The sequence below is a fragment of the Streptomyces sp. NPDC058335 genome (genome assembly GCF_042723915.1).
In the GTDB taxonomy this organism is placed as follows: domain Bacteria; phylum Actinomycetota; class Actinomycetes; order Streptomycetales; family Streptomycetaceae; genus Streptomyces.
This window is the reverse complement of record NZ_JBHXHX010000013.1, coordinates 57672-103745: the sequence shown is the minus strand read 5'-3', so window position 1 is coordinate 103745 and position 46074 is coordinate 57672. Positions and strand designations below refer to the sequence as shown.

Below are 46074 nucleotides of genomic sequence, written 5' to 3'. Positions count from 1 at the left end.
AACTTAACATCCGCGCTCACTTTCGGCTTAAAACGCCGCCCCCCCCCGGCCCCGGGGTGGTGGGGGGCGCCCCCCCGGGCGCCCGGGGGGCGCCCGCCCGCACTCGTTCGAAAACCGGCTCAGCCGCCGCGTGACGCCCGTGCGCCGCCCGGCAGCGCGGCCTCCCAGCGCAGCGTTCTGACGATGTCGGACACCCGCGTGTAGACGCCGGGGCTGCCTGCCCGCCCGCACCCGTCCCCCCAGGACACAAGGCCGATCAGTCGGCCCTGGGCGACCAGCGGCCCACCACTGTCCCCCTGACAGGAGTCGCGGCCCCCCTGGGTCTCCCCAGCGCACACCATCGTCTTCGCCCGGTACGAACCGTCGGCCGGCCCTGGGTACGCGTTCTCACAGACGCTGTCCCGCAGTACATGCACACGGGCGGCCCGCAGCCCATGGGCGTAGGCGCCGCCCCCCGTCGTGTCTCCCCAGCCGTAGACCATGGCCTCGGTGCCCGGGGCATACGCCGGATCACCGGCGCCGGTCATGGTGATGACCGACGCCTGTGGGAGTGACTCGGCCAGCTTGAGTACGGCGAAGTCGCCCGAGTTGCTGTAACTGTCGTAGGCCGGGTTCACCCAGATCTCCCTCACGGCGATCTCCTGACCCGCGTCCGAGGAGAGGTCCGTACGACCCGCGACGACCGTCAGATCGTGCGCCCGGTCCGGAGAGACCCCCAGGACTTCCTCGCCCATGCAGTGGGCCGCGGTGAGCACCGTGGTCGGGCCGACGGCCACTCCCCCGCAGAACTGTCCCGACCGCATACCTCCGAACCGGTCACGGCTCGACAGGGCGACGGTCCAAGGGCTGTCCGACACATCGACCGGGAAGCCACCCACCACGACACCGTCGGAAGCCGCCGGAGCGGCGGACACCAGCGGTATGGCCATGGCCGCGGTCAGCAGGACCAACGGACTAGTCAGCACCCGGACAAAGCGACGACGCATGCACGCTCCTCACTCAGGAGTGATCGTTGGACACCCAGAGTGATCCAGCCCACGGCGCCGCGCACCCGCGGGCCAAGCCGAAGGCCCGGCCCCCGAGGGGGGCCGGGCCTTTCGCTGTCGTACGGAGTCGACTCAGTCGAGGTAGTCGCGCAGCACCTGCGAACGCGACGGGTGACGCAGCTTCGACATCGTCTTGGACTCGATCTGGCGGATGCGCTCGCGCGTGACGCCGTACACCTTGCCGATCTCGTCGAGGGTCTTCGGCTGACCGTCGGTGAGACCGAAGCGCATGGAGACCACGCCGGCCTCGCGCTCGGACAGGGTGTCGAGGACGGAGTGCAGCTGCTCCTGGAGGAGCGTGAAGCTGACCGCGTCGGCCGGGACGACGGCCTCGGAGTCCTCGATGAGGTCACCGAACTCGCTGTCGCCGTCCTCGCCCAGCGGGGTGTGCAGCGAGATGGGCTCGCGGCCGTACTTCTGGACCTCGATGACCTTCTCCGGGGTCATGTCGAGTTCCTTGGCCAGCTCCTCCGGGGTGGGCTCGCGGCCCAGGTCCTGGAGCATCTGGCGCTGCACGCGCGCGAGCTTGTTGATGACCTCGACCATGTGCACCGGGATGCGGATGGTGCGGGCCTGGTCGGCCATGGCGCGGGTGATCGCCTGACGGATCCACCAGGTGGCGTACGTGGAGAACTTGTAGCCCTTGGTGTAGTCGAACTTCTCGACCGCGCGGATCAGACCGAGGTTGCCCTCCTGGATGAGGTCCAGGAAGAGCATGCCGCGGCCGGTGTAACGCTTGGCCAGAGAGACCACCAGACGGAGGTTGGCCTCCAGGAGGTGGTTCTTGGCCCGGCGGCCGTCCTCGGCGATGATCTCCAGCTCGCGCTTGAGCTTGGGTGCGAGCTTGTCGGCGTTGGCCAGCTTGTCCTCGGCGAACAGGCCGGCCTCGATGCGCTTGGCGAGCTCAACCTCCTGCTCGGCGTTGAGCAGAGGGACCTTGCCGATCTGCTTGAGGTAGTCCTTGACCGGGTCGGCGGTGGCACCGGCGGCGGCGACCTGCTGGGCGGGCGCGTCGTCCTCATCCTCGTCGGAGAGGACGAATCCGGCGTTCTCCGTGCCCTCGGGCTCGTCGCCCGTCTTGGGGGTCGTCTCCTCGGCGGCCTCGTCCTCGACCAGCTCGGCGTCGTCCTTCTTGCCGGCGGTCTTCTTCGCTGCCGTCTTCTTGGCGGGGGCGGCCTTCTTCGCGGTCGCCTTCTTGGCGGCCGTCTTCTTGGCTGCCGCCTTCTTCTCGGTGGCGGCTTCGTCTGTGGGGTCGTCCACAGCGGGGGCGGCCGGAGCGGCAGGGGAAGTGGCGGTGGCCTTCCTGGTGGTCACCGTCTTCGCCGCGACCGTCTTGGTGGCGGTGCGCTTGGCCGGACTCTTCGCTGCGACGCTCTTTCGGGTGCGCTTGGGCTCTGCGGCACTGACCATCAGCGTCACACCCTCTTCCTCGAGGATCTGGTTGAGGCTGCGCAGTACGTTCTTCCACTGAGTGGCCGGAATCTGGTCAGCTTCGAAGGCCCGACGCACATCGTCGCCGGCGATCTGCCCCTCAGCCTTTCCCCGCTCAATGAGCGCCATGACAGAGACGGACTCGGCGATCTCAGGCGGGAGCGTACGGGATGTGCTGGCCGACACGAACAACCTCTCGGAACGTTGGAAAACGGCTTCCGGCCCCGTCCACTACGGACAGGAGCCGACCACCGGCCTTGGGGATGGGCCGACGGTGCGGGCGGGGGCCGGGGAAGTTGCACAGCGCCTTGAACGGCGTCCGTATTCCCTCCGCGGCTGTCACCTCTTAGGTCATCGCGTTGCTTCCATGAGCGTTACGCCCAATCTTCGTGGCCCGAGTCACACCGCGTAAGCGCTCAAAAACGATCAGACAAGGGCAGATAGGGTCACCCGCAGTGTCTACCCACACCGTTGCGGTCCAATCGGCCTGGACGCGCGGTCGGACCCCGCAGGCCCGTGGCGGGTCCTGCGGGGTCCGACGGGGGGCGGGGATGGCGGGGGACGACGCGGGAGGGGAAGGCATCCCCGGCGGCCCCGCCCGTGATCTGAGGTCAGTGCTCGCGGGGCGCCGGGACGACCCGCTCCACCTCGGGGTGGACGGTGAGCAGCTGGCGCATGGCCGCTTCGGCACCGGCGCCGTCGCCCGCCGCGAGGGCGTCGGCGATCCTGCCGTGGTGGCCCAGGGACGCCTCGGTCGGCCGGTCACAGCCCGTGACCGGACCGCCGGAGACCTGAAGGGCGGAGGACACGATGCCGGAGAGGTGCTCCAGCATGCGGTTGCCCGCGATCTGGATGAGCAGCGAGTGGAACTCGGCGTCGGCCCGGGAGTAGGTGAGTGCGTCGCCCTGACCCATGGCGTGTCCCATGATCTCGACCATGTCCGACAGGCGTTGCTGGACGTCCTCGCGCCCGTGCCCGGCAGCGAGACGGGCGGCGAGCGGCTCGATGGTCCAGCGCAGCTCGCTCAGCTCGCGCCGCTGGCTGTCGCGCTGCGGGCCGAAGGCACGCCACTCGATGATGTCCGGGTCGAGGAGGTTCCAGTCACTCACGGGACGCACGCGCGTGCCGACGTTCGGCCGGGCGCTGACGAGTCCCTTGGCCTCCAGGACCCGGAGCGACTCACGGACGACGGTGCGGGAGACCTCGAAGCGCTGGCCGATCTCCTCGGGCACGAGCGGGCGGTCGGCACCCAGATCGCCGGAAACGATCATCTGGCCGAGCTGCTGGACGAGTTGGCCGTGCAGCCCGCGTCCGCGGCTGCCCGCGCCACGCCGGCCGACACGGCCCAGCTCGGGTTCCGCACCCTCCCAGACAGAGGTGCCGACGCGGTCGGCGGCGGGGCCCTCCGCGAAGGGGTAGCGGTCGAGTTCGCCCGGGCCGGCCAGACCGGAGTCGGTGGAGCGGGCGGCGGTCATCATGGTGTGCGCAAGGGTACTCACGGATCTTTTGTCGGCGCCCCTTCCAACTCCCTTGAGGTCTTTGGTGAAAAGCACACGAAAGGGTGATCGCTCACCCCGTCGCAATTGACGCCTTATCGGAAAGAAATGGACTTTACTCGGGGAGTTGCACACAAGCCGGTCCCAGATGGGCATGGACGGTCGTCACCGGACCCGGCTGCGCAGGGTTGTGAGCAAATACGCGCACAGCAAGCCGCTCAGCGACAACGCCAGGGCCCCGCCCACAGGTTGAGTGACCAGCCGCAATGCGGCTGCGACATAGCGGTCGCCCCCGAAGGGCCACTGCGAGAGCAGCACTTCCCGCAGCCGCACCGACATCCCGGCGGCGGCCCGCACGGACGCGCTCTCCACGGCCTTCTGTACGAGCGGTACGACGGCCACCGGTACGGCGACGACCGCCGCGAGCCCGGCCGTGGTGGACCGGAAGACACCCGCGGCAAGGACACCGGCCCAGGCGCAGCCGACCGTGAGTGCGAGCCAACTCCCACTCAGTTGCAGCCAGTCGGCGGGAACCTGCGCGAGCTCCCGTCCGTGGACGAGATAGAGCACTTCGGCATTGCAGCCCACCGTGAGGAAGGCCAGCGTCAGCGCGGTGAGGGCGGAGACGATGAGCTTGGCGGTGAGCAGACCCAGTCTGCGGGGCACGCTCCCGCGATCGGCCGCCAGGGCGGGGTGGCGGAACTCGTCCCCGAAGGCGAGCGCGCCGAGCAGGCCCGCGCCGAGCGCGGCCGGGGGCAGCGGCAGTTGCACGGGCCAGGCGGCCAGCAGTCGCGCTTGCGAGGTGTGCCCGATACGGGCCAGGAGGAGGGTGGTGAGGGCCGAGACGAGAAGGACGGCGGCGCCGGTGAGGAAGCCGGTGCTGACGCCGCAGGCGCGGCGCAGTTCGTAGCGGAGAGGGCGGAGCGGGCTGGGGGCGGAACGGACTGCGATGGGCGGTGGCAGGGCCGGCAGGGCGCCTTCAAGGACGCGGGAAGGGCCCTTGGCCGAGGTGCGGGTGGGTTGAGCGGTGCCGGCCGCGGAGTCGTCGGTGGCAACTCCGGGCGGGGCCGACTGACCGACGGGCTGCGTCGCGTCGGCAGCGGTGGGTCCTGCCCCGACGGCTGCGGGCGCGGTCGGCTCCCCGACGGAAGCTGTCGTCTCGGCGGCGGTGCGTTCTGGATCGGCGGAGGGCGACGGGGGGCGGGTTCCGGTGGGAGGGGAGGCTGCGTTCAGGTCATCCGGGGAGGTGCCGTCGGCTGCTGCGGCGGGAAACTCGGCGCCGGAGACGTCGTCGGACGCCGGGAGGTCCCGGAAGTCACCGGCACCACGCCGGTCACGCCAGTCACTGGGATCAGCTGAATCGCGGGGGCCACGGGCGTCGGCGCGGTCTGGCTCGCCGCCCAAGTCGCCGGTTTCCTGCCCGGCGGGCTCCCCGTCCGTGGGCCGGTCGTCGGCTCCGGGCCCCATGTCGCCGACCTCGTCGGCGAGTTGGTGGACGAGGATGCGGTGCCGGAACGCGGCTTCTCCGATGTCGGCACAGCTACTGCCGTACACGGAGAGGCGGTTGCCGCCCTCCTGCACGACCTCGACGGAGCGCCGAGCGGTACGGGCCTCCTTGGTGAGCAGGGCAGCCAGGCGCACGGCATGCGGGCTGCGGACGGCGACCCGGGGGCGCAGCCGGGTGCGGGCGAAGTCGGCGGCCTCCTGGTCGGCGACGAGCCTGCCCTGGTCCAGGGTGACGACCCGGTCCGCGGTGCGGGCGGCCTCCTTGGGGTCGGCGGTGGTCGAGAGGACGGTCCCGCCCTGGGCCGCGTGCGCGCGCAGCAGGCCGTGCAGCCACCGGCTTTCGCGCTCGGAGAGCCCGTCGGCCGGATTGTCGAGCACCAGGGTGTGCGGGTCCGCGAGGAGGGCGCAGGCGAGGCCGAGTCGACGGTCCATGCCGCGGGAGAGCGTGCCGATGCGTTCGTCGCGCAGGCTGACCAAGCCTACCGCTTCGAGGACTTCGTCGGCTCGTCGGCCCGGAACACCGGCGGCCGCGCACAGCATGCGCAGATGACCTCGGACGGAGCGGACGGGATGTCCCGGCACGTCGCCCAGGAGGACACCGACCTCGCGTGACGGGTGGGCGATGCGGTGCAGGGGGCGGCCTCTGAAGTAGGTGAGGCCTCGGCCCTGTTGAAGTTCGAGCATGAGCCGCAACGCCGTGGTCTTACCCGCGCCGGCTGCTCCGAGCAGCACGGTCACGTGTCCCGCGCGCGCCTCGAAGGAAACGTCGTCGAGCGCGAGCGGGAGGCCCTTGCGGGGATTGCTGGTCAGTCCGAAGGCCTGGATCACCCGTAGCAAGATAGCGCGCTATGTCCCGTTTTGAGGTATAGCGCGGCTGGCGGCAGGGCGGTGATCGGCTCAAGGGGGCAACCGCCCTGACCGGCAAGGCGATCGACACGGACACGTGGGCCTCGCGCGGCGACAGCGACAGCGACAGCGATGGCATGGTCGGCGGCCCGAGGCGGTCGAGGCCGCGTCACTCACTTCTTGGTGTGTGCGCCGGGATCAGACCTCGGGCCGCAGCATCGGGGGGTTGAGCAGGGTCGCGCCGCCGGCGTGGAAGAGCTGTGCGGGACGGCCGCCCTGACGGGTGGTGGTGCCGCCCGTGGGGACCAGGAACCCTGGGGTGCCCGTCACCTTGCGATGGAAGTTGCGCGGGTCCAGCGCCACGCCCCACACCGCTTCGTAGACGCGGCGCAGCTCGCCGACGGTGAACTCGGTGGGGCAGAACGCGGTCGCCAGCGACGAGTACTCGATCTTGGAACGGGCCCGCTCCACCCCGTCCGCGAGGATCTGCGCGTGATCGAAGGCGAGGGGCGCCACCGGTTCGCCGTCACGGCCGTGACCACCCTGTTGCAGCAGCTCCTCGACCGACGCCCAGCGCGCGTTGCTGGCGTCGCCGCCCGCGCGTGGCGCGGGCAGGTCGGGGGCGAGGGCGAGGTGGGCGACGCTGACCACCCGCATCCTGGGGTCCCGCTTGGGATCACCGTAGGTGGCGAGCTGTTCCAGGTGAGCGCCGTTGTCCTGGTCCGGGGCGGCTGGGCCGTGGGCGCGCAGTCCGGTCTCCTCGGCCAGTTCGCGGGCCGCGGCCTGGGAGAGGTCCTCGTCGTCCCGCACGAAGCCGCCCGGGAGCGCCCACCGCCCCTGGAACGGCGGCTCGCCCCTGCGCACTGCCAACGCACACAGGGCATGGCGACGCACGGTCAGCACGACCAGGTCCACGGTGACGGCGAAGGGCGGAAATGCTGACGGGTCGTAGGGCATGCGGCGATCATAGTCGTCTTCCTGACGATAAACACTCCCTCCGTCGGCCGCTTCGTCGGCTGATCCACCGCGGTCCGGGCGTTCGTCAGGACTCGTTCAGGCTGTCGGCCAGTCCTCTGTCGTGCCAGGTCAGGTGCCCAATTGCAGTCCTTCGGCCGCTTCCTCGACCAGGGCCAGACCGAGTCGGCTGACCCGTACGGAGAAGGCGGCACCGGAGATCCGCAGTCCCGTCATTCCGAGTTCGCCGAGGGGTGCGCTGCGCAGGGGGCGCAGGGTCACGGTCCCGGCAGGAGCATCGGGCCGGATGCCTGCCGGAGTGGTCAGGAGCAGGACCCCGGCGGCGGCCGCGGTGGCGGCGGGGCGGCAGGCGGCGGGGTGCGGCAGCGGAGCACTCCCCTCGGTCCGCTGCTCCCCGCCGTACATCTCGGGGAGCCTGTGGCCGAAGGTCTCGGCCGCGGCCAGAACGCCTCGCAGCAGGGACCCCGCCTCCTTCTCGTACCCCGCCGCCGCCAGCCCCGAGACGCCGATCGCCGTCTCGTGGACCCGTACGGCGCCGCCGCGGTGGCCGAAGGGGTTGTGACCCACCTCTTTCGCACCGAGTCCGCGCAGCCCCCAGCCCGAGTCCATGACCGGGCTGCCGAGGAGCCGGGCGAGCTGTTCGGTCTGCACCTTGTCGAGGAGGCCCGGGGCGTACGCTCCGCCGCCCAGCAGGCCCGTGTCCAGGAGGTGGACGGTGCTCGCTCCCAGGTGCGGCACCGGGCGACCGTCCGGGGTCCGGGCGGCGGCGGGCCGACCCCCGCCCGGATCGTCGATCCAGAAGTCCTTCCGGAACGCGGTGCGCAGCGCCCGCGCCCATTCCCGGAGCCCCTGCCCGCCCGGTCTGCCCAGGGCGTCGAGCAGGTCGGCGCCGAGCAGTGCCGCACGGTGCGCCTGGGCCTGCGTCTCGCACCGGACGGGCCCGCAGGGCTGGGGATCGCAGAGGTAATCGCCCTCCCCCACGGCGTCCCGTAACCAGGTCAGGCAACGCTCGGCCGTCGGCAGCAGTTCCTCCGTCTCCCGTTCGGGCAGTCCCCAGCGGCGGGCCTCCGCCAGGAGCACGGGGAAGAGCAGGGTCGCCTCCGTCCCCGTGCAGCCCGGAGGCAGGTGTGCACCCGCGTCACGCCGTGGGCCCGGGATCATGCCCGTCCGCGGCCCCTTGCCTCGGACTTGGGTGCGGGCGAGGGTGCGCAGTGTTCCGGCGGCGAGCCGCGTGCCGAGGGGCAGCGTCATGCGGGCCGCGGCCAGCGCCTCGGCGGGGGCCGGTCCGCAGCGCCAGGGGGCTCCTGCGGCGAGGTGGGTGTCCATGGGGTGCGCGGGGTCGTGTACGAGGAGGGCCTCCAGGTCCTCGATGCTGGTGCGCAGGAACTGACGGACCCGAGGGTCGTCGCCGGTCGCGTGGGCGGCGGCCAGGGGACTTGTCGCGGCACGTCCCAGCGTCCGCACCGGTCCCGCCCCCTCCAGGCGGACTCTCAGCTCCACGGTCACGCTGCTGCCCGGAGGCACGTCGAACTCCCAGCGCAGAAGTCCGGCGGAGGCGAGCGCGTCGGCGGGCGGCGGGTCGGCCGTGACGCAGGCGTTCCCTGCGGGGCTGGACCAGCGCAGGCCGGAATCGTGGACGCTGGCGGGCAGCTCGGGTCGGACGGTGCCGGCCGCGATGGCGCCCAGGTCCGCCAGGTCCGTGCCGAGGGCGACCTCCACCGGCAGGCGCAGCGGGCGCATGGCGGCGCTGTGCAGCGTGATGCGCTCGACGCCGTCCGCGGAACGGGTCCGCTCGACGAGGACGTCCGGGTCCGGTCCCCCATGCGGTGTGGCACGCAGGGTTCCGACGAAACGGGCCCGGTCGGCCGACTGCATCCGCGCCTGGACCACGAGCGGTTCGCGTCCGGCGATGCGCACCTGGCAGCGGGACAGGACGCGCCGGCCCGCCCGGTAGTACCCCTCCAGTCCACGCCCGGTGAGCTGCCCCTCTGCGGTGGAGACGGCGAGACCCGGCAGGGCGACGCAGATCAGCGCCGTGTGGACGGGGGGCAGTTCGGTGGGGCGACGCAGGATCGCCTCCTGGGCCGGTGGCACCGCGCCTCGCGGGGACTCCGGCGGGAACTGGGCTGCCGGGCCTCGCGGTGGGAGGCCTGGGCGTTCGTCGGTGGCTGAGGGCGGAGTCGGCTGATGCATGAGGTGACTTCTTCTGCTCTCTGAACGCCTCGGGCAGGGTCGACGGCGGGCTTCGGCAGGGCACGGCGGCACGGCCCGTGCGGGCTGTCCGCCACTCAGGTGAACGGAGCCGGGCTCCACCAGGTCACGCCCTTGGTCGCGGCGGCCCACCGGATGGCGGTGGGGCGATTGGTCGGGCGCACTCCTGGCGTGCCGGGTGCGGGCGGTCGCCCGGCCGGTCCAGCAGGACAACCGACCGAGCATCCCCCGCAGTGCTGCGCCGATCCGGTACCGGATCACTTCTGCCCGTTGATCTCGTGGTCGTCGGCACGGCGGCTCCGCCGCTGTGCCGAGGCCTTGTCGGAGGCGCGGGTGCGCGAGCGCGTCTCGCCCCACCCTGGCGCGGTGGGGCGCGTCGAGCCGGCGGAACGCGCACGGCGCCGCCGTCGGCCGACAGCCGGTGAAGAGGCCTGCGCCGATTCCGAAGCGCAACCGGTCGAACCGTCGGCATCAGATGCCGCAGCACGCTCGGCTTCGCCCCGACCGCTGGTTTCGTCGGCGCCGCTTTCGTGACTCTCGGCCCCGACTTGGGCCGCAGCTCCGGCTCCCGCTTCCGCTCCAGCTCCAGCTCCAGCTCCAGCTCCAGCTCCAGCTCCAGCTCCAGCTCCAGCTCCAGCTCCAGCTCCAGCCGGATGGTCGGCCCCTTCTCCCGTCTCCTCCTCCCCGCGGACCTCGCGTTCGGCGCGCAGGCAACGACGGACCGACTCCGGGTCGAGACCCTGGTTGCAGGCCTGGTGCAGGAGACGGGCGAAGAGGTAGCTCGGGTCCGCTCCCAGGGCCATGGCGAGGGCCTCGCGGGCCTCCAGTTCGTCACCGGTGGACCAGGCAACCCAGCCGGCGAGGGTGAGCGGGGCCGCCGCGTGCTCGCCGTAGGGGCCGACGCAGCGGCGGGCCAGCGCTCGCCAGAGGCGCAGGGCGGGTGCCGCCTCCTCGCCCTCCATCCACTCGGCCGCGCGATCGCGGGTCACACGGTCCTGGAGGCCGAGGATGAGGGCCGCGGCTTCTTCGGGGGCCAGAAGCTCGTCGTCCCCGCGGTCGCCGAGGAGGGCGCCGGTCACCGTGGGTGCTTCGGAGAACCGGCGGATGATGCGCGCGGCCAGTGCGATGGTCTCCTCCGCGACGGCCGCGCGGCTCACGTCGCGGAGCATCTTCGGAACAAGGGCCATGCCCGCGGTGTCGAGGGCCACTTCCTGTTCCACGGCGACGCCCGTTTCCAGCGGAAGCAGGCGGGCCCTCAGCTCCCGAAGCGTGCCGCGCACCTGGATCCCGGCATACGTGGCGGCCGCGGCCAGCACGGATGTGCCTGGCAGGCCCATCGGCGCTCCTTCGACCGGGCAGCAGTCCGCGCCCGAGCAGCAGTATGACCAGAAGCGGCCGTCCGAGATGCACAGCGCCTCGATCACCGGGATGTCGAGCCGGCCGCATTCGACACGGAGCCTGTGCGCGAGCGGCTGGAGGCGCTGCCTCACCTGACCGCCCGTCTCGCCCTTCGCCGGATCCTGGCAGAGGTACGCGACGATCTGTGCGGGGCGGTCTCCCCTGCGTTCGCTGCCGGTCACGAGGCCCTGTGCCAGCTGCCGGGCCACCGCGGGCCAGTCGTCCGGGTTGGCGGGGATACCGAGGCGGGCTCGGCCGCCGAACCTGCCCCTGCCGCCCCGGTCGTGGAGGGCGACGAGCACGATGCTGTCCTCGGGACGGTACCCGAGCAGGTAGGGCAGGGCGTCGGCCAGCTCGGCCGGGGTGCGCAGGGTGACCTGATGTGCGGGTCCTTCGTCGTAGCCGGGGTCTCCGTCGTACGCGGGGCGTCCGTCGTAAGGGATGTGGCCTTCGTACGCGGTCTCCCGGTCGTAGACGGCGGCGTGTTCGTACGCGGCCTCACCGCCGTACGCGGCCTGGCCGTCGCACGACCCGGGGCCGGTACGTCCCGCCCGTCCGGTGATGTCGCCGTTTTCGAAGGAACCAGTCGTTTCGCTGTGATTCGTCATGTGCAGACGATCTCGCGGACTGCGAGATTCCGGTTGAGCCTGTGGATAACTCCGATCAGGGACACGTCACCACCGGTCGGACTCGCCCCGGAATCGGGACCGTCAGGAAGCCCGACAAAGACGTCATTTACGCTTCTAAGCTCCTGAAAAGTCAACGGGCAGAGGTGATCTGATGCTCCATCAGGCTGTGCGGGTCGAGCAGGCCGCCCCGCAGAGGCCCTGACTTCCGCGTCCCCTCCGCCACCACCCGTAGGGGGGACCCCATGATCCAGAAGCGATCCGGCGGACGCCCTGGCCGACGCGGGGCTGCCGGACACCCTTGCGGCAGCCGGTGCCTCCACCGCGTACGACGAGGAGTTGCGTGCCTCGCACGCCGAGGCCGTCAGGCTGCTCGGTCCACGTACCGGCACCCCGGTGGTCGCCACCGGGGCCCCGACGGCTCCGGACCGCCCTCCGGTGGCCTTCTTGGACCGGTCGTCTCGCGGGTGCCGAGGGGCGAGGCGGCGGGACGGCTGTGGGATGCGACGCTGCTGGTGGCCGGCACCCTGGCTTCCACGAGCTGAAGGGACGCCCGCCGTCCCGGCCCCGGACGTCCGCGGCCGGGACGGCACGGCGTGATCGCACGCGGCCGGTGGCCGCCTGAATCCCCTTCAGCTCAGCAGTTGGCGAGAGCGCCGCAGACGTCGAGCACGGCGCCGGCGCTCAGACAGCCGCCCGCATCCTGCTCGGAGGTCGGGTACCGGGCGCGCGACATTCCACGTCCCCACGCGCGGCGTACCGCCGGGAGACGAAGATCTCCGCCGGGTCGAGGTGAATCCGTCTTGTCGAGGTGAATCCGTCTTGAGGACACACGTCCCGTATCTCCTGGCCGTGGCGAGCACGGTGGTCACACGCCGGGTCGACGAGCGGCTGTACGGCCACGACCTGACCGTGCGTCAGTACGGCCTCCTCGCGCAGCTCTCGGCCGAACCCGAGCTGGCCATGGCGGAGCTGGCCCGCCAGCTCGGCATCGCCCGTCAGCCGGTGCACCAGTTGGTCAACGAGCTGGTCGCGGGGGGGGGCATGTGCGCCGACGTTCAGGCGCCGACGACCGGTCACGCCGGCTGGAGATCACCGACCCCGCCCGCTATCTGCTGACCCGGATCGACGGGCCGTTGGAGCGGGTGGAGGCGGAGCTGCTCGGTGATCTCACCGCGGAGGAGGCCGAAGCGCTGCGCGGACTCCTCCAGCGCGTCGGGGCCCACGCCACCGACGACGAGGCGTGGCTGCCCGGCCGGGACGGTGAATCGGCAGCTCGACAGCTCGGCGTCGCCGCTCGAAGCAGCGTCCGCTTCAGCGGCATCGGGCGCGGGCCGGAACCCCCTGAGACCAGTACAAGCAACGAGTCGGTCGCCTCCCCGCACCTGCCGCCCCCCGAACGGAAAGCTCACCCCGCCCCGGCAAGGACGAGCGGAAGCACCCCCTCACTGCCTGCCCGGCGAAGGAGCCGGGCCGCGACCGCGAGCGTCCAGCCGGAGTCGGTGTAGTCGTCGACGAGCAGCACAGGACCCGGAGAGGCCGCCAGGGCGTCGGCCAGCTCCTCGGAGACGGTGAAGGCGGCCGAGAGCGCCCTGAGCCGCTGGGCGGAGTTGCTGCGGCGTACCGCGTGGGCGCCGCCCTGCCCGGTGTACGTCAGGGCGCCCAGGAAGGGGAGGCGGCCGATGGTCGCGACGCCCTGGGCGAGGGAGCCGACCAGCTGCGGGCGGGCCAGGGACGGGACGGCGACGACGCCCACGGGCCGGGGCGAGGCGTCCGGCACGTTCGGTGCCCAGCCGCCCGGGGAGCGCGCCCAGTCGGCGAGGACGGACACCGCGGCCTTCAGGACGTCGTCGGGGACGGGGCCGTCCGGCGCGTTCTCGGCCAGCAGGGGGCGCAGCCGGTTGCCCCAGCCGATGTCCGAGAGGCGGCCCAGGGCGCGGCCGGTGGAGCACTGCTCGCGGGCGGGGATACGTCCCTTGAGGTCGATGCCCAGGGCGGGCATGCCCGTCGGCCACATCCGGCGCGGCTCGACCTCCACCCCGGGACGGTCCAGCTCCTTCGTCGCCCCGGTGAGGGCCTCGGCCGAGACCGAGGAGTCGATCCAGGCGCCGGCGCAGTTGTCGCATCGGCCGCACCGGACCGCGCCCTCGTCGTCCAGCTGCCGGCGCAGGAACTCCATCCGGCACTCGGTCGTACTCACGTAGTCGCGCATGGCCTGCTGCTCGGTGGCCCGCTGCCGGGCCACCCAGGCGTACCGCTCGGTGTCGTACGTCCAGGGCCGCCCGGTGCTCTCCCAGCCACCCTTCACGCGCTTGACCGCCCCGTCCACGTCAAGGACCTTCAGCATCGTCTCCAGCCGGGTGCGACGAAGGTCCACCAGCGCCTCCAGGGCCGGCACGGACAGCGGCCGTCCCGCGTCGGCGAGAGCCGCGAGGGTCTGGCGGACCTGCGTCTCGGGCGGGAAGGCCGTATCGGCGAAGTAACGCCAGATGGCTTCGTCCTCCTTGCCGGGGAGCAACAGCACCTCGGCGTGCTCCACCCCTCGGCCCGCACGGCCCACCTGCTGGTAGTAGGCGATCGGCGACGACGGCGAGCCGAGGTGGACGACGAATCCCAGGTCCGGCTTGTCGAACCCCATGCCCAGCGCGGAGGTCGCCACGAGCGCCTTGACCCTGTTCTGCTGGAGATCGACCTCTGCCTGGAGCCGGTCGGCGTTCTCCGTGCGGCCCGTGTACGAGTCCACGGTGAAGCCGCGCTGCCGCAGGAAGGCGGTGGCCTCCTCGGCCGCGGCGACCGTCAGCGCGTAGATGATCCCCGAGCCCGGCAGCTCCTCCAGGTGCTCGGCGAGCCAGGCCAGGCGGTGGGCGGCGTCCGGCAGCCGGACGACGCCGAGCCGGAGGCTTTCCCTCTCCAGCGAGCCGCGCAGCACCAGGGCCTCGCCGGCGCCGGTGCCCAGTTGCTCGGCCACGTCCGCGGTGACGCGCGCGTTGGCCGTCGCGGTGGTGGCCAGGACCGGCACGCCGGGGGCCAGGTCGCCGAGCATGGCCCGCAGCCGGCGGTAGTCGGGGCGGAAGTCGTGGCCCCAGTCGGAGATGCAGTGCGCCTCGTCGACCACCAGCAGGCCGGTCGTGGCCGCCAGCTTGGGAAGCACCTGGTCACGGAAATCCACGGAGTTGAGGCGTTCCGGACTGACGAGGAGGACGTCGGTCTCGCCGCGCTCGACCTCCTTGTAGATCGTCTCCCACTCCTCCGGGTTGGCCGAGTTGATGGTGCGTGCCTGGATGCCGGCCCGCTCCGCCGCCTCGACCTGGTTGCGCATCAGGGCAAGGAGCGGCGAGACGATCACCGTCGGCCCGGAACCGCGCCGGCGCAACAGAGCTGTGGCGACGAAGTACACCGCCGACTTTCCCCAGCCGGTGCGCTGCACCACCAAGGCCCGTCGGCGCTCCTCGACCAGGGCCGCCACCGCCTGCCACTGGTCCTCCCGCAGCCGCGCCCCCGGCGCACCCACCAGTTCGGCGAGGATGGCGTCTGCTTCGGTGCGGAGCTCCAGGTTGTCCATGCCCCCATGCAACCCGATGGCACTGACAATCGGCCACCTCACCCTGAGTGAGCGAGCGCGGCCACGGGCGTACGGCCGGAACGAGAGGCGGTGCCACCTGCGCGCCGGTCGGGAAACGCCGCGTCTCCAGCAGGTGAACGTGGAGTGCAGGGCCGGCGCGCGCGTCACCCTGCGCTCATGGGGTAAGGATATAAGACACTCTCCGCCACATAAGGGTCGCCGGCCCCAATTGCTCGTTGCCGCATCCAAGTTCGACAGGAAGAATTGAGTTCCGCTCCCCGCACGGCTCGCCCGTGGTCCGGTAGGGCTCTGCTGCGGTGTGCCCGCCCCCGAATCCGACCGCCCGCAGGTGTGGGCCGTAGCCGAAGGGAGGCTCGTGACCCTCGGATTCGCTCCGTCCTCGGCATCGTTGTCGACGTCCGCCGCTTCCGCCAACCGCTTGCTCGAACCCGCGGAGTGGGCTTCGGCCGGCATTCCGCTGCTGCGCAGCCCGCGGGAGGTCGTCAGCGGCCTGCACGCACGTCATCGGCCGAAGCCCGCCACCGCGATCGTGGCCGTGCTCGACCCGGACGAACGGTTGCTGGCCAGCGCCTCGTTCACGCGACGCCAGGCACAGGCCGACGGCTGGATGTTCCGCAACGCGCTGCTCGCCCAGTTGCGCCGCGTCATCCCGCACGATCTGCGACGCCGTACCCCGGTGCGCACCGCCGTGCTGCTCTACTGCCGTGAGGGCGACGGGGGTTGGACGGAGGAGGACGGCGCCTGGATGTGGGGTCTGCGTGACGCCTGCACGCTGCACGGGCTGCGCTGCGGGGCGTACATCACACTGACCCGGGACGGCTGGCAGGTCCTCGGCGAGGGCCGCGGGGGCCGCCGTCCCCACGCCGATTCGGAGCCGGAGCCGTTCGCATTGTCCGAGGCGCCGCCGCCGCTGCCGCGGACCGGCGGCGCAGCCTCGGAGGTGCTGCGCCGCGCGGCCGCCCGCTGAGAGCGGCCGACTCCCCCGGCCGAGTCGGCAGGAACGATCCGCCTTCATCGGACAGGGGTCCCGGAGGACCGTGACCGTGCACACGGCGCCGCGTCGCGCCGCATGACGGTGGACACCGAGGACGGGATACCTGGCACCGCTCGTGACGGTGTCCGCGCGGCACGGCAGCGCACAGTCGCACGCCCGTTCCCCCCTGACGCCAGAGCCCGCCCGGACGCACGCCGAGGCGGCGCACCCGGAATTCCTCAGGTTCGCGCTTGCGACGACCCACTGCGGAAAGGCCGCGAGGGCGGCGCCTCCCGCATCTGCACTCTCTCCGGGACGACCGGAAGTCGGCTCAGGTGCCTGCGCCCAGCACCGAGTTGATCTCCTGCGGGTCACCGCAGACGATCAACAGGGCACCGGCCCGTGCGTGGGCCAAGGGCAGTGCGGTGGCGACAGCGCTACCGGGGCCGCCGTTGACCGCCACGACGACTACGGGACGCACCGCCGCCCGTTCCAGCGCGGCAGCGTCGGCGTAGAAGACGTCGTCCCCCGTGTCGTGCTGCGCCCAGTAGGACGCTTCACCGAAGGACAGTTCGTGGGCCGCCCACGGGTGCAGTTCGCCGGTGGTGAGCACCAGCACCTCACCCGGGGCGCGGCCCGACTCGAGAAGCAGGTCGACGGCCTCCTCGGCGGCGTCCAGCGCGCCCTCGGCCGAGGCCGGGATCAGCTGGATCTGGGGAGTCGCCGAAGCGGACACGGTAGCGGAAGCAGCAGAGGCGGCCGGGGCCGAAGGTCCAGGCGTGGCGGCCACATCGCGCGGCGTGCGCTGCACGGGCGGCGTGGGCCGGACAGGACCAGGCCGACCGGGACGCGACGGAGCCGCGGGACGGGGACCGGGTACGGGTCGAGGGGTCGGCGCTGTGCGGCCACTGGCCGGAGTGGCGCGGGGACCCTGGGCACTCTCGTGAATCTGAGGCTCCTCGGGAATGAGAGGCATGGGCTGATATCTATCAAACGTTGGTGCGACTCGCGCCAGCGGGTGGCACATCAGTGCGAACGGAACGGTCAGAAGTCGAAGCCGAGCTGGCCCTCGATCTCCGGAGCACGTCCGTTCGCCCAGCTGCGGGCCTTCTTGAGGTGCCGCCACTGGGGCAGCGCATCAAGATACGCCCATGACAACCGGTGGTACGGGGTGGGTCCCCGCTCCTCCAGTGCGGCCTTGTGCACGGGGGACGGATACCCGGCGTTGTCCGCAAAACCGAAGTCTGCATGGTCGGTACCCAGTTCGGCCATCATTTTGTCGCGCTGCACCTTGGCGAGCACCGAGGCCGCGGCGACCGCCACGCACGACTGATCGCCCTTGATCACCGTGCGGACCCTCCAGGGGTCGCCGAGGAAGTCGTGCTTCCCGTCGAGGATCACCGCCTCGGGACGCACCGGCAGGGCGTCCAGAGCACGCACGGCGGCGAGCCTCAGGGCGGCGGTCATCCCCATGTCGTCGATCTCCTCCGGGGAGGCGTGCCCCAGTGCGTACGAGGTCACCCACGTCTCCAGTTCCACGGCAAGCTGGTTGCGGCGCTTGACGGAGAGGAGCTTGGAGTCGGTGAGGCCCACGGGAGGCCGGCGCAGTCCGGTGATCGCCGCACAGACGGTGACGGGGCCGGCCCACGCACCACGGCCCACTTCGTCCACGCCCGCGATGACCTTGGCTCCGGTCGTGGCACGGAGGGAGCGCTCGACGGTGTGAGTGGGTGGTTCGTACGCCATGGCGGCCTTAGCCTACGCCGCCCGGATCCCGTCGCGACACCCCGGCCCCCGGCACCGCCCGCACGATCACCGGGGACGCGTCGGCACCCCGCTCAGTCCGCGACCGGACGCAGCAGCGGAAGCACGAGCTGGTCCATCAGCTCTTCGATCTCGCGATCACTCCATTCGCTGCCGCACATTTTGGAGCGGTACATCATCATGGCCGGGATCGCGTCCAGGACATAGCCGTTCATCGCGTCCGACCGCACCTCACCTCGTTCGATTCCCCGGCTGATGACCTCACGCAGAAGCTGAACGGTCGGCTCGACGACCCCCTCGACGATCAGGGTATGGAAACGCTCCGCCTGGTTCGGATCGCACTCGTGAATGATCGAACGCAGCGCGAAGCCGGGACGGGAGTACATGGCGTCACGCGCCTTGCGCGTGAGGACCATCAGGTCCTCACGCACGTTCCCGAGATCGGGCACCGTGTCCAGTCGTGGCAGTCCGGCGCGCAGGGCGTCGGCGACGAGGTCCTCCTTGGACGGCCAGCGACGATATACGGCCGCTTTGCCGGTCTGGGCTCCGGCCGCAACCCCTTCCATCGTGAGGCCGTTCCACCCCACCGTGCCCAGTTGATCCAGGGCGGCGTCGAGGATCGCGCGTTCGAGTACGACGCCGCGCCGACGGGAGGAGGCCGCCTGAGCGGGAGCGGCCGTCCAGCGCGAAGTAACCATCTGTATGTCTCCAGCGAGCAGGGTGAGCGGGGGGTCGGGCGCGGGGAGCGACGGGGCGCCGTGGGTCGCGGCGACGGACACATCGAGGCAAGGCGCCGTAGTGAACGCTTGCGTTCACTACGGAGGACTCACTACCGTTGACGCGGCAGTGAACGCCACCGTTCACTAAGGCACTTGTGGGGACCCATAGTGACGACCTCTCCGTTGATCCAGAACCAGAAACCGGGCGCGCCCCGCCGTGAAGGGCATCCCGGCATCGCGCTCACCGTCATCGCGGCGTGCCAACTCATGGTGGTACTCGACGCGACGATTGTGAACATCGCCCTCCCGCACATTCAAGACGCGCTCGCATTCAGCACCACGGACCTCACCTGGGTGGTCAGCGCCTACACCCTGACCTTCGGGGGTCTGCTCCTGCTCGGTGCCCGCGCCGGCGACATCCTCGGCCGGCGCCGGGTGTTCATGGCCGGCATCCTGCTGTTCACCTTCGCCTCGCTGCTGGGCGGGCTGGCCCAGGAACCCTGGCAGTTGCTGGCGGCACGCGCCCTCCAGGGCGTCGGAGGTGCCATCGCCTCGCCGACCTCGCTGGCGCTCATCACCACCACCTTCCCCGAGGGCCCGGAACGGAATCGGGCCTTCGGCGTCTTCGCCGCGGTCTCCGCGGGCGGCGGAGCCATCGGTCTGCTCGCGGGCGGCATGCTCACCGAGTGGCTCGACTGGCGCTGGGTGCTGTTCGTCAACGTGCCCATCGGCCTCGTCATCGCCGTCCTCGCCCCGCTGTACATCGGAGAGTCCGAACGACACCCCGGGCGCTTCGACATCGCGGGCGCCCTCACCTCCACGGTGGGAATGGCGTCCCTCGTCTACGGCTTCATCCGGGCCGCCGAGAAGGGCTGGCGGGACGAAGTGACCCTCGCCGCCTTCGGGATCGCACTGGTGCTGCTGATCGCCTTCGTGTTCACGGAGATGCGCGCCAAGGAGCCGATCACTCCGCTGAGGATGTTCGCCGACCGCAACCGCTCCGGCACTTACGTGATCATGCTGAGCCTCGCCGCAGCCATGTTCGGCATGTTCTTCTACATCGTGCTGTTCGTGCAGAACGTGCTCGGATACAGCCCGATCAAGGCGGGTCTCGCCTTCCTTCCCGTCACGGTCGCGATCGCCTTCGGCGCCGGTCTGTCGCAGCGGTTCCTGCCGGTTCTGGGCCCCAAGCCGTTCATGCTCGGCGGCTCCTCGCTCGTGGTGGTCGGGCTCGTCTGGCAGACCTTCATCACTCCGGACAGCTCCTACGTCGGCGGAGTGCTCGGACCGATGGTCGTGTTCGCCTTCGGGATGGGCCTGAACTTCGTGACGGCGACGGTCACAGCGGTGTCCGGCGTCAACCAGCACGAGGCGGGCGCCGCGTCGGGCCTGCTCAACGCCATGCAGCAGGTGGGCGGCTCGATCGGACTGGCCCTCCTGACCACCGTCTTCGGCTCGGCCAGCACCGCCGAGGCGGAGAAGCAGGTACCGAAGTTCCTCGCCGAGGGGTCGGCGGAACAGAAGGCCGACTTCGCGGCCACCCAGCAGTTGCCCGCCCCGTGGGGACACGAGGTCCTCGCCCATGGGATCTCGACGGCCTTCATCCCGGCCGCCGCGATGGCCCTGCTCGCCGTGGTGATCTCCGTGCTGGTCATCCGGGTCCGCAAGAGCGATCTGGAGGCCCTGTCGGGCACGGCGGGCCCCATGGTCGGCTGACGGAGAGCGATCACGGGCCCCCGGCCTCGGACTGTCGTCGACGAACCTCGTGGACGTACGTCCGCGGCCGTATGCCCGGCCACCCGCCCCACCCGAGCCGATGCGCACCCGCCCGCCGAGCAACCCGGCCGCGACCGAGGACACCAGCAGGACCATCCACACCACCGACCTCATGACCACCCCACACCCCCCACAGCCGCTCGTGCCCTCTCCGCCTCCGTGCTCATACATCGCACAGCGGATGCCCGAACAACGCGCGGCCGGTCACGCAGAGTTCCCGCCGAACACGGATTGTTCACATCGGGTGGGCAGGAAGGGCGGGCAGCGACCGCTCAGTGGGACGACCAGGCGGCGCCGCTCAAGCGGACGAGGGAACCCAGGCCGGAAATGCCTCCACCCGCTCCGTCCAGGCGGCGGGAGGCCTCCCGGCCTTCCCGGAGGCGATGACGCCGCCCACGATGGCGCAGGTCGTGTCCACGTCCCCACCGACCTGCGCGGTGGTCCAGAAGGCCTCCTCGTAGTCGCCGAGAGAGCGGGCCGCGGACCAGAGCGCGAACGGCACGGTGTCATGGGCCGTCGTACGCCGTCCGCAGCCCAGGACCGCCGCGACGGTGCCGGCATCGCCGTAGTCGAGCATGTCCCGGGCCCGCCGCAGCCCCGCGGTCACCGCGCTCTTGGGGATGAGGCCGATGACGCCTTCCAGGAGGGCGTCCGCGCTGGGCGGACCTCCCGGCGCACCGGCCAGCGCGGCTGCCGCGGCGACGGCCATGGCGCCGACCACGGCCTCCCGGTGCTGGTGCGTGGGGTAGGCGGAGATCTCCGCCTGATGGGTCGCCTGTTCTGGATCGTCGGCGTACCAGGCGCCCAGGGGGGCGATCCGCATGGCCGCACCGTTGCCCCAGGACCCCTGGCCGTTGAACAGGGCAGCGGCGAGTTCACGCCAGTCGCCGCCCTCCCGGACCAGTCTCAGCAGCCGGTTGACGGCGGGGCCGTAGCCGCGGTCGAAGTCGTGGTGCGCCGCGAAGGAGTGGGCCAGGGCGTCCTGGTCGATGCGGTGGTGGGTGGCCAGGACGGCGACGACGGAACAGGCCATTTCCGTGTCGTCCGTCCACTGCCAGAGGCCGGGCGGCAGTCCGCGGTGCTTCAGCAGCGGGTAGTGCGCCGGCACGAAGAACTGCGAGCCCAGCGCGTCCCCCACCGCGAGTCCGCGCAGGGCGCCCAGGGCGCGTCCCAGGCGCCCCTCGGAGGAGGAGTCAACGGTCATCGCTCTGCCACTCTCCAGTGATCCCGTACGGCTCCGGATGCCGCCAGCGGCCGAACGGCCGGTCGAGGGCGTACTTGCCGTCGTCCCCGAGAACGAGTATCCGCATCTCGGCGTTCCCCGGATTCGACAGGGACTCGAACTCGGCGACCGTCCAGTGGAACCAGCGCATGCAGAAGAGTCGCATGGCCAGACCGTGCGTCACGATCAGCACGTTCGGCGGGTGGTCGGGTGCCTCGAAACTGCGGAACAGGCTCTCCAGGAAGCCGCCGACCCGGTCGTACACGTCCGCCCCGCTCTCCCCCTGGGCGAAGCGGTAGAAGAAGTGCCCGTACGCGTCACGGTAGGCCTTCTGGAGGCGGACGTCGTCGCGGTCCTGCCAGTTCCCCCAGTCCTGCTCGCGCAGCCGGGGTTCCTCCCGTACGCGTATGAGGTCGGGGTCGAGATGGAACGCGCGGAGGGTCTCGTGCGTGCGCCGGTAGGGCGAGACGTACACGCTGACCCGCTCGTCGCCGAGCACCTCCCGCAACCGCTTGCCGGTCTCCTCCGCTTGTTGCCGGCCCCGCTCGGTCAGGGGCAGTGCGTGGTCGGGTTCACGCTCGTAGACGGTGTCATCAACATTGCCCGTTGACTCCCCGTGCCGGACAAGGACGATGCGCCGTGGTCTTGCCATGCGAAAACACTAGATCGGGTGGCGGCCGATCGAGCACTCGTACGGCCTCCATACGGCGTAGGTCACACGAAACCCGCACCCAGGAGGCGCTTCGGAGGGCACGATCAGAGGGTCCGGATCTCAAACCGTCCAGGTGGGTTCCAGTTCGACGATGTCGCCGGTGAGGGCGGAAACATCCGCTTCCGTCTGTGCGCGCAGCGCGAGCCGCTCTATCCGCTCGGCGCGGTACTTGCCGTGTTCGGCCTGAGAGCGCCACATCGACAGGACCAGGAACTCGTGTCCCGGCGCCTCGGCGAACATGCCCCGGATCATGCCGGGCGACCCGGCCATGGCCGGGTTCCACACCTTCTCCTGCATCAGGGTGAAGTGTTCGGCACGTTCCTCGTGGACCCGGCACAGCGCGACCCGAACCAGGTCGCAGTCGGTGAAGCGGGGTTCGAAGCCCGTCTTCACGTCGAAGCGGTAGTCGAACAACCGGGCCTGGGCCTCCTTGAAGGTGCCCGCCTGGGCGGTCGCGAGCCGGTCGTGGGAACGCGCCATGAAGGAGTCGTAGAAGGCGCGGCTCTCCCAGAACGCGAAGACATGCGCGACCGAGGGTCGTCCCCTGCTCCAGCCCCCGCCCTGTCCCCGGAATCCCGGCTCCCCCAGAAGCCCCGCCCACTTTCGCTGCCCCCGCTCGAAACCGCGGCGGTCCACCACGGTGCAGCGAATCCACTTGACCAGCACCGCGCCATGGTAAGGCCAGCAGGCGTGGCGTCGGTCACTCTTGGGGGCCCCGGCATCCGTGCGGGCCGCCACGCGAGCGTGGCAGGATGGACAACCGGCCCTGATGAGCGGCCAGTTCGGCGCGACAGCTGACGGGGACGGGGAGGGACAGACCGGTGAACGGCCTCAACAAGGGGATCCGCAAGGTCGAGATGGCTCTGAAGTGGGACCCGAGTCCGGCGGGTGAGCCGCCGACCGACCTGGACATAGTGGCCGGGACCTACCTGGCGGACGACCCGGGGGGCGAGCCCGCCTACGTGGTGCACTTCGACAGCCGCTCCCCCGACGGCACCATCACGCTCAACCGTGACAGCACGGACGGCAAGGGTTTCGGCTGGGACGAGGTCATGACGATCGAACTCGACCGGCTGGACGCCCGGTACGCGCGCGTGGTGGTCGGTGTCGTCATCCAGCAGCGTCCCGCGGAGCGGACCTTCGTCAGCGTGATCAATCCGGCCTTCCGGATCCGCGAGGGCTACACCGAACTGGCCGAGGACGACTTCGGCGGGGTGCTCGGCGCGACGGCGGCCACCGTCGCGGAGTTCGTGCGCGACCCGGTCGACGGCTGGTCGCTCCACGACGGCGTACAGGGCTACGAGGACGACCCGGCGACGTTCACCAGGATCATGGGCCGGCTGCGCCGGTCCTGAAGCGCCGGTGGGACTCGGACGGCACTGGTGGAGCCGGCCCTCGGCTCCACCAGGTCATCCAGGCTCGGCCGACGTCTCCGAAAAGGCCCGCAGCCGGAGATTCGGCGCTACGTCGGTCGCCAGCCACGTCAGCCGCTCGTCCCCGTGCGCGAGGCCGCTCCGGGCCACTTCGCACCACTCCCGACGGTCGATGAGCGCGAGATAGGACGCACGGGCCTCGTCCCAGCGCTCCTTGATTCCAGGGACCTCATGGGACTGGAGAGGGGTCTCCTGGGTGACGTAGTGGGCGACTGTCGCCACGGCGAAGTAGCGCTCCGCCGTCGGCCCCAGACGCCGTAGATGCCGGACATGCGCTTCCATCAGGGCGACCGCGTGCGGATAGCGGCGGAGTGGGGTTCCCATTCCCTCGCAATACGTCATCACGTGGAGGATCCGCCCGGTCTGGTCCACCACTTCGGCATCGGCCCCGGACTCCGCGACGGCCTCGTGCAGCGCCGTCGCTCTCGCGACGGTGTCGGCGAAGTAGCTGTTGAGGAAGTCGCCGTCGAGGGCTCGGCGCAGCAGCCAGGGCCGGACGGCCGGGTGCTCATCGACATGTCGGCACAGTGCGTCCACCGCATGGACCCGGCCCCAGGCCGTCACGCGGTCCGCGAGCCAGATCAACGCGTCGACTCCGCCCGGCAGACGGTCGAGGGCCCGGACCGCGAGAGGGCCGAAGCCGTTGGACAGCAGGCCGATGGTCTGGATCCTGGTGATGTCGTCCGACGTGGCGCACTCGGCGAGCACGGCCAGGCCGACGGCCACGGCAGCGGCATCGGTTCCGTGCCGGACCAGCCATCTGCCCGCCTCCCGAGCCCTTGGCCCCGGCGCTCGCCGGACCGCCTCGGCGACACGTTCGTCGTGACGGAACGGCACAGGAACGGACCTAAGGCGGCGGGCCAGTGCGAGCGGCGTCGGGCTCGGGTCCGCGAAGTACTCGTCGAGGACCCGAGCCGCTTCGATTCCGGCGAGCGTGTGGTCCGGCGGGTTTCTCTGCCGGCGCCGACGTCTCGCCGCCGCGTCCGGATACGGCTCACCGCTCCGCGGAAGGGGTTCGTGCGGTGTGAGTCGGTGCAGCCGCAGCGCGTGCTCGTACAGGGTGCTCGGATGCGCCGGCGGTGGGGTTTCTGGTGTCGTGCTCACCGGCGGGAGGACGACTCGATTCTGTTGATCATGCCCGGAAGCATGCCACCCGAACAAGCGCTCGAAAACCCCGCGAGGGGGTCACCTCGCGGAAGAACAGGGCGGTGGCGCCGGAAACCGGCTCCACCGCCCTCTGCCAGGTCATTCACCCCTGGCCGGTACTACCGGAGATCAGCTGCAACCGCTGGTCGAGCCGCAACCCTCGCAGATGTAGCAGGAACCGGCGCGCTGCATCTTCGTGCCGCAGGAGAAGCAGAGCGGGGCGTCGGCCTGGATGCCCAGCTGCATCTCCACCAGCTCGGCGCTGGTGTGGGCCTGCATCGGCGCGGGCTTGGCCGCCTCGACCTCGGCCTTCGGCGTGGCGACGGCCTTCAGGTCCGTCGGGCGGGGGGCCGACTGGGCCATGCCCTCCACGTCCACGTCCTCGTCGGACGGCTCGTACGAACCGGTCTCCAGGTGACGCTGACGCTCCTCGGCGGAGTGGATGCCGAGCGCGGAGCGCGTCTCGAAGGGCAGGAAGTCGAGCGCCAGGCGGCGGAAGATGTAGTCGACGATCGACTGCGCCATCCGCACGTCCGGGTCGTCCGTCATGCCGGCCGGCTCGAAGCGCATGTTGGTGAACTTCGAGACGTACGTCTCCAGCGGCACGCCGTACTGGAGGCCGACGGAGACCGCGATGGAGAAGGCGTCCATCATGCCCGCGAGCGTGGAGCCCTGCTTGGACATCTTCAGGAAGACCTCGCCGAGACCGTCGTCCGGGTAGGAGTTGGCGGTCATGTAGCCCTCGGCGCCACCGACGGTGAACGACGTCGTGATGCCGGGACGGCCCTTGGGGAGACGCTTGCGGACCGGGCGGTACTCGACCACCTTCTCGACCGCGGTGCGGATGGTCTCCTCGGCCTTCTCGGTGATCTCGGCCTTCTCCTTCTCCTTGGTCTTCGCGGAGAGGGGCTGGCCGACCTTGCAGTTGTCGCGGTAGATCGCGAGCGCCTTGACGCCGAGCTTCCAGGCCTCGAAGTAGATCTCCTCGACCTCCTCGACGGTCGCCGTCTCCGGCATGTTGACCGTCTTGGAGATGGCTCCGGAGATCCACGGCTGGATCGCGGCCATCATGCGGACGTGCCCCATCGGGGAGATGGCACGCTCACCCATGGCGCAGTCGAACACCTCGTAGTGCTCCTGCTTGAGACCGGGCGCGTCGATCACATTGCCGTTGTCGGCGATGTGGGCGACGATCGCCTCGATCTGCTCCTCCTGGTAGCCCATGCGGCGCAGGGCCTGCGGGACGGTGCCGTTGACGATCTGCATCGAACCGCCACCGACGAGCTTCTTGAACTTGACCAGGGCGAGGTCGGGCTCGACGCCGGTGGTGTCGCAGGACATCGCCAGACCGATGGTGCCGGTCGGGGCGAGCACGGACGCCTGGGAGTTACGGAAACCGTTCTTCGCGCCGAGGCGCAGCACGTCCTGCCAGGCCTCCGTGGCGGCGGCCCAGACGGGGCTGTCCAGGTCGTCGATGCCGACGGCCTTCTGGTTGGCGTCGGAGTGCTGCTTCATGACGCGGTTGTGGGCGTCGGCGTTGCGGGCGTAGCCGTCGTACGGACCGACGACCTCGGCCAGCTCGGAGGAGCGGCGGTAGGCCGTGCCCGTCATCAGGGAGGTGATGGCGCCGGCCAGCGAGCGGCCGCCGTCCGAGTCGTACGCGTGGCCGGTCGCCATCAGCAGGGCGCCGAGGTTGGCGTAGCCGATGCCGAGCTGGCGGAACGCGCGCGTGTTCTCGCCGATCTTCTGGGTCGGGAAGTCCGCGAAGCAGATGGAGATGTCCATCGCGGTGATGACCAGCTCGACGACCTTCTGGAAGCGGTCGGCCTCGAAGGACTGGTGGCCCTTGCCGTCGTCCTTCAGGAACTTCATCAGGTTCAGCGAGGCGAGGTTGCAGGACGTGTTGTCCAGGTGCATGTACTCGCTGCACGGGTTCGACGCGGTGATCCGGCCGGACTCGGGGCAGGTGTGCCAGGTGTTGATGGTGTCGTCGTACTGGATACCCGGGTCGGCGCAGGCCCAGGCGGCTTCGGCGATCTTGCGGAAGAGCGACTTGGCGTCGACCTCCTCGATCACGTCACCGGTCATCCGCGCACGCAGGCCGAACTTGCCGCCCTGCTCGACGGCCGTCATGAACTCGTCGTTCACGCGGACCGAGTTGTTGGCGTTCTGGTACTGGACGGACGTGATGTCGTCGCCGCCCAGGTCCATGTCGTAGCCCGCGTCGCGCAGGACGCGGATCTTCTCCTCCTCCTTGACCTTGGTCTCGATGAAGTCCTCGATGTCGGGGTGATCCACGTCGAGGACGACCATCTTGGCGGCGCGGCGGGTGGCACCACCGGACTTGATGGTGCCGGCGGAGGCGTCGGCGCCGCGCATGAAGGAGACCGGGCCGGAGGCGTTGCCGCCGGAGGAGAGCAGCTCCTTGGAGGAGCGGATGCGGGAGAGGTTCAGGCCGGCACCGGAGCCGCCCTTGAAGATCATGCCCTCTTCCTTGTACCAGTCGAGGATCGACTCCATGGAGTCGTCGACGGCAAGGATGAAGCAGGCGGAGACCTGCTGGGGCTGCGGAGTGCCCACGTTGAACCAGACGGGGCTGTTGAAGCTGAAGATCTGGTGCAGGAGGGCGTACGCCAGCTCGTGCTCGAAGATCTCGGCGTCGGCGGGCGACGGGAAGTACTTGTGGTCCTCGCCGGCCTTCCGGTACGTCTTCACGATGCGGTCGATCAGCTGCCTGAGGCTGACCTCGCGCTGCGGGGTGCCGACGGCGCCCCGGAAGTACTTGCTGGTGACGATGTTGACCGCGTTCACCGACCAGAAGTCGGGGAACTCGACGCCACGCTGCTCGAAGTTGACCGAGCCGTCGCGCCAGTTGGTCATGACGACGTCACGGCGCTCCCAGGCCACCTCGTCATACGGGTGCACGCCGGGGGTCGTGTGGATGCGCTCGATACGCAGGCCCTTGGTCGCCTTGGCGCCCTTGGCTCGGGAACCCCGTGCCGGACCGCTCGCCGTCTCTGTCATGCCGCCTCCCTGTACGGGCGAAAACGCCCTGAAATGCCACGTTGTTCCTGTGACACGGTGTTCTGTCTTGTGCTGCGGGCACCACGCGCTACGCCCGCAACAGGTCTTGGTCCGCCGCCGCCCGGCCGGACCCGGAGCTGCCGTTCCGGTTCCGGCCCGCCGGTCAGTCGGCGGAGTGGGCGGGCTCGGGAACCTGAACGGTTCCTCCGCGCCCGCCGTCGTCTTCCCGGCTCCCCGCGACAGCGGCTTCGGCGCCGTCAGTGCCGTCAGCGTTTTCGCGGTCTTCGTCGTCCGCGGCGGGGTGCCCCGTCTCCCTGAGTTCCGCGATGGCGGCCTCGAAGTCGTCGAGCGAGTCGAATGCCCGGTAGACGGAGGCGAATCGCAGATAGGCGACGAGGTCCAGTTCCTGCAACGGGCCGAGTATGGCCAGCCCCACGTCGTGGGTGGTCAGCTCGGCGCTCCCGGTGGCCCGCACCGCTTCCTCGACCCGCTGGCCGAGCTGTGCGAGTGCGTCCTCGGTGACAGGTCGTCCCTGGCATGCCTTGCGGACGCCATTGATGACCTTGGTGCGACTGAAGGGCTCGGTGACCCCGGACCGCTTGACCACCATGAGCGAGCACGTCTCCACGGTCGTGAAACGACGGGAGCAGTCAGGGCACTGGCGGCGCCTGCGGATCGACGTGCCGTCGTCGGTCGTACGACTGTCGACGACGCGGCTGTCGGGGTGCCTGCAGAAGGGGCAGTGCATGATCCATCCCTCCTCACAGCAGACTCAATGGCCTCGCCGGGCCTCACGGGCCCCTCGAAGCAGCCCTCAGCATAGGCGATCCCAGAGGGTGCGAAGTCCCGGGGGACCACAACTTGTGGGCTGCTGTTGATATCCAACCACTAGATGTGGTGCTTGGCTCATTCACCCAGGCTGTGTCGCGTGTCGCGTCGGCGGCCTTCACGCGCCGCGGCCCCGCGGTCACAGCGAGCACCCGAAACCCGCCGCGCGCGACCCGCCCCGCACGAAACGCCGCACGCGCGCGTACGGCCATATCGCCGGGCGGCGCACAGGGATACCGTGAGCGCCTGGAGGAGGAGAGGTGGGACTCTCGCGCAGAGTGGGGCCCGGTTCCCGGAGTACGGGAGGGCGGATGGCAGACTGGGGGTCACACCTCACCAGGCCATCGGCCCCGGCGGCGAAGGCTACAACAAGCAGCCCTTCCGCCCGGCGGGCAACGCGTCGGCCATACACCCAGACACATGATCAAGTCAGGCTATCTACGCTTTTTCACTCGAACGTGTGTTTGGCGCAACCTTTCGAAAGCAACTACCGTTGTCCAGCAGGGAGACAACCGAGAGGGGCCGACGTGACCACCACCGCAGACAGTGCCACCATCACTGCCCAGGACCGCTCCCAGGGCCGACTCGAGCCGGTGCATGCGATGAACGAAACCACGAACCCGGAGGGGCACAAGCGCTCCCTGCCGGGCCGACCTCCAGGCATCCGGGCGGACAGCTCGGGCCTCACCGACCGTCAGCGTCGGGTGATCGAGGTCATCCGGGACTCCGTGCAGAGGCGCGGATACCCGCCATCGATGCGCGAGATCGGCCAGGCCGTCGGCCTGTCCAGCACCTCATCGGTCGCACACCAGCTGATGGCACTGGAGCGCAAGGGCTTCCTCCGCCGCGACCCGCACCGCCCTCGTGCCTACGAGGTGCGCGGTTCCGACCAGTCCGCGGCGGTCCAGCCCACGGACACCGCCGGCAAGCCCGCCGCGTCGTACGTCCCCCTGGTCGGCCGCATCGCCGCCGGTGGCCCGATCCTCGCCGAGGAGTCGGTCGAGGACGTCTTCCCGCTCCCCCGGCAGCTCGTCGGCGACGGTGAGCTGTTCGTACTGAAGGTCGTCGGTGACTCGATGATCGAGGCCGCGATCTGCGACGGCGACTGGGTCACCGTCCGCCGGCAGCCCGTCGCGGAGAACGGCGACATCGTGGCCGCCATGCTGGAGGGCGAGGCCACCGTCAAGCGTTTCAAGCGCGAGGACGGCCATGTCTGGCTCCTCCCGCACAACGCCGCGTACGAGCCGATCCCCGGCGACGACGCGACCATCCTCGGCAAGGTGGTTGCCGTACTGCGCCGCGTCTGAGTGCGGCGGCGGACGGGCCTCCTCGACCGCCCCCTGACTGGGCCCCGGGATCCCTGCGCCGGTTCCGGGGCCCTGTGCTGTACCGGACCGGTCGCCGCAAGGTGTAGAGGGCGTGTCCCCGCGGGGGCACGCCCTCTTCGCTATTCCTCCGCCTGCTTCGCCGACGCGTCGATCGCCGCCAGCGACCTGCGGACCTGGTTCGGGTCCGTCGTGAACCAGAAGTCGGGCATCGACGCCTTCAGATAGCTGCCGTAGCGGGCCGTCGCCAGCCGCTGGTCCAGTACCGCGACGACACCACGGTCGCCCGACGCACGGACGAGCCGGCCCGCGCCCTGGGCCATCAGCAGGGCGGCATGGGTGGCGGCGACCGCCATGAACCCGTTGCCGCCGGCGTCCTCGACCGCCTTCTGGCGTGCGCTCATCAGCGGGTCGTCCGGCCGGGGGAACGGGATCTTGTCCATGACCACCAGCTGACAGCTCGGGCCGGGCACGTCGACGCCCTGCCAGAGCGACAGCGTGCCGAAGAGGCAGGTCTTCGGGTCCGCCGCGAAGTTCTTGATCAACTCGCCGAGCGTCTCCTCGCCCTGCAACAGGATCGGGAACTCGGGGATGCGGGTGCGCAGCTCCTCCGCGGCCAGCTGGGCGGCGCGCATGGAGGAGAAGAGACCGAGGGTCCGTCCCCCCGCCGCCTGGATCAGCTCGGTCAGCTCGTCCAGCATGTCCGCGCGGTCGCCGTCGCGTGCGGGGCGGGCCAGGTGTTTCGCGACGTACAGGATGCCCTGTTTGGGGTAGTCGAAGGGGGAGCCGACGTCGATGCCCCTCCACTGCGGGAGGTCCTCGCCCTGGGTGCCCTCCGGGGCGAGGCCCATGGAGGCACCGACGCCGTTGAAGTCCCCGCCCAGCTTCAGGGTCGCCGAGGCCAGAACCACGGAGCGGTCCGCGAAGAGCTTCTCCCGCAGCAGGCCCGAGACGGACATGGGGGCGACGCGCAGGGAGGCGCCGAAGCGGTCGTGCCGCTCGTACCAGACGACGTCGTACTCGGAGCCGTTCACCAGGCGCTCCGCCACGTCGTGCACGCTCTCCACCGAGGCCAGCGCCTGCTTGCGGACCGAGTCCTCGTCCTGGACGGACTTGTCGCGGGTCGCGCCGATCCCTGAGATGACCGTGCGGGCGGCGTCGCGCAGCGCCATGAGGGCGTAGCCGAGGTCCTCCGGGATCTCCTCCAGGCGACCCGGCAGGGCCAGCTCCATCAGCCGCTCGAAGCCCTCGGCGGCGGTCTGGAGCTGGTCGGCGGCCTTCTCGTTGACCAGCTTCGCCGCGCGGCGTACGGCCCTGTTGACCTGCCCCGCGGTCAGCTCGCCGGTGGCGACGCCGGTGACCCGCGAGACCAGCTCGTGGGCCTCGTCGACGATCAGCACCTCGTGCTGGGGAAGGACGGGAGCGCCCTCGATGGCGTCGATGGCGAGCAGGGCGTGGTTGGTGACGACGACCTCGGCCAGCTTGGCCCGCTCCCGGGCCATCTCCGCGAAGCACTCCGCGCCGTACGCGCATTTCGTGGCGCCGAGGCACTCGCGCGAGGAGACCGAGATCTGCCCCCAGGCGCGGTCGGAGACGCCGGGGGTCAGGTCGTCCCGGTCGCCGTTCTCCGTCTCGTCGGCCCAGTCACGCAGCCGCAGCAGGTCCTGGCCCAACTTGCTGGTCGGCGCGGCCGCCTCGAACTGGTCGAAGAGGCCCTCCTCCTCGTCCTGGGGCATGCCCTCGTGCAGCCGGTGCAGGCACAGATAGTTCGACCGGCCCTTGAGCATCGCGAATTCGGGGCGGCGGCGCAGGAGCGGATGCAGCGCGTCGACCGTGCGTGGCAGGTCGCGCTCCACGAGCTGGCGTTGCAGCGCGAGGGTGGCGGTCGCCACGACGACACGCTCACCGTGCGCGAGCGCGGGCACGAGGTACCCCAGCGACTTACCGGTGCCGGTGCCGGCCTGGACCAGCAGATGGGAGCCGTCGTCGATCGCCTCCGCGACGGCTTCGGCCATGGTCACCTGGCCGGGGCGCTCCGTGCCGCCGACGGCGGCGACGGCAGCATGCAGGAGTTCGGGGAGTGAGGGCTTCGTCATAGCGCGACCACCCTACGGGGCGCCACTGACAAACGTGTGGTCACGGGGGACGGGAGGGACGCGATCAAGACGGCAGGCATGTCGGTGAGTGAGGAGGTCCTGCTGGTATCGGTTCGGGAGTGACCGATCGGGACCGGATGCGACCGGCTGGTGGTCGGGAAGATCGGCAGGGCGGACAGGCGGTCACAACAGATCACGCAGGCCCCGGTCCCGGATCATGAGGGCGGCTCGCTTCCCGGGCAGGCCGATCTCCGCGGAGAACCGGAAGCCTGCGGTCAGGAAAGCCGCGAGGGACGGGGTGTTGCGCAGGTCGGGCTCGGCGACGACACGCGCGCAGGCGGGTCGTCTGTCGAGGACGAGATCGGCGACCGCCCTGACCAGCACGGCACCGAGCCCTCGGCCCCGGTCGGCGACAGCGCCGAGCAGCAGGTGGATACCGGTGTCGTGCGGCCGGGCCGGGTAGGAGCGGGCCAGTGGATCGAGGTCCGCCCGGTAGATCTCCCAGTAGCTCATCGGGGTTCCCTCCAGGACGCCGAGGCACGGGACGCTGCGGCCGTCGCCGGCGAGTTGGTGGCGCAGGTGCGCCGCGGTCACGGTCTCGGGACCGGCCAGTTCCCAGAAGGCCGCGACCGCGGGGTCGTTCATCCACCGGGCGATGCGAGGCAGGTCCCGCTCGATCCGGACGGGGAGGAGGTGGAAGGCACCGGCGGGGGTGGCTGCCCGCCCCCAGCCGCCGATGTCGTCGAGGAGGTCCCCGGGGAGGACGGAACCCCTCCTGCCCATCCCGGCCGTGGTCTCGGGCGCCGCTCCGCCGAGCGAGGCGAGGAAGCCGGCGGGCGGACGTAGTTCCAGCGTGTCCTCGGCGTCGGTGGACGGCACGGCTCTGCTCCTTCCCGGACGGGGCGGTTCAGCGGTGGAGGGGGTTGGCGATGGCGACGTAGACGGACTGGGTGTCGACCGGGCCGACGAGTTCGTCGAGGCCGTGGAGGCGGGTGAGCAGATTGGCCTTGCAGCGCAGGACGGGTGAGTCGAGCAGCCGGGCGGGCAGGGAACCACGGGTCCGGCCGGGGCCGGTGCGAGAGCCGGCGTCGGCGAGGAAGCGGCGGCAGGCGGCGAGAAGCACGCGCTCGTCGGCGAGGCGCTGGGAACCGAAGGCGCCGACGACTCCCAGCACGTTGTTGATGCCGAGGTAGTAGGCGAAGCGCTCGTCGGTGACGTCGTCCGGGACGAAGGTGTCGCTTGCCTCGCCGATGCCGGGCAGCCGGGCCTGCAGTTCCGCCCGGTGGGACTCGCGGAAGTAGTAGCCCTGGTTGTCCCGGTAGCGGCCGCCGCTGGGCCAGCCGTCGGTGTCCAGCAGGACCAGTGTGTTCTGCTGGTGCGCCTCCAGGGCGATGCCCGCCTCGCCGTCGAGCCACAGCACGGGGCGTACGACCTGCTCCAGGTAGCGCAGGAACCACTCGGCGGCCACGGCCTGGCGCGGTCGGCCCGTGACAGCGGCGAGGCGCGTGACGATCGCGGCGAGCCGGGAGGGCGCGGAGCCGCCGCCCTCCGCCCGGCGCGCGTCGGGGCGAGGCGCGACAAGGGCGGCGACGCAGGAGACGTCGTCGGCGGGAGCGAACGGGTTGTGCCGGACCATCACGTCCAGGCCGGGCACCGGACGCCCGTCCGGCCCGTCCACGGCGAGCCAGGCCGGGTCCCGGACGATGTCGAAGCCCGGGTGGGCCGTCCGCCACCGCTCACCGAGGCCGGTGCGGAGCAGGCGGTGGACCTCGACACCACGGTGCAGTTCCTTGCGGAGGTTCTCCCGGCGGGAGTTGGTGATGCGCAGTGCCAGCGAGAGCTTGAGCATCGCCGGTGCCCCCGACCGGTGAACGGTGCGCACGGACGAGGTGGGATGCCATGGGAGGCCGTGGGCGCCGAGGTCCCGGAGCAGGCCGGCGTCGAGCAGGGCCGCGACCTCGGGACGGTGACGGACCTCGCGCAGCTGCCAGGGGTGCACGGGCAGGGCCGCGTACCCGTCGGGCAGCGGCAGCCTGGTACCGGCGAGCCGGGCCGTCAGCGCCTCGGCGGGGACGGGACGGCCGCGTTCGGTCCAGGCGGAGTCGGCGGCGAGTACGCCGGGAGCGACGGCCAGCCAGTGGAGGGGGAAGGAGCCCTGCAACTCGGGTGAGTACACCTGGACTTCGGAGTCCGTGAGACCTTCGCGGCTCTTGGGGGTCGGATGCAGGGGATGCCCGAGCGTCAGAGCCTGCTCGGCGGAGCGGAAGAGGTCGGTCCGGTCTGTCGGGCGTTCCCGGTGCGCGCTGATGAAGGTGGCCGTGCGGCGGACGGAGTCGGCGACACGGGCGACCAGGTCGACGCCTTCCGCCGCACCGGCGAGGACCGCACTCTCGGCGCGGAGGGCGCCGACAGGCGGGGCCTCGGACGTCCCGCCGGGCACGGGCGTCTCGCGGCTCAGCAGGGTGGCGACCATGACGGCGTCCGCGGGCGCGCAGTGCTCGGGGGCGCCGGCCGGGCGAGGAGGGCCGAAGCGGTGCCATCCGGTGGGCGACCAGTAGCGGACGGGGGCGAGGAGCGCGGTGCCGCTGGCGGGCAGCGGGATCCGCAGGACGCCGTCGTCGGGGGCGGGCAGGCCGGTCTCGCGGACCCAGCAGCGCAGCAGGTTCTCCACGGCCGCCGCCTGGGCCGCCTGGTGCGGGTCGGGGTGGTGCAGAGGGTCGGCCGCGGCGCCCGTCCGTTGGCGCGGGACCGGGAGAACAGACGTGGCGGACGAGGAAAGAGCTGGGGTGTTCAAGGTCGTTCCTTTGCTCGCGCGCGGACCACGGCCTGCACCGCGTCCGACAGCCGGTCGAGTACGGCCGAGGTCTGTTCGTCGGTGATCGTGAGGGGCGGCAGCAGCCGTACGACGCTCGCTCGGCGCCCGCCGATGCCGACGATCAGGCCGCGGCTCAGGCACTCCCGCTGGACGGCGGCGGCCAGTTCGGGAGACGCGGGACGCGTCCCACCGCCACCATGTCCGGCCCACTTCTCCTCGGCCTCTCCCTCCGGGTCGACCATCTCCAGCCCGATCATCAGGCCACGCCCCCGCACATCCCCGACGCACGGGAACTCCTCGGCCAGGCTGCGGAGTTCGCGCAGGATACGGTCGCCGAGGGTGGCCGCGCGTCCTGCGAGGCCGTTGGCGCGGACGTGGGCGAGGGTGGCCGTACCGGCGGCCATGGCGAGTTGGTTGCCGCGGAACGTGCCCGCGTGGGGGCCCGGTTCCCGCACGTCGAGGTCGTCGCGGTAGACGATCACGGCGAGGGGCAGGCTGCCGCCGATGGCCTTGGAGAGGACCATCACGTCGGGGGTGATGCCGCTGTGCTCGACCGCCCAGAAGGCGCCGGTCCGCCCGACGCCCGTCTGGACCTCGTCGGCGATCAGGGGGATCGACCGGTCGGCGGTGATCCGGCGCATACGGCGCATCCAGGCATCCGGCGCGGGGATCACACCGCCCTCGCCCTGGACCGGTTCGACGATCATCCCGGCCGGGGGGCACACACCCGATCTGGGGTCGTCGAGGACCGACTCGGTCCAGCGGGCGGCAAGTTCGGCGCCGCCCTCGCCGCCGACGCCGAACGGACAGCGGAAGTCCTGCGGGTACGGCAGGCGGGTCACCAGTACGTCGGAGGCGCCTCCGACGGCTTCGACGGCACCCTCGGACATGCCATGGCACGCGCCGACGAAGGCCAGGACGCCGGGGCGGCCGGTGGCGGCCCGCACCAGGGTGAGCGCGGCCTCCACCGCGTCCGTGCCGGCGGGTCCGCAGAACTGCACGCGCGCGTGGTCGGCCAGCCCCGGCGGCAGGGTGCGGAACAGCTCGGTGACGAAGGCGTCCCTGACGGGCGTGGCCAGATCGAGGACCTGTAGCGGGGCGCCCGAGTCGAGGACCTTGCGGACGGCCTCCAGGACGACGGGGTGGTTGTGGCCGAGCGCGAGGGTCCCGGCGCCCGAGAAGCAGTCGAGGTAGCGGCGTCCGTCGGCACCCTCGATGGTCAGTCCCCGGGCCCGCACCGGCACGATCGGCAGGGCTCGGGCGTGCGTACGCGCCGCCGACTCTCGTGCCGACCGCCTGCGCAGGATGCTTTCGTGGGCGAGGCGCCCCGGAACGGGAGCCTGAAGGGTGGGCGCCGCCCCCTCATCCTCAGCCCCCACATCGGCAGCCCCCTCATCGGCAGCGCCCCCGTCGGCAACGCGCCCCGCGGACGTCTTCCCCCGCACTGGTTCCGTCACAGCCACGGTTCCTGTCCTCCCGCTGTCCAGAGGCGAGTCGGTTCGCCGCGGAACCCCCGCCGCCGGGTCCGGACCGGTGCGCCGGGCGGAGGGCGGCGGCTCCGCGCCCTCGGGGGATTCCGCCGGAAGGGCCGCGCACAGGCGGCCCGCCCCACGGCTACCAACCGCCGACGGTCCACCGGGTTACGGGTTGCCTCAAGATCCTTGCCGTGACGGAACCGTTGCTGTTCCGTCGGCAGTCCCCCACAGCGAACGCCTATCGTGTGATGCCGTCCCACCCGGCCGTGCGACCCCCGTGAACCAGGCATGAGAAGACGCCGAGTTCTCACGGAGGCGCGGCCACCGCTCCAAGTTCCTTGACACCACGGGGAGTCACACCATGCGATCCATACGGCCGTCGTTCTTCGCTCGACGGGGGAGGAACGCCTCACGCAGAATCTCCCCCGCGCTGGGTGCCGTCACCCTCGCCTCGGCGCTCGCGCTCACCGCGACCGCCTGCGACTCGGGCGGCGCCGACGCGGACAGCCAGGCCAGCGCCGCCGCCTCCGCCGCGGGCGACGGAAAGATCACGATCCCGGACGACATCAAGGACCGGCTCAAAGAGCACGGGATCGACCTGGACAAGTGGAAGAACGGCGCCTGGAAGAACTGGGACAAGGACGACTGGCTGCGCGAGGCGCAGGACTACGTCAACCCGATCATCGAAGGCCTGTGGGACCCGGACCGGATGCGCGACGCGGAGGACCCGGACCGCGGTGTCGAGGAGAACGACCTCGGCGACGACCAGGGCGTGACCGACCCTGAGCCGGCGGCGGTCGACGCGGCGGCCGTACCGAGCACCTACCACGCCAACGCTCCCGAGGCGGGCAAGGTGTTCTTCGACTCCCCCGAGGGCACGATGGTCTGCTCGGCGACGGTCGTGCAGGACCCGGCGAACCCCGGCAAGTCCAACATGGTGTGGACGGCGGGCCACTGCGTGCATGCCGGCAAGAAGGGTGGCTGGTACCGCAACATCGCCTTCGTGCCGTCGTACAACGACTCGGGCATGTCGGCCGCGAAGCTGGTGACGGCCACCAAGGAGGAGGTGGCGCCGTACGGGGTCTGGTGGGGCGACTGGGCGCAGACCTCCGACCAGTGGATCGAGCAGGGCGGGCAGACCGGCGGCGACGGTGCCTCGTACGACTTCGCCGTCATCCATGTGACTCCCGAGGAGGGTGCCGGCGGCAAGTCGCTGGAGGAGACGGTCGGTTCCGCACTGCCGGTGGACTTCGCGGCCCCGGCCGTGGCGAAGGTGAAGAGCATCACCGCGACCGGCTACCCGGCGGCGGCGCCGTACGACGGGCAGACGCTGTACCAGTGCCAGGACAAACCCGGGCGGCTGTCGCTCAACGGCACCGACCCGACGATGTACCGCATCGGCTGCACGATGACCGGCGGTTCGTCCGGCGGCGGCTGGGTGGCCGCGGGCTCGGACGGCAAGCCTGCACTGGTCTCCAACACCTCGATCGGCCCGGTGGACGCCGGCTGGCTCGCGGGACCGCGACTGGGTGAGGTGGCCAAGGGCGTGTACGACTCGGTGAGCGACAAGTTCGCCGGTCGGTAGACGCTGCTCACGCACGAAGGCCCGCCCTCCGCGACGAGCGGGGGGCGGGCCTTCGTGCGTGCGGGTGCGTCAGAGAAGCGGCGCGGGAACGTACGGCGCGAGATCCGCCGCCAGTTCCTCGTGCACCCGGGCCTTCAGCAGGGTGCCCTCCGCCGTGTGCTCCTCGGAGATCACCTCGCCGTCGGCATGGGCGCGCGCGACCAGCTGGCCGTGCGTGTAGGGCACGAGCACCTCGACCTCGACGGACGGCCGCGGCAGCTCCGCGTCGATGAGCGCCAGCAACTCGTCGATGCCCTGGCCGGTACGGGCCGAGACGGCGATGGAGTACTTCTCGTTCCGCATCAGCCGCTGGAGCGTCAGCGGGTCGGCCGCGTCAGCCTTGTTGATCACGACGATCTCGGGCACGCCGGTCGCGCCGACGTCCCTGATCACCTCGCGCACGGCGGCGAGCTGTTCCTCCGGGGCCGGGTGCGAGCCGTCCACCACGTGCAGGATCAGGTCGGACTCGCCGACCTCCTCCATGGTGGAGCGGAACGCCTCGACCAGGTGATGCGGCAGGTGCCGGACGAAGCCGACGGTGTCCGCCAGCGTGTACAGCCGGCCGCTCGGGGTCTCGGCCCGGCGCACGGTCGGGTCGAGGGTCGCGAACAGGGAGTTCTCGACCAGCACGCCCGCGCCCGTGAGGCGGTTGAGCAGCGAGGACTTTCCGGCGTTGGTGTAACCCGCGATGGCGACGGAGGGCACCTTGTGGCGCTTGCGCTCCTGGCGCTTGATCTCGCGGCCGGTCTTCATCTCCGCGATCTCCCGGCGCATCTTCGCCATCTTCTCGCGGATCCGGCGCCGGTCCGTCTCGATCTTGGTCTCACCGGGACCACGGGTGGCGAGGCCGCCGCCCTTGCCGCCGCCCATCTGACGGGACAGCGACTGACCCCAGCCTCGCAGCCTCGGCAGCATGTACTGCATCTGCGCGAGCGCGACCTGCGCCTTGCCCTCTCGGGACTTGGCGTGCTGGGCGAAGATGTCCAGGATCAGGGCGGTACGGTCGATGACCTTGACCTTGACGACGTCCTCGAGGTGGATCAGCTGGCCGGGGCTCAGTTCACCGTCGCAGATGACGGTGTCCGCCCCCGTCTCGAGGACGATGTCGCGCAGCTGGTCGGCCTTGCCGGATCCGATGTAGGTCGCCGCGTCGGGCTTGTCGCGGCGCTGGATCACGCCGTCGAGCACGAGGGCGCCGGCGGTCTCCGCGAGGGCGGCGAGCTCCGCGAGGGAGTTCTCCGAGTCCTGTGCGGTCCCCGAGGTCCAGACGCCGACGAGCACGACCCGCTCCAGGCGGAGCTGACGGTACTCGACCTCGGTGACGTCCTCGAGTTCGGTGGAGAGGCCCGCGACACGGCGCAGGGCCGCTCGCTCGGAACGGTCGAACTGGTCGCCGTCCCGGTCTCCGTCGGTGTCGAGGCTCCAGGCGACGTCCTCTTCCATCAGGGCATCGGCCCGAAGACCTTCGGGGTAGGCGTGCGCGAAGCGCTTGTTGTCCTGGGAAGCGGAAGAAGAGGAGGTCATTGGGTCCTTACGTCGTTGCGAATGCCGGTTCGGCGGTCATATTGCACAACGCACGAGCGCCCCGGGAGATTCCCGTGTCCCGTGCCCCGCCGACCCGACGATGGTCGCACGGTACGGCCCGTCTCGTCATCGCCTTATTCAGGGGCCTTGACGGCCGACGCGACCGGCTTCCACTCCGGGTGACCGGGCATCGGCGGGGTCTTCTCGTCGTACAGCCAGTGCTGGAAGAAGCTCCCGAGGTCACGGCCGGAGATCTCGCCGGCGAGGCGGACGAAGTCGGCCGTGCTCGCGACGGCGTCACGGTGGTCGGTCAGCCAGGTCCGCTCCAGCCGCTCGAAGGCCTCCTCGCCGATCTCCTCGCGCAGGGCGAAGAGCACGAGGGCCGCGCCGTCGTAGACGTTGGCGCGGAAGATGCCGATCTTCTGGCCGGGAGCGGGCGGCTTCGGGGCGCCGGGCGGGCCGCCGGCCGTGCGCCAGCGGTCGGAGGCGCCGTACGCCGCCTTCATGCGTGCCTCCAGGGTGCGGTCGGCCTTCCTCTCCTGCGCGTACAGGGCTTCGTACCAGGTGGCGTGTCCTTCGTTGAGCCACAGGTCGGACCAGGTGCGCGGGCTGACGCTGTTGCCGAACCACTGGTGGGCCAGCTCGTGCACCATGATCGACTCGACGTACCACTTGGGGTAGGCGGGCTCGGTGAACAGACTCTTCTCGAAGAGGGAGAGGGTCTGCGTCTCGAGTTCGAAGCCGGTGACGGTGTCGGCGACGAGCACCCCGTACGTCTCGAAGGGGTACGGGCCGACCTTGCTCTCCATCCAGGCGATCTGGTCAGGAGTCTTCTTCAGCCAGGGTTCGAGGACCTCGCGGTCCTTGGCGGGGACGACGTCCCGCACGGGCAGTGCGTGCGGTCCCTCGCGGTGCAGGACGGCGGACCGGCCGATGGAGACCTGGGTGAGTTCGGTGGCCATCGGGTGCAGGGTGCGGTACGTCCATGTCGTCGCGCGGCCCGCCCGGTCGACGTCGGTCGGCAGGCCGTTGGCGACGGCCGTGTAGCCGTTGGGCGCGGTGACCCGGACGGTGAACATGGCCTTGTCGGAGGGGTGGTCGTTGCACGGGAACACCAGGTGGGCGGCGTCGGCCTGGTTGGCCATGGCCAGGCCGTCCGCGGTCCGCACCCAGCCGCCGTCCCGTCCCTCGGCGCTCACCGGATCGCTGGTGTGACGCACGGTGACGCGCATCCAGTCGCCGCGGGGCAACGGGTCGGCCGGCGTGATCACCAAATCCTCGCCGGCGGTGGCGAAGTCGGCGGCCTCCCCGTCGACCTCGACCGACTGGACGTCGCCGTGGGCGAAGTCGAGGTTGATCCGGTCCAGGGTGTCGGTGGTCCAGCCGTCGATCGTGGTGACCGCCTGGAGCGGCTTGGTGTTGCTTCCGGAGTACGTGAGGGCGAGGTCGTACGACGCCACGTCGTACCCGGGGTTGCCCAGGTGCGGGAAGAGGCGGTCGCCGACGCCGAGCGGGGTGGGCGGGGCGCCCGCGGCGACGAGGCAGACGGAGACGGCCGAGGCGAGCAGGGCGGAGGCGAGACCGCGGGAGCGGGCTGTACGGGGCCGGCGGGTGCCGGCGCCGTCCGGGTGGGCCTGGGCGCGGGGGGAGAGCGGCATGCACCACGGCTACCAGCGTGGCCCGCCCGTATGGCGCCGACGCGCGACCGGCCCACCCGAACGGGTTGCCCACACGCGCGCGTGGGATGACGGACGGGGCCGGAACGGGCCCCGGAGCCACGTCTCAGAAGGGCTGTGCCTGGTGGTGCGCGCGGCCCACGTCGTACACGCCGGGCACATTGCGCATGGCGCGGATCAGGGTGGGCAGGTGGGCCGCGTCGGGGAGCTGGACGGTGTAGGTGTGGCGTACCCGCTGCTGGCTGGGCGGTTCGACGGTCGCGGAGACGATCTCGGCGCCTTCCAGGGCCATCGCCTCGGTGAGGTCGGCCAGCAGATGGGGGCGGCCGAACGATTCGGCGAACAGGGTGACCCGGCACTCGGTGGTGTCCCCCCAGCGCACGTCGACCGCCGCGCGCCCCGCTTCCGTCATACGCTCCACGGCGGCGCACTCCACGCGGTGCACGGTCACCACTCCCCCGCGTACGGCGAAGCCGGTGACCTCGTCGGCCGGTACGGGCGTGCAGCACCCGGCGAGCCGGACCCCGGCGTCGGGCCGGTCCACGACGGTGATCGCGGCGCCGGGGCGGGGTGCGGGGGCGTCGGGCGCGGGTCGGGGCACGGTGCCGTCGGACGGGGGCTGGGCGGGGCCGGTGTTCGTGTCGTCGGTCGCGGCGGCCGGGCCGTCCGCACCGGGGTGCGCCGCCAGCCAGCGTTGGATGGCGATGCGGGCGGCGGGGGTGTGGGCGTGCTCCAGCCACTCCCTGGAGGGTTCGGAGGCGGGATCCTGGCCCATGAGGAGCTGGACGGTGTCGCCGTCCCGCAGAACGGTGCTCAGGGTCGCCAGGCGGCCGTTGACGCGAGCCCCGAGGCAGGCATGGGCGTCCTCGCCGTACTGCGCGTACGCGGCGTCCACGCAGGTGGCGCCGTCGGGCAGGCCGAGGGCGCCGCCGTCGGGGCGGAAGACGGTGATCTCGCGGTCCTGGGCGAGGTCCTCGCGCAGGGTGGACCAGAACGTGTCCGGGTCGGGGGCGGCCTCCTGCCAGTCGAGGAGGCGGGAGAGCCAGCCGGGACGGGTGGGGTCGACGCGCTCGCCGTCGGGCGCGGTCTGCTCCTCCGAAGGAGGAGCGTAGGGATTGCCCAGCGCGACGACTCCGGCCTCGGCGACCTTGTGCATCTGGTGGGTGCGGATGAGGACTTCGGCGACCTGACCGTCGTCGCGGGCGACGGCCGTGTGCAGCGACTGGTAGAGGTTGAACTTGGGTACGGCGATGAAGTCCTTGAACTCCGAGACCACGGGCGTCATACAGGTGTGCAGCTCGCCGAGGACCGCGTAACAGTCGGCGTCCTCGTTGACGAGGACGAGGAGGCGGCCGAAGTCGGAGCCGCGCAGCCGTCCGCGTTTGCGGGCGGTGCGGTGCAGGGAGACGAAGTGCCGTGGCCGGATGAGGACCTCGGCCTGGATGTCGGCGTCGCGCAGCACCGCGCGCATCGCGTCGGCGAACTCGGCGAGGGGGTCGTCCGCGCGCGAGGCGTTGTCGACGATCAGCTCGCGCGTGTACTCGTACTCCTCCGGGTGCAGGATCGCGAAGACCAGGTCCTCCAGCTCGGTCTTGAGGGCCTGGACACCGAGGCGTTCGGCGAGCGGGATGAGGACGTCACGGGTCACCTTGGCGATGCGTTCCTGTTTCTCGGGGCGCATCACGCCGAGGGTGCGCATGTTGTGCAGCCGGTCGGCGAGCTTGATCGACATCACACGGACGTCGTTGCCGGTGGCGACGAGCATCTTGCGGAATGTCTCGGGTTCGGCGGCGGCGCCGTAGTCGACCTTCTCCAACTTCGTGACGCCGTCGACGAGATAGCGCACCTCGGCACCGAACTCGTCACCGACCTGATCGAGCGTCACATCGGTGTCCTCGACGGTGTCGTGGAGCAGTGAGGCCGTCAACGTGGTGGTCTCGGCGCCGAGTTCGGCCAGGATGAGGGTCACCGCGAGCGGGTGCGTGATGTACGGCTCGCCGCTCTTGCGCATCTGGCCGCGGTGGGAGGACTCCGCGAGCACATAGGCACGGCGCAGGGGTTCGAGGTCGGCGTCGGGGTGGTGGAAGCGGTGGGACTCGACCACGTGGCCGATCGCGTCGGGCAGCCTGCCGCGGGAGGCGGGGCCGAGCAGGGCCGCCCGGCCCAGGCGGCGCAGGTCGATCCGGGGGCGGCTGCGCCTGCGGGGCGCGGCAGGCACTACCGGGCCTGGGGTCGCGGGGTTCGTGGCCTCCGCACTCATGGGCACCTCCGGCTGCGTGGACCGGCGGACGGGGTGCCCCAGGGCGGACACGGCGCAGGGGGCTGGCAACGATCCCCCGTCCGGGCCGGTGCTTGATGCTACCGAGCCCATCACGCCCGACCGACCGCCTCTCGCCGAGCGTGAAACGGATCACCCATTCGAGCGACGCTCCCGAGGTTTACGGTTTCGCGCCACCTGAGCCGGGTCGGTCTTGTTTTCGAACTCACAGCCGCGGGCCCGGTGGCATTCCTGTGCCTGCCGGGACGTCGCGGCCTCCGATGCCCTGCCGTGCCTCTCCTCAGCGGACGGCGTTTTCGAGCCACTCGGGATCGATCTCGCCTTCGGCGACGATCACCGCCGGACCGGTCATCTCGATCGCGCCGTCGGGGCGCTCGGTGATCACCAGCCGCCCGCCGGGGACATCCACGGTGTACGTCGCCGGAGTGCCGGTGACGGACGGGTCGGCGCCGTCCCGGCGGGCGGCGGCCACGGCGACGGCGCACGCGCCCGTGCCGCAGGAGCGGGTCTCGCCGGAGCCGCGCTCGTGCACGCGCAGCGCGACGTGCCGCGGGCCGCGGTCGACGACGAACTCGACGTTGACCCCGTCCGGGTAGGCGGAGGCCGGGCTGAAGGGCGGCGGGGAGTACAGGTTGCCCGCGTGCGCGAGGTCGTCGACGAAGGCGACGGCGTGCGGGTTCCCCATGTTCACGTTCCGCGCGGGCCAGCTGCGCTCGCCGACGCGCACCGTGACGTCCCCTTCGGGGAGGCGCGCACTGCCCATGCCGACGGTGATGTCGCCGTCCTTGGCGAGGTGCACGCTCTTCACGCCCGCGCGCGTGGCGATCGCGAGGTCGCCCTCGGCGACGAGGCCGGCGTGCCGGAGGTAGCGGGCGAAGACCCGGACGCCGTTGCCGCACATCTCGGCGATCGAGCCGTCGCCGTTGCGATAGTCCATGAACCACTCGGCCTCGGCCGCCATGGCCTTCGCCTCGGGGTGCGCGGCGGAGCGCACCACGTGCAGCAGGCCGTCACCGCCGATGCCCGCGCGGCGGTCGCACAGGGCGGCGACGGCTGCCGGGGAGAGGTCGATGGCGTTCTCGGGGTCCGGGACGATCACGAAGTCGTTCTCGGTGCCGTGCCCCTTGAGGAAGGCGATCCGCATGCTCATCCCTCGATCGTACGGGGTGGCTACGACAGTCCCGCCTGGAGGCGACGTGAGCAGAGGGACCGCGGGCAGGGCCTAGCGGAGCCGCGCGACCCGCCAGACGGCCAGGACCACGACCGCCGCGACCAGGACGACGTAGGCGAGGACGACCCGCCAGTCGGGGCGACGGCCGGAGCCGCGCTGGGGCTGGCCGGGCCAGGTGTAGCCGACGCGGCGGGCGGCCATCATGCCCCAGCCTGCCGCGCAGGAGCAGATCAGCAGGCCCAGCATGGCGATCACGGCCCCGCTGTCGCCGAAGTCGAAGGCGAGCGGGAAGGCGAACATCAGGGAGCCCGTCGCGGCCAGGGCGACGATCGGGGCGAGCTGCCAGATCCGCAGCCGGCGCTGGGGACGCAGCTCGACCTCTACCTCCGGGCCGCCGGCGAACATCTCCTCCGGCTCCGGCCCGTCGGCGGTCACGCCGTCCTCGATGTCGTCCACGTCGTCCGTGTCGTCGATGCCGCTCGGACCGTCGACACCTTCCGGTCCGTCCATGCCGTCCGGTCCGTCGGAATTCAGACGGCCTTCCTCCGGCTCCGGTTCACCACGCTCGGGGGTGACGTGCTCGGTGCCTTGTGCGGTGTCGCGAGGGCTGGCCTCCATCGCCACGCGCCCTCCCAACTCGGACTCCACTTGGTCGATCGAAGCTCGATGATGGCATGGTGCCGGAGACCCGGATGACGGCCTGAGCGTCCCGATGCCATGACGTGATCAGGCTGTGACCGGTCGTTCGACCAACGCCAGCGCGAGCTGCGGAAGTTCCGTGAGGTCCGCCGCGGCCCCACTCAGCCAGTGCACCCGCGGATCGCGCCTGAACCATGAATCCTGACGGCGCGCGAAGCGCTTGGTGGCACGGACGGTCTCCGCGCGCGCCTCTTCGTCGGTGCATTCACCGGCCAGCGCCGCGAGGACCTGCTGGTAGCCGAGCGCACGGGAGGCCGTACGCCCCTCGCGCAGGCCTTGCGCCTCCAGCGCGCGCACCTCGTCCACGAGCCCCGCGTCCCACATCCGGTCGACGCGGCGGGCGATGCGCTCGTCGAGTTCGGGGCGGGTCACGTCGACGCCGATCTGGACCGTGTCGTAGACCGAGTCGTGCCCCGGCAGGTTGGCCGTGAAGGGCTTCCCGGTGATCTCGATCACTTCCAGGGCGCGGACGATGCGGCGGCCGTTGCTCGGCAGGATCGCGTGCGCCGCCTCGGGGTCGGCGGCGGCCAGGCGGGCGTGCAGCGCGCCCGAGCCGCGCAGCGTCAGCTCCTCCTCCAGCCGGGCCCGGACCTCGGGGTCGGTGCCGGGGAACTCCAGGTTGTCGACGGCGCCGCGGACGTACAGGCCGGAGCCGCCGACGAGGACCGGCCAGCGG

Annotated in this window: 35 protein-coding genes and 1 pseudogene (1 of these 36 cut by a window edge); 9 read left to right on the top strand and 27 right to left on the bottom strand. The window is 71.2% G+C overall.

Annotation, left to right across the window (positions count from 1 at the left end; all coding sequences use genetic code 11):
• Nucleotides 1-119: 119 nt before the first annotated feature.
• From ACFWJX_RS25295 to ACFWJX_RS25265, 7 genes are all read right to left on the bottom strand, one after another.
• A complete protein-coding gene (locus ACFWJX_RS25295) occupies nucleotides 120-986 on the bottom strand; it encodes a S1 family peptidase (RefSeq protein ID WP_383247324.1) in 867 nt (288 codons plus the stop codon).
• A gap of 132 nt (nucleotides 987-1118) precedes the next feature.
• On the bottom strand, nucleotides 1119-2663 hold the full coding sequence (locus ACFWJX_RS25290; RefSeq protein ID WP_073492784.1) for an RNA polymerase sigma factor: 1545 nt from the start codon (nucleotides 2661-2663) through the stop codon (nucleotides 1119-1121).
• Between the two features lie 425 nt (nucleotides 2664-3088).
• Nucleotides 3089-3976 carry a FadR/GntR family transcriptional regulator gene (locus tag ACFWJX_RS25285; protein WP_383247320.1) on the bottom strand — a complete coding sequence of 296 codons (888 nt, stop codon included), beginning with the start codon at nucleotides 3974-3976 and terminating at the stop codon, nucleotides 3089-3091.
• Nucleotides 3977-4138: 162 nt separating this feature from the next.
• Complete coding sequence (locus tag ACFWJX_RS25280) at nucleotides 4139-6307, bottom strand: ATP-binding cassette domain-containing protein (RefSeq protein WP_383247317.1); 2169 nt, start codon at nucleotides 6305-6307, stop codon at nucleotides 4139-4141.
• 216 nt (nucleotides 6308-6523) lie between these two features.
• Nucleotides 6524-7282, bottom strand: coding sequence for an NUDIX domain-containing protein (locus tag ACFWJX_RS25275; RefSeq protein WP_383247314.1), 759 nt, complete (start codon nucleotides 7280-7282; stop codon nucleotides 6524-6526).
• Between the two features lie 129 nt (nucleotides 7283-7411).
• Nucleotides 7412-9493, bottom strand: a complete 2082-nt coding sequence (locus ACFWJX_RS25270; RefSeq protein WP_383247311.1) for a glycogen debranching N-terminal domain-containing protein — start codon at nucleotides 9491-9493, stop codon at nucleotides 7412-7414.
• Nucleotides 9494-9768: 275 nt separating this feature from the next.
• Nucleotides 9769-11517 (bottom strand): DUF4192 domain-containing protein, encoded by a 1749-nt coding sequence (locus ACFWJX_RS25265; RefSeq protein WP_383247308.1) that lies wholly within the window; start codon nucleotides 11515-11517, stop codon nucleotides 9769-9771.
• Nucleotides 11518-11808: 291 nt separating this feature from the next.
• On the opposite strand from ACFWJX_RS25265, the pseudogene ACFWJX_RS25260 reads away from it, so the two are divergent.
• From ACFWJX_RS25260 to ACFWJX_RS25245, 4 genes and pseudogenes are all read left to right on the top strand, one after another.
• Nucleotides 11809-11886, top strand: a pseudogene (locus tag ACFWJX_RS25260) (disulfide bond formation protein DsbA); the annotation flags it as partial.
• A gap of 116 nt (nucleotides 11887-12002) precedes the next feature.
• Nucleotides 12003-12080 (top strand): hypothetical protein, encoded by a 78-nt coding sequence (locus ACFWJX_RS25255; protein WP_383247728.1) that lies wholly within the window; start codon nucleotides 12003-12005, stop codon nucleotides 12078-12080.
• 277 nt (nucleotides 12081-12357) lie between these two features.
• On the top strand, nucleotides 12358-12654 hold the full coding sequence (locus ACFWJX_RS25250; RefSeq protein ID WP_383247305.1) for a MarR family winged helix-turn-helix transcriptional regulator: 297 nt from the start codon (nucleotides 12358-12360) through the stop codon (nucleotides 12652-12654).
• A complete protein-coding gene (locus tag ACFWJX_RS25245; RefSeq protein ID WP_383247302.1) occupies nucleotides 12582-13043 on the top strand; it encodes a hypothetical protein in 462 nt (153 codons plus the stop codon). The genes ACFWJX_RS25250 and ACFWJX_RS25245 overlap by 73 nt, the downstream gene beginning before the upstream one ends.
• Here ACFWJX_RS25245 and ACFWJX_RS25240 read toward each other — a convergent pair.
• A complete protein-coding gene (locus ACFWJX_RS25240) occupies nucleotides 12944-15097 on the bottom strand; it encodes a RecQ family ATP-dependent DNA helicase (protein WP_383247299.1) in 2154 nt (717 codons plus the stop codon). The two genes, ACFWJX_RS25245 and ACFWJX_RS25240, sit on opposite strands and share 100 nt — an antisense overlap.
• Nucleotides 15098-15473: 376 nt before the next feature.
• On the opposite strand from ACFWJX_RS25240, the gene ACFWJX_RS25235 reads away from it, so the two are divergent.
• Entirely contained in the window at nucleotides 15474-16085 is a 612-nt protein-coding gene (locus tag ACFWJX_RS25235; RefSeq protein WP_383247296.1) for a hypothetical protein, read from the top strand.
• 337 nt (nucleotides 16086-16422) lie between these two features.
• On the opposite strand, the gene ACFWJX_RS25230 is transcribed toward ACFWJX_RS25235, so the two are convergent.
• The 3 genes from ACFWJX_RS25230 to ACFWJX_RS25220 all read right to left on the bottom strand — a co-directional run bounded on the left by ACFWJX_RS25230 (nucleotide 16423) and on the right by ACFWJX_RS25220 (nucleotide 18553).
• Nucleotides 16423-17067, bottom strand: a complete 645-nt coding sequence (locus ACFWJX_RS25230; protein WP_383247293.1) for a hypothetical protein — start codon at nucleotides 17065-17067, stop codon at nucleotides 16423-16425.
• A 68-nt stretch (nucleotides 17068-17135) separates the two neighbouring features.
• Nucleotides 17136-17837 carry a ribonuclease HII gene (locus tag ACFWJX_RS25225; protein ID WP_383247291.1) on the bottom strand — a complete coding sequence of 234 codons (702 nt, stop codon included), beginning with the start codon at nucleotides 17835-17837 and terminating at the stop codon, nucleotides 17136-17138.
• Between the two features lie 92 nt (nucleotides 17838-17929).
• Entirely contained in the window at nucleotides 17930-18553 is a 624-nt protein-coding gene (locus ACFWJX_RS25220) for a TetR/AcrR family transcriptional regulator (protein WP_383247725.1), read from the bottom strand.
• Nucleotides 18554-18742: 189 nt separating this feature from the next.
• Between ACFWJX_RS25220 and ACFWJX_RS25215 the strand changes: the two genes are divergently transcribed.
• Entirely contained in the window at nucleotides 18743-20290 is a 1548-nt protein-coding gene (locus ACFWJX_RS25215; RefSeq protein ID WP_383247288.1) for an MFS transporter, read from the top strand.
• A gap of 358 nt (nucleotides 20291-20648) precedes the next feature.
• Here ACFWJX_RS25215 and ACFWJX_RS25210 read toward each other — a convergent pair whose 3' ends face one another.
• The 3 genes from ACFWJX_RS25210 to ACFWJX_RS25200 form a co-directional block, all read right to left on the bottom strand.
• Nucleotides 20649-21554 carry an ADP-ribosylglycohydrolase family protein gene (locus ACFWJX_RS25210; protein ID WP_383247285.1) on the bottom strand — a complete coding sequence of 302 codons (906 nt, stop codon included), beginning with the start codon at nucleotides 21552-21554 and terminating at the stop codon, nucleotides 20649-20651.
• Entirely contained in the window at nucleotides 21544-22224 is a 681-nt protein-coding gene (locus ACFWJX_RS25205; protein WP_383247281.1) for a histidine phosphatase family protein, read from the bottom strand. Before ACFWJX_RS25205 ends, ACFWJX_RS25210 begins: the two co-directional genes overlap by 11 nt.
• 120 nt (nucleotides 22225-22344) lie before the next feature.
• A complete protein-coding gene (locus ACFWJX_RS25200; protein WP_383247279.1) occupies nucleotides 22345-22950 on the bottom strand; it encodes a YdbC family protein in 606 nt (201 codons plus the stop codon).
• A 155-nt stretch (nucleotides 22951-23105) separates the two neighbouring features.
• Here ACFWJX_RS25200 and ACFWJX_RS25195 point away from each other — a divergent pair, with 155 nt between their 5' ends.
• Nucleotides 23106-23639, top strand: a complete 534-nt coding sequence (locus ACFWJX_RS25195) for a TerD family protein (protein ID WP_383247278.1) — start codon at nucleotides 23106-23108, stop codon at nucleotides 23637-23639.
• A 54-nt stretch (nucleotides 23640-23693) separates the two neighbouring features.
• On the opposite strand, the gene ACFWJX_RS25190 is transcribed toward ACFWJX_RS25195, so the two are convergent.
• From ACFWJX_RS25190 to nrdR, 3 genes are all read right to left on the bottom strand, one after another.
• Nucleotides 23694-24443, bottom strand: coding sequence for a hypothetical protein (locus tag ACFWJX_RS25190; protein WP_383247275.1), 750 nt, complete (start codon nucleotides 24441-24443; stop codon nucleotides 23694-23696).
• A gap of 549 nt (nucleotides 24444-24992) precedes the next feature.
• Nucleotides 24993-27887, bottom strand: coding sequence for a vitamin B12-dependent ribonucleotide reductase (locus ACFWJX_RS25185; RefSeq protein ID WP_383247272.1), 2895 nt, complete (start codon nucleotides 27885-27887; stop codon nucleotides 24993-24995).
• A 163-nt stretch (nucleotides 27888-28050) separates the two neighbouring features.
• Nucleotides 28051-28635 (bottom strand): transcriptional regulator NrdR, encoded by a 585-nt coding sequence (gene nrdR, locus ACFWJX_RS25180; protein WP_383247269.1) that lies wholly within the window; start codon nucleotides 28633-28635, stop codon nucleotides 28051-28053.
• Nucleotides 28636-29242: 607 nt separating this feature from the next.
• Here nrdR and lexA point away from each other — a divergent pair.
• Entirely contained in the window at nucleotides 29243-30022 is a 780-nt protein-coding gene (gene lexA, locus ACFWJX_RS25175) for a transcriptional repressor LexA (RefSeq protein ID WP_073491631.1), read from the top strand.
• Between the two features lie 140 nt (nucleotides 30023-30162).
• Here lexA and ACFWJX_RS25170 read toward each other — a convergent pair whose 3' ends face one another.
• The 4 genes from ACFWJX_RS25170 to ACFWJX_RS25155 all read right to left on the bottom strand — a co-directional run bounded on the left by ACFWJX_RS25170 (nucleotide 30163) and on the right by ACFWJX_RS25155 (nucleotide 36330).
• Nucleotides 30163-32136 (bottom strand): ATP-dependent DNA helicase, encoded by a 1974-nt coding sequence (locus tag ACFWJX_RS25170; RefSeq protein WP_383247266.1) that lies wholly within the window; start codon nucleotides 32134-32136, stop codon nucleotides 30163-30165.
• A gap of 183 nt (nucleotides 32137-32319) precedes the next feature.
• The gene (locus tag ACFWJX_RS25165) at nucleotides 32320-33015 is read right to left on the bottom strand and encodes a GNAT family N-acetyltransferase (protein ID WP_383247263.1); all 696 of its coding nucleotides are present in this window, start codon (nucleotides 33013-33015) and stop codon (nucleotides 32320-32322) included.
• Nucleotides 33016-33043: 28 nt separating this feature from the next.
• Nucleotides 33044-34930: an IucA/IucC family protein gene (locus tag ACFWJX_RS25160; RefSeq protein ID WP_383247260.1), complete on the bottom strand. Its 1887-nt coding sequence runs from the start codon at nucleotides 34928-34930 to the stop codon at nucleotides 33044-33046.
• Entirely contained in the window at nucleotides 34927-36330 is a 1404-nt protein-coding gene (locus ACFWJX_RS25155; protein ID WP_383247257.1) for a diaminobutyrate--2-oxoglutarate transaminase family protein, read from the bottom strand. Before ACFWJX_RS25155 ends, ACFWJX_RS25160 begins: the two co-directional genes overlap by 4 nt.
• 457 nt (nucleotides 36331-36787) lie before the next feature.
• Between ACFWJX_RS25155 and ACFWJX_RS25150 the strand changes: the two genes are divergently transcribed.
• Entirely contained in the window at nucleotides 36788-38011 is a 1224-nt protein-coding gene (locus ACFWJX_RS25150) for a trypsin-like serine peptidase (protein ID WP_383247254.1), read from the top strand.
• Between the two features lie 69 nt (nucleotides 38012-38080).
• Here the strand turns inward: ACFWJX_RS25150 and hflX are convergent, their stop codons facing one another.
• The 6 genes from hflX to miaA all read right to left on the bottom strand — a co-directional run.
• Complete coding sequence (gene hflX, locus ACFWJX_RS25145; RefSeq protein ID WP_383247251.1) at nucleotides 38081-39574, bottom strand: GTPase HflX; 1494 nt, start codon at nucleotides 39572-39574, stop codon at nucleotides 38081-38083.
• Nucleotides 39575-39708: 134 nt separating this feature from the next.
• Nucleotides 39709-41232: a M1 family metallopeptidase gene (locus ACFWJX_RS25140; protein ID WP_383247248.1), complete on the bottom strand. Its 1524-nt coding sequence runs from the start codon at nucleotides 41230-41232 to the stop codon at nucleotides 39709-39711.
• Between the two features lie 124 nt (nucleotides 41233-41356).
• On the bottom strand, nucleotides 41357-43510 hold the full coding sequence (locus ACFWJX_RS25135) for a RelA/SpoT family protein (protein ID WP_383247245.1): 2154 nt from the start codon (nucleotides 43508-43510) through the stop codon (nucleotides 41357-41359).
• Between the two features lie 298 nt (nucleotides 43511-43808).
• Nucleotides 43809-44678, bottom strand: a complete 870-nt coding sequence (gene dapF, locus ACFWJX_RS25130) for a diaminopimelate epimerase (protein WP_383247242.1) — start codon at nucleotides 44676-44678, stop codon at nucleotides 43809-43811.
• A 72-nt stretch (nucleotides 44679-44750) separates the two neighbouring features.
• On the bottom strand, nucleotides 44751-45317 hold the full coding sequence (locus tag ACFWJX_RS25125; protein ID WP_383247722.1) for a hypothetical protein: 567 nt from the start codon (nucleotides 45315-45317) through the stop codon (nucleotides 44751-44753).
• A 108-nt stretch (nucleotides 45318-45425) separates the two neighbouring features.
• Nucleotides 45426-46074 carry the 3' portion of a tRNA (adenosine(37)-N6)-dimethylallyltransferase MiaA gene (gene miaA, locus ACFWJX_RS25120; protein ID WP_383247239.1) on the bottom strand. It continues 290 nt past the right edge of the window, so only the last 649 of its 939 coding nucleotides appear in the window; its start codon lies off the right edge, out of view — the gene reads right to left on this strand; its stop codon occupies nucleotides 45426-45428.

What these genes read in the sequence shown, in the direction of transcription:
- ACFWJX_RS25210 (WP_383247285.1), bottom strand. Translation starts at nt 21,554, where the DNA reads ATGACCGTTGACTCCTCCTCCGAGGGGCGCCTGGGACGCGCCCTGGGC.
- ACFWJX_RS25185 (WP_383247272.1), bottom strand. Translation starts at nt 27,887, where the DNA reads ATGACAGAGACGGCGAGCGGTCCGGCACGGGGTTCCCGAGCCAAGGGC.
- dapF (WP_383247242.1), bottom strand. Translation starts at nt 44,678, where the DNA reads ATGAGCATGCGGATCGCCTTCCTCAAGGGGCACGGCACCGAGAACGAC.
- ACFWJX_RS25275 (WP_383247314.1), bottom strand. Translation starts at nt 7,282, where the DNA reads ATGCCCTACGACCCGTCAGCATTTCCGCCCTTCGCCGTCACCGTGGAC.
- ACFWJX_RS25240 (WP_383247299.1), bottom strand. Translation starts at nt 15,097, where the DNA reads ATGGACAACCTGGAGCTCCGCACCGAAGCAGACGCCATCCTCGCCGAA.
- ACFWJX_RS25220 (WP_383247725.1), bottom strand. Translation starts at nt 18,553, where the DNA reads ATGGTTACTTCGCGCTGGACGGCCGCTCCCGCTCAGGCGGCCTCCTCC.
- ACFWJX_RS25230 (WP_383247293.1), bottom strand. Translation starts at nt 17,067, where the DNA reads ATGCCTCTCATTCCCGAGGAGCCTCAGATTCACGAGAGTGCCCAGGGT.
- ACFWJX_RS25125 (WP_383247722.1), bottom strand. Translation starts at nt 45,317, where the DNA reads ATGGAGGCCAGCCCTCGCGACACCGCACAAGGCACCGAGCACGTCACC.
- ACFWJX_RS25140 (WP_383247248.1), bottom strand. Translation starts at nt 41,232, where the DNA reads ATGCCGCTCTCCCCCCGCGCCCAGGCCCACCCGGACGGCGCCGGCACC.
- ACFWJX_RS25170 (WP_383247266.1), bottom strand. Translation starts at nt 32,136, where the DNA reads ATGACGAAGCCCTCACTCCCCGAACTCCTGCATGCTGCCGTCGCCGCC.
- ACFWJX_RS25135 (WP_383247245.1), bottom strand. Translation starts at nt 43,510, where the DNA reads ATGAGTGCGGAGGCCACGAACCCCGCGACCCCAGGCCCGGTAGTGCCT.
- ACFWJX_RS25295 (WP_383247324.1), bottom strand. Translation starts at nt 986, where the DNA reads ATGCGTCGTCGCTTTGTCCGGGTGCTGACTAGTCCGTTGGTCCTGCTG.
- ACFWJX_RS25150 (WP_383247254.1), top strand. Translation starts at nt 36,788, where the DNA reads ATGCGATCCATACGGCCGTCGTTCTTCGCTCGACGGGGGAGGAACGCC.
- nrdR (WP_383247269.1), bottom strand. Translation starts at nt 28,635, where the DNA reads ATGCACTGCCCCTTCTGCAGGCACCCCGACAGCCGCGTCGTCGACAGT.
- ACFWJX_RS25225 (WP_383247291.1), bottom strand. Translation starts at nt 17,837, where the DNA reads ATGGCGTACGAACCACCCACTCACACCGTCGAGCGCTCCCTCCGTGCC.
- ACFWJX_RS25205 (WP_383247281.1), bottom strand. Translation starts at nt 22,224, where the DNA reads ATGGCAAGACCACGGCGCATCGTCCTTGTCCGGCACGGGGAGTCAACG.
- ACFWJX_RS25270 (WP_383247311.1), bottom strand. Translation starts at nt 9,493, where the DNA reads ATGCATCAGCCGACTCCGCCCTCAGCCACCGACGAACGCCCAGGCCTC.
- hflX (WP_383247251.1), bottom strand. Translation starts at nt 39,574, where the DNA reads ATGACCTCCTCTTCTTCCGCTTCCCAGGACAACAAGCGCTTCGCGCAC.
- ACFWJX_RS25265 (WP_383247308.1), bottom strand. Translation starts at nt 11,517, where the DNA reads ATGACGAATCACAGCGAAACGACTGGTTCCTTCGAAAACGGCGACATC.